Below are 57671 nucleotides of genomic sequence, written 5' to 3'. Positions count from 1 at the left end.
TTAGCATCCACTGGCGTCCGTGGTAGGATAGGGATCATCGGCATTTGGCGAACTTGAGGTGACTTGTATATGGAACAGCTTTTGCGCGAATTGACACAGTTGGTTGGCCCTTGCGGGTTTGAACACGATGTGGCGCGCTATATCCGTGACCGTTTGCAGCACAAGGGCGCGGTGCGTGTGGATGGCGTCGGCAACGTGATTGTCTCCGTCAAGGGGGCGCACGCTGGACCCGTGTTGGCGATTTCCACGCATATGGACGAAGTTGGGTTCATTGTGAAGAAAATTGAGCAAAATGGATTGTTGCGGTTTGAAAAACTCGGGGGGCACGATGATCGGATTTTGTTGGCGCAGCGAGTGCGCATCCGGACGCCGCATGGCAGCGTGCCAGGGGTCATCGGCACGATTTCCGCGCACATGCAAAAGGCGGACGACGTCAGTCGGGTGCGTCGCTACAACCAGCTTTACATCGACGTTGGCGCGAGTGGGCCGAAAGAGGTCGCTGACATGGGCATTACCGTCGGCTGTCCGATTAGTTGGGCGACGTCTGTCGAACGGCTTGGCCAACACCGTTTGGTCGGCAAATCGTTTGATGACAGGGCTGGTTGCGCAGTGCTGATTCAGGCGTTGGAACAATTGCAGCCGGACACGCTCTATGGCACTGTCCACGCGGTGTTCTCGGTGCAGGAGGAAGTTGGCTTGCGCGGTGCGCGCGTGGCTGGACGGCAACTACAGCCAGATGTCGCCATTGCCATCGATACCACGGCGGTCAGCGACACGCCGGAGGAAATGATGGATAACACGTTGGCCCTTGGCGCGGGACCAGGCATCAAAGTGATGGACTTCAGTTTGATTGCAAGTGTGCCTGTTCGGGATAAGCTGATCTCATTGGCGACAGAAGCTGGCATACCCCATCAACTGGAAGTGTTCGCTGGCATCGGGACAGACGCGGGAGAGTTGAGCTTGGCTGGCGCGGGTGTGCCGACAGGCGTCCTTTCCATTCCCTCGCGGTATGCCCACTCGCCTGTGGAAGTGATTGATGAACGCGACCTGCAACGCACAGCCGATTTGCTCATCGCGTTTATCACATCGATGCGAACGGCTGAAGAATTCGCATTTATTTGATGACAGCGCTAGAGGAGGAGATGTGTGAATACTGTTATTCTTGTTGTCGCAATTGTTTTGTTGGCGGGTGTCCTCCTCGCGCGTGTCAATAAGCAGTTTGGCTTTCCTGTCCTGATTGGCTTTGTGGCAATTGGCGCCGTCTTTGCCACAGTAGATCCAAGTGTGTTGGAAAGTGTCACGCCCACCGTGGCGAAAAACTTAAGTTATCTCGCGCTCGCCTTCATTCTGTTTGAAGGCGGGCTACATACCTCTTTAAAGCGAATTCGGCGCGCTTGGGCGCCGTCGCTGTCCTTGGCGACAGTGGGTGTCTTGGTTTCAGCGGCCATCATGACTTTGCTTGCGCAGGCTTTGCTTGGCTTGCCGTTGATTTCGGCAGCTTTGCTCGGCGTCGCCGCAAGCTCAACCGATGCGGCGTCCGTATTCAGCGTGTTGGGTGGCACTGCCTTGCGGCGTCGATTGGTCGATGTGCTGGAAGTGGAGTCGGGCACGAATGATCCGATGGCGTTCTTCCTCACGACCATCCTCATCGAGTGGTCACAGCACGATCTCGGTCCAATCAGACAGGCGACATGGCATGTGCTTGGTCTGTTCGTGCTGGAAATGGGCTTGGGGCTCATCATCGGCGTCCTCATTGGGCTGTTTGGCGCTTATATCAATCGCAGGATTCGCCTGGACACAGGCGGTCTGTATCCAGCGCTCTCGCTTGGGTTTGCCCTGCTTTCGTTCGCTTTGGCCCAGTCCCTGGAAGGTAGCGGCTTTTTGTCTGTGTTCGTGACAGCGGTTGTGCTCTCGCATGGCCATATGGAACACCGTTACAGCATCATTCGCTTCCACGAGGGACTGGCCTGGACGATGCATATCCTGATGTTTGTGGTCCTCGGATTCTTTCTCGTGCCGCGCGATTTTGCCTACATCGTGGCGCCAGGCATCGTCCTGGCGCTCGGGACGTTGTTTGTGGCCAGGCCGATTGCCGTCTGGGTGTCGACACTCGGTGCGGGATTGACGAATAAGGAGCGCGCGTTTATCTCCTGGGCGGGCTTGCGCGGCGCAGCCCCCATCGTCCTCATCCTCTCCGCAGTGGAGGCGCAGGTAACCGGGCACATCGAGATGATCGAAGTCGTGTTTTTCATCGTGATCGCTTCGACATTGGTGCAGGGGTTGACGGTCAACTGGTTTGCCGAGCGCCTGAATCTGGTCGATCCGACGCCGACGGAGGATATTCTCGAACTCATTTCCATTGCGCGCGAAAGTGCCGTCATCTTGCCGGTGGAAATCAGTCTCACTTCGCGACTCGTGGAAAAGCGCATGGTCGATATCAAATTTCCGGAAAACACCTTGTGTTACGGCATCGTTCGGGGCGATCACGTCGTCGTCCCGCGCGGCGCGACAAAACTGCGCAGTGGGGATCATCTGCTGATTCTCTCGGACGCGCGCCACATCCAACAACTTCGCCGCCTCTTTGCCCAAGAACAAGTCGGTCAACCGACCATGCTGCCGTGAACGGCAGTGTGGTTGGTGGATGGACACTCCGAAAGATATGACAAATGTCACCTCTGTTTGCTGACACCCTTCACTGTGGCGAGTCCTGCGCAAGCCGTACGATAAAAATAGAAAACGCAAGGGGGGTCACCCGGATTTGGAATCAGCCATCACGCTTTCGCAGGTCAGTAAGAGATATGGCGACAAAACGGCTGTCGCCGAGGTGAGTTTTCAGATTGAGCCGGGGACAATTGTCGCTTTGTTAGGGCCGAACGGCGCTGGGAAAACGACGACCATTTCGATGATGCTTGGTCTTGTCCGGCCGACGGCGGGACAAATCAGCGTGTTCGGGAAAAATCCGCGCAGAGCGGCGACGCGCGCACACTATGGTGTGATGTTGCAACAGGTGAGCTTGCCGGACAAACTCGCTGTCAGGGAACTGATTGATTTGTTTCGCAGTTACTACGAGCATCCGCTCGATACTTCTGTGCTGCTGAATATGGCAGATCTGGAAGCGCAGGCGAAAAAACAGGCGCCAACGTTGAGTGGCGGCCAGCAACGCCGTTTGCAGTTTGCCTTGGCGATGGCCGGTGACCCGCGCATCGTCTTTCTCGACGAGCCGACCACGGGCATGGATGTCACAGCACGTCGCGCGTTTTGGGAACATTTGCGCGCGTTTGCTCGGCAAGAGGGCAGAACGATTCTTTTGACCACGCACCACCTGGAGGAAGCGGAGGCCATCGCCGACCGGATTCTCGTCATGCAAAACGGGCGTGTGACGGTGGATGGAACGTTGGAAGAGATCAAACGACTGGCAGGTAACAGCTATGTCGCCTGCGTCGTTGGACCAGGGGTGAGCGCTGACGACATCAATCAACTCCCAGGTGTGGAACATGTAGCGTGGCATGGTCGGCGTGTGCGCATGTTGACCAGGCAGCCAGACGACGTGATTCGCACCTTGGTGTTCAGCCGCCTGGATGTCTCCCAGTTCGAAATTTCACAGGGGCATTTAGAAGATGCGTTTGTCTCATTGACGCAAGCAGACGGACAAGGTGATGGGGGTTGCAGAAGTGAATTGGCTAACACAGTGTAAGTATGAGATTTTACGCAATTTGCGCAATCGTCGTTTTGCTTTTTTCAGCGTGTTGTTACCTGTGGGCTTCTATTTTCTGTTCGTCAACCTGGATGGTCCAAACATGCGGATAAACGGCACCAATTGGGCGTCCTACTACATGATTTCCATGGCGACCTTCAGTGTAGTCGGGGGTGGGTTGAACGGAATGGCTAGCAAAATTGCCTTTGAACGCACGCAAGGGTGGTTGCGCTTGGTCCAGACGACACCACTGCGTCCGTTCAATTATGTGACGACCAAGATTGTCGCGAGTCTGTTGATGAATTTGATACAGGTTTTCATTTTGTTTGCGCTGGCTAGCATTTTTGAACCCGTTCACTTGACAGTCGGCATTTGGATCATCAGCGCATTGTTCATCGCGGTGGGCGGTCTAGTCTTCATTGTGCTGGGGATGTTGATTGGTCAACTGATAGGGATGGATGCGGCAAACATTGTCGCTTCCGCTGTCTATTTCGCGCTCTCCATCTTTGGCGGCTTGTGGTTTCCTGTCACCATCCTGCCCGCTTTTCTCAAACATGTTGCCGAGGGCATTCCGACGTATCATCTTGCCCATCTCGCTTGGCAATTGGCGGGCAGTCATCTGCCGACGGTCGGGGATGTGGCCATTTTGGTCGGCTATTTCGCGCTTTTTTCCTTGCTCGCCATCTGGGTGACTGGAACGCGGACGGAAAGCAGAGCCGTCTGATTGGGCATCTCGGAGACCTGTGGGATTTCTACGGGAAATTCATGGTATGATGCAGGCAAATATGTGACGGTTTTGCAAAATGCTGATGTGAGGAGTAGGGAGTTCAACAGATGCAGTGGACAAAAAAGAACAGTCGGCGCGTCTTTTATTTCTATTTGGCCCAACTGCTCTTCTCCGCAGTTTATCTCATCTACGCGCCCAGCGGCGCCCGTGCGCTATTGGGCGCCGCACTGCTCATCGTGTTTGGCGTTTGTTACAGCTTTGGCTATTTTGCCACCGGGGTAAAACGATTCTGGTTCGTCATGGGCCAAATTGTAATCATCTGGATGTTGGCCTGGTGGTTGAGCCCTGGCTATTTTGCCATTCTCTATTATCCAGTGGCCACTTTGTCCTTTATGTCTCGCCGGTCCATGGTTTGGGGTTTCGGGATTCTTGCCGCAGGCAGCGCTGTGGAATTGGGCTGGTTGTTGCGCGGCGATTATCACGCTGATTTGCTGATGTACGCGCCTGTGGCTGCTTCCATTTGCTTCGGAATACTCTCAATGAGCTTTATGATTCGCTCCTTTCGCAAGCTCGGCACAGCGAACGAAAAGCTCGCGCGCGCCAATGCCCAGATTGAGCGGTTGACGAAAGGGGCCGAGCGGGATCGCATCAGTCGCGATTTGCACGATGTCATGGGACATCAGCTTTCGATGATCACGCTCAAGGCGCAGGTTGCCGCAAAGCTGTTGGCGAGGGGACACGACGAAGCGCTGGCGCTGGCGGAGGTGCAAGACATTGAACGCGCGGCGAGAGAGGCATTGACACAGGTGCGGGAATATGTGGCGGACATGCGCCAGCCAGACTTTCAGGATGAATGGAGCGCTGCGCAAACTTTGCTTACAGCGGCGAATATCGATTGCACCTTCGCGCTAGGTGATGTGTCATGCATGGAAGGAGCCGTCTATCAAGTGATGGCGATGTGCCTGCGCGAAGCCGTGACAAATATCGTCCGCCACAGCGCGGCTCGAAAAGCGTGGTTGGGCCTTGAAGTGGATGAGGATGGGTTTGTCCACTTGTGCATTGCCGATGATGGTCGTGGTTTTGAGCAACGGCATATCGCGTCCGTGACGGCGGTGGATGGCAGCACATCTGGCGGCAATGGCATCAAAGGAATGCGCGCCAGGGTGGCTGCTGTGGGCGGTCAGATGCACCTCTGGGATAAAGGATGCGGCGCAATGACTGCGCCTGCCCAACTGCGCGCGTTGCCCTGGCAGCCCAGTGTCGTCGTTCATATTGTTGCACCTGAAGATGAAGGAAAAGACATCGCACAGGAGCGTGTCCAATGATTCGGATTTTGCTTGCTGAGGATCAGGCTTTGGTTCGCGGCGCCATCGCGACATTGCTTGATTTTGAGGATGATTTTGAGGTGGTTGCCGCGGCTGGCGATGGCGCGGAGGCGGTGAAACTGGCCATGACGCTGCAGCCCGATGTCGCCCTCATCGACATTGAGATGCCGAAAGTGAGCGGCCTTGAGGTGGTCGAGCAGTTGCGCACACGCGTGCCGACGTGCAAGTGCATCGTCGTTACGACGTTCGCGCGCCCTGGCTACATGCAGCGCGCGGTCAAGGCGGGGGCGTGCGGTTATTTGCTCAAGGATGCGCAGGTCGAAGAATTGGCTGCGGCCATCCGCCGCATTGTGGCGGGGGAACGGGTGATGAGCCCGGCGCTGATGGTCGCCGCGATGGAAAGTGCCAATCCGCTGACGGAGCGGGAGATTCAGGTGTTGCGCCTCGCTGCAACAGGGCAGACCACGCGCGAGTTGGCGCGCGCATTATCGCTGTCAGAAGGGACCGTGCGCAACTATCTGTCCGAAGTGTTTTCTAAATTGAACGCAAGCTCGCGCCAGGAAGCGATTAAAATTGCCGAAGCACAGGGATGGATATGATCCAGCAATAGATCTCCTTTTACATCGCCTCTTTTTTTCCACGCACAAGTGAAGCGCATATGCCGATGCAAGTCGCCAAAAGCATCGCCAACAGCGCCAGGCGAAAGCCATTGTCGATCAACTGCAGGTCGCGGTCTGTCAAATTGGCCGCGTTTCCAGCGTAAATACTGGCTTGCAAGCGTGGCGCCAGACCGCTTGTGACAATCATCAAAGACAAAGCGGTGCTGACCACCTGTCCCATATTCTGCAGCATGGACCGCACTCCATTTGCGATACCGCGCCGTTCGCGCGCGATGGTAGTCATAATGGACGATGTGTTCGGCGTCAAAAACAGCGCGCTGCCTGCGCCTACCAGAAACATGCCAATCGCCGCCGGCAGGTACGCGGAATGTGGCCCGATGAGGAAGATGAGGATGACAAGGCCGACACCAGACAGGCCGAGTCCCAATGACGACAGCAACCGCGCATCATAGCGTCCCGTCAACGAACCGGAAAGCGGCGCTGCCACCAACATGCCCACGGTGACAGGCAGAATGGCCAGGCCGGCGGTAAAGGCGTCTGCGTGATTGACCGTTTGATAGTAGAGGGACAAGAGCAACACTACGGCCGTCCGCGCGAACGCGTTGAGAAATGCGGCTACGTAAGCCATTGCATAGCGGCGCTTGGCGAACAAGCGCAAATCGAGCAACGGTGACTTCGACGTCCATTCCACGCGCAGAAACACAGGAGTCAGCACGATGAAGGCCAGCGCCCCAATCAGCACAAGCGGGCTTGTCCAGCCGAGTGTGCTTCCTTCGGAGAGCGCGAGAATCGCGCCGCTCAAGGCGATGAAAATCAGGATATTTCCGGCGAGATCGAACCGTTCGTTCGATCCTTTCGACGGCAGGGAGCGCAGGGTGAATGCGGCCCAGACGATGCCGATGATGCCAAAAGGGACGTTAAACCAAAACACCCAGCGCCAGCCGAGGGTAGCGGCAAACAAACCGCCGATGACCGGCCCGACCAACTGGGCGGCAGAGCTGACCAGCACATTGATGCCCAGCCCTTTGGCAAGTGTGCGTTCCGGAAACGCGTCTGTGAGCAGCGGCGTCGTGTTGGTGATGACCAAAGCGCCACCAGCCGCTTGCAACGCGCGCAGACCGAGCAGGACCCAAATGTTGGGCGATATGCCGATAAGTAAGCTGACGAGGGTAAAGAGCGTCAGCCCGACAATATACAAGCGGCGCCGGCCGAGCATATCCGCCAGGCGCCCGAAAATGAGAATAAACACGGTGTTAAACAGCATGTAAGTGAGCAAAATCCAGTTGGCCGTGGTGGCAGTTGCATGAAAATGCTTCGCGATGACAGGTAAGGCCACGTTCAGTGTGCCGACATTCAACAATGTCAGAATCACGCCGAGACTGGTGACCGATAACACGAGCCATGGATAGCGGCTCGAAGCGTGTGGCGCTGCCATGAGCTCACCTCCGCAATGGTATATTTCGCCTCGTGAAATATACCACAAAGAATATGGCAGAGCACGCTTCCACGCGCATCCGGCACAAAAATCGCATATGTATGCTTGCAGGCGCAAATAAAGTCCGGCTGTTGTGCAGGGTCATTTGCCCACCCTCTTTATCGTGTGAGGACGTACGATACAGCATCTTCGCTACGAGGGGGAATTGACATGTACGGAGCTTTTGGTGGATATACGCAATGGGCAGTTGTATTCTTGATCATTTTCGTGCTTTTCTTCTTGTTTGTACCGGCTGTAGGTGCTGGCGCAGGGTATTAAGCGACTTTGTCGCAATTGTAAATGACAGACAAAAAGGCACCCGTTTGGGTGTCTTTTTTGAAGAGATGTGTTGGCCAGTTGTCTGTGGAGGTCAGGAAATCAGTCACCTTTACCAGCTAGAACCTGCAAGCGAAAGTTCACTTCAATTCGACGGCTGCCTGTTCGACCGCTTTGCACACAGCCTGCACTTGAGGCTGGTATCCTGCTCTGTCCCACGAGTTGTACGATGGATGCGGCACATCGTCAATCACCTGCCACAGCGGGTCAGACAAGCCCGTTAAACGCAAGAACTTCTGCGCGAAGCGACCGCAGGGAATCAGCGTCATCGACCGGTGGGAGAACATCTGCAGCTTGTCTTTCAATTGTTGGACAAGCAGCGTTTGAACCTCCTGTTGCCGCGCATCGGCAAACGTGTCTTTTTGATTGTTCGTCCGTACATACTCCATGGCGTCAAACCAATCTCGCAAACGCTCGGTCAGCGCAGGATGCTCGTAGGCAGAACGCTGTAGTGGCACATTGCAGACATTCAGCAGGCCAATGCCGTTTAAACGGGGCCGGTTCGTTTTTTCCAACGCGTTTTTTTTGACCATGAGACCAAGTGGAAATTTGGCGTATTCACTGCCGAAAATGTGTTTGCTCATGGTCGCGCCTGAACTGCCAGCGACTGGCGCCTTGTAGCGCACTTCTTGTCGATGCGGCGATTCGAGCAGGAAAATGCAAGTCGATGTAGGTAAGATGATATCTTGTACCTCGTAATTTTTTGCCAAGCTGTCGATGATGGCGTAAAATGTCGTAGCGTCGTTCAAGAGAAGATACACCCCCCTGATCATCTTAACACGGTTTAAATTGCGTTGAATCATCCGATAATGGATAGCTGAACGCGTGTTGCTGATAAGGGATGGGCAGTGGAGTGAAATGACCAAAGCGCAAGTGGAAATCAGGGGAGTTTGTGACGAATAGGCAAACAAGTGATTACATAAATGTGAAACCCTTGTGAAGCTTTTTCAAATTCTTCTTTGCAAAGAGCGCGGAGTGGACATCACTTTGGTATCATCTATATGGCGTTTGAGGCAGCATCGATATACAGTCGTGTCTTGGCGAGACTGGATTGACGCAGTTTCGGTCATTATTCTTGGTTTCATCCAAGTCTCGGTCCAAAATGCTGACTCAAATAGTACGATGCTGTTCTACATATCTCATAGGCAGAAAGGAGACGAAAGCGACGATGAAGCCAACTGGGCGTCGACTTCGCAGCCTCTTTCTCGTAGTTGGGCTGTCCATGTTTGCCCTTACAGGTTGTGGCGGTACAGGGAAATATATACCTGTATTAAGTCCACAAGGTCCTGTCGCGAGAAGTGAGTATTACCTTATTATCTGGTCGTTTGCCTTGATGATGATTGTGGTCTTGGGCGTGTTCATCATCTTTTTTTACATGCTCTATAAGTACCGCGCTCGGCCAGAGAATAAAGATTATGTTCCCCCTGAAATTGAAGGGAACGCCCGCTGGGAGTCCATTTGGACAATCATCCCCATCATTATCGTCATCGCACTTGCGATACCGACGGTGGCGGTGACTTACAACCTGGTCAAGCCGCCTAAAGTCGATGCGGCATCTGCGGGGACGACAAAGTCCGAACCCATCACGATTGATGTCATCTCTGAACGCTGGAAATGGGTGTTTAAGTATCCGGCGCAAAATTTGGAGACGGTCAACTACGTCGTGATTCCAGCGGGGCAGCCTGTTGACTTTGAACTTTCATCAACTGGCCCGATGAACGCGTTTTGGGTACCAGCGCTTGGCGGCATGGAGTTTAACATGCCAGGCAAGGATCTGAAACTCTGGTTGGAGGCAGACAAGCCAGGGACGTATGACGGTCGCAGCGCTCAGTACTCGGGTGTCGGATTCACAAACATGACATTCCAAGTGCTGTCCAAGTCGCCAACCGACTTTACGAACTGGGTGCAACAAACGAAACAAAGCGCTCCTCCTCTGACGAAACAAGCGCAAGCGCAATTGGCGAAACCAGGTTCAGTTTCAAAAATGCAGTTTTCGTCAATGAACCCACAGTAAGTGGGGCATGTGACATATTGATTTCATTACGCAGCAAGGGAGGAACCGAGAGTGGGCAACTTTCAACACTTTGTCACGCAATTTTTCATGCTTGACGAAGGCCCCATGATTTGGACGTCTGATGTGCTTATCACAGTCGCGACCATTGGCATCATCGTCGTTTTGAGCTACTTCAAATTGTGGAAGTATCTATGGGATAACTGGCTCAAGACCGTGGACCACAAAAAAATCGGGATTATGTATCTCATTGCGGCGGTTCTGATGTTGTTCCGCGGCGGTACAGATGGCTTGCTCATGCGAACGCAGCTCGCATGGCCAAACTTGAAATTCTTGACTGGCGATCACTATGATCAGGTCTTTACCACACACGGCACCATCATGATTTTGTTTATGGCGATGCCAGCAATTATTGGCTTTTTCAATGTTGCGGTTCCGTTGCAAATTGGTTGCCGCGACGTCGCTTTCCCATATTTGAACGCCATCAGTTTCTGGCTGTTCTTCGTGGCGGCGATGATGTTCAATCTGTCGTTCGTCGTCGGTGGTTCACCGGACGGTGGTTGGACAAGTTATACACCTTATGTTGAAAACATGTTTGACCCAGGGCCGGGTGAGAATTATTTTCTCGTTTCCCTGCAGATCACGGGTATAGGCACGATTGCAACTGGTGTGAACTTCCTCATCACCATTTTGCGCATGCGTGCGCCTGGCATGACGCTGATGCGTATGCCGATGTTTACATGGTCAGTATTGATCACGTCTATTATCATTGTCTTCGCTTTCCCTGTATTGACGGTTTGTTTGGGCCTCTTGCTCATAGACAGGGATTTTGGCGCTCACTTCTTTACGACGACTGCCGGCGGTATGCCGATGCAATACGTCAACCTCTTCTGGATTTGGGGACATCCAGAAGTTTATATCGTCATCTTGCCAGCCTTCGGTATCTTCTCCGAAGTGTTCAGCACGTTCTCGCACAAACGTCTGTTTGGCTATTCGGCAATGGTCGTATCCTTGGTTTCCATCGCCATCTTGAGCTTCGTCGTATGGGTTCACCACTTCTTCACGATGGGCGCCGGACCAGGGGTCAACTCGTTCTTCGGTGTATCGACCATGGCCATCGCCATACCGACAGGTGTGAAGGTGTTCAACTGGCTGTTTACAATGCACAAAGGGCGGATCGAATTTACGTCCGCGATGTTGTGGACTGTCGGTTTTGTGCCAAACTTCCTCATCGGTGGTTTGACGGGTGTCATGCTGGCTGTTCCGCCTGCTGACTATCAGTATCACAACAGTTATTTCTTGGTGTCTCACTTCCACTACGTGTTGATTGGTGGTACAGTGTTCGGCGTCTTCGCCGGTATTTACTACTGGTGGCCAAAGATGTTCGGTGTTTTGCTGGATGAGAAATTGGGCCGTTGGCATTTCTGGACATGGACCATCGGGTTCAACGTCTGTTTCTTCCCGATGTATTTCCTTGGCTTCATGGGCATGACACGCCGCGTGTACACATACCAAGCTGGCTACGGTTGGGGTGTCATCAACTTGATTGAGACCGTTGGCGCGTTTCTGATGGGCGTTGCTTTCATCATCTTTGTCTGGAACATCGTGTGGAGCGCGCGCTTCGGCAAACGCGATACGACGGGGGATCCATGGGATGGTCGCACGCTTGAATGGGCGACGACATCGCCTGCGCCGCACTACAATTTCGCGCGCATCCCGGAAATCAAGGGTCGTGACGCTTGGTGGTTGATGAAGAAGAATGGCGAGTCCATCAATGGACCCAAAGAACTGCCATTCCAGCCAATTCACATGCCGAACGATTCCGGTCGTCCGATTATCATGTGTGTCGCATTTTTTGTTGCTGGCTTCGGGTTTATCTTCCAATGGTGGATTTTAGCCATCGTTGGTTTGCTAGGCGTCTTGTTGTGTATGCTATTGCGTTCGTTTGAATACGACGATCACCATTACATTCCGGTCGAAGAGATTGAGCGGACGGAATCTGCGGCAGGGAGGTTGTAAGGATGTCTGATTCACACGCAGCGGCCCACGATGGGCACCATGTCGTGGACCCGTCCCTTCCCAAAGAGTATCAAATCGAGGAAAGCAGTCTCCGCATTGCCGGTTTCTGGGTCTTCCTTGGTTCTGACTTGGTGTTGTTCTCTTGTTTGTTTGCGACTTATGTAGTTATGCATGGCCGTACAGCTGGCGGACCGACGTCCGCCCAACTGTTCGACATCCCTGGTTTTACGATTGAGACCATTGCACTGTTGTTCAGTAGTTTTACGTGTGGTTTGGCCACGTATGAAATGCGGCGAGGCAACAAAAAAGCCATGCTCAGCTGGCTGATTGTCACTGTGCTTCTGGGCCTTGTGTTTATTGGGTTCGAGGTGCAGGAGTTTGTGAAAGACGCATCAGGCGGTGCGCGGATGCAGACGAGCGGATTCCTATCCGCATTCTACACCCTGGTTGGCACGCACGGTTGTCACGTGAGCGTGGGTATTTTGTGGATGACATCCTTGATAATTCAGGTCGCTCGTCGGGGGATTACCGCTGTCACTGCGCGAAAAGTGTTCATTGTCGGGATTTATTGGCACTTTCTCGATGCTGTCTGGATTTTCATTTTCACAGTCGTATACCTGACAGGGAAGGTGTTGTGAGATGGAGAGCAACCACAAGTTTCACGCGGAAACCGGATTTCCTTGGAAACACGTATGGGGCTTAGTCATCTCCTTGGTGCTGACAGCCATTGCTTTCTGGCTCGCGTTGGCGACAAACCAACCGCCTGCAGTCGTCATCACGATCATCGTCGTGCTGGGCGTGGGTCAGTTGGTGGTGCAGTTGTTTATGTTCATGCACTTTACAGAAAGTGATGACAGGGCTTGGCAAGTCCCTGCAATCCTCTTTGCGATTTTCGTCGCATTTACGGTCGTTGCGGGTTCGGTTTGGATTATGGCCTTTAAATCGCTGGTTGCGTAGGTGCCTTTTATGATAGGAGGAGGCGTAGATGCCGCGAACTCGTAGATGGGGACTCGTTGCATTTGTACTCGGCATTCTTGCTACAATTCAGACGCTGATTGTCAACACCATGGGATTTATCGATGCAGATACGGGTTCTGCGTTCGGGTGTGGACATCAGTGGCTGACTTGTAATGGCCAATGGATTCCGACGGCGTGGGCATTGACAACATTGATCGAATTCTCCCATCGCGTTGGGGTTCCGATTTTGACGATGTTGTTGCTCGCTGTGGCGCTATTGGCGGGCATTCGCTATCGCAAATGGATAGAGATTCCCATTCTTGCGGCAATCAGCCTCTTCTTTGTTTTGCTTGAAGCGTTCTTGGGCGCCATGGCGGTGGTGTTCGAAGAACCGCCTGCTGTCATCGCGACGCATTTTGGCGTGTCACTGCTGGCGTTTAGCAGTGTGTTGCTGCTCACCGTCAATATTTGGCGGGCAGAGCGCGTCCGGCAGGCCTCCTATGAAGAGCAGGCTGCATTGCCGTTGCGCAGCGAACTGCCGCAACGCGGCTTTCGCCTGCTCGTTTGGTTGGTGCTTCCGTATATTTATCTGGAGATGTATTTAGGCGCGTTTATCTCGAGCACAAACACCGGCGTTGATTTCCGCGGCATTCCGATTCCAACAGAGCGGATCAACGCGCCGCATTTCGCGTTTTTTCTCGATTGGATGCATCGGTCTTCGGCATTGATTCTGGTTTTGTGGATATTGGCGATTTTTGCGCAGGCGTTAAACATGCGTCGGCAAAGGCTGGATTTGTTCAGAGGCAGCGTCATCGCGCTGGTGTTTGTTGGATTGCAAGCTTTGAGCGGTTTTTATTTAGTCGCCAGTCATGTCACGTTACTTGCGTTTCTTTCACATGTGACTGTGGTGACAGGCCTGTTTGGGATACTGTGTTTTCTCGCATTTCAAACGTTGCCATCCGTGAAAAGAGAACTGACAGATCAGTTAACGCCGCCGGGTTCAGCGCGTGACAAGCGCAGCCGCACATGACATAATATCGATGTCTCAAAGCAATTTTGTGAAAATCGCATTCTAAAAAACATGTTCGGTCATTTGCCACTTCCCTGTCTCAGGTGAAGTGGTTTTTTCTATTTCACTGAAAAAGACATGGAATCCTACCACTAGGTCAGATCCCCTGCAAGCAAATTCCTCGTATATATCAAACAACCAACAATAAACTCTATGGAGCTGCCAGCCACATCCGATATCCATATTTATGAAATATTTAAAACAAAAAGGAACCTGTTCCCAAATTTTCTCCCATATTTTGAATGGTGGTCGTTTTATGTTATGATCAACCTCGGGCCTCTTGAGAGGTTTCCATTATTTTTACCATAACTGGAGGTGTAGCATGGGAGATTTGTTTATCGAAGTAAAAGAAGTGACCAAAGTTTTTGGGGGGCGTGCAGAACAAGCGCTGCAAATGTTGAAGAGCGGCAAAGGCAAAGATGAGATCCGGCAGCAGATTGGTGTGAATGTCGGTGTCGATAGAGCCTCTTTCAATATTGATCGCGGTGAGTTGTTTGTCATTATGGGACTCTCCGGTAGTGGCAAGTCGACATTGTTGCGATGTTTGAATCGCTTGATTGAACCAACTGCGGGTTCCATCACCATTGACGGCACAGATATCACCAGGCTTAAAAAAGGTGAGCTGTTGCAGTTTAGACAGAAAAAAATGGCGATGGTGTTTCAGAAATTTGCGCTTTTGCCACACCGAACTGTGGCGGAGAACGTCGCATTTGGACTGGAAATACAAGGTGTAGGCAAAGAAGAGCGTCTCTCTGTCGCAAAAAAACAACTGGCTTCTGTCGGCTTGGAAGGTTACGAAGACCAGTTTCCCCATAACTTGAGCGGTGGTATGCAACAGCGTGTTGGACTGGCGCGTGCCTTGGCGAATGATCCGGATATCCTTTTGATGGATGAAGCATTTAGTGCACTTGACCCACTCATTCGCGATGACATGCAAAACGAGTTGCTCCATCTTCAACATCAACTGCACAAGACAATCGTCTTTATCACCCACGATTTGAACGAAGCATTGAAATTGGGAGACCGCATTGCGCTCATGAAGGACGGCGTTGTGGTTCAGTCTGGTCGACCAGATGACATCATCAGCAATCCGGCGAATGAGTACGTTGAGCGCTTTGTGCGTGGCGTCGATTTGACGAAAGTTTTGACGGCAGCGGATGTGATGAGACGACCTTCACCCTTGTTGCGCGTAAAAGACGGCGTCCGGGTGGCGTTGCGAAAATTGCGCGAGGCAGGTTTGTCTTCCGGGTTTGTGGTCGGTGAGCAACAAAAGCTCAAAGGGATGATTGCTGCAGATGAGCTGGTAGCGGCGATTGGGAAAAAATTAGAGACCGTTGAGCAATGCGAAATTCGAGCGGTGGACACAGTCGTTCCAGAGACGAATGTGGAAGATTTGTTTCAACTGGTGGTTCAGACAGGCTATCCATTGCCTGTGGTGGACGAAGAAGGTGTGCTGCACGGTTTGGTATTAAAGGCTTCCATTCTTGAGGCGCTTGCATCACAAGGAGGTGTCGCGAATGAATTTTCCACTTCCGAAGCTGCCACTTGAAAACTGGATCAATGCGATTGTCAATTGGCTTGAAAAGGAAATCGGACCGTTTTTATCAGCGATATCAGATTTCGTAAAAATGATTGTTAACGACGTAATCAAATTTCTCGATTGGATTCCACCTTGGTTGTTGATCATCATCTTTGCCGCCTTGGCGTATCGAGCAGGCAAGTGGAAGTTGACGCTCGGCACCATCATCGGTTTCCTGTTAATTTGGGATTTGCAGTTGTGGAACGACATGATCATCACACTTGTTCTGGTGATTCTATCGGCGTTGATTGCCGTCATCATTGGTTTGCCGCTCGGCATTTGGAGCGCTCGCAGCGCGTCGGCTTATCGGGTGATTTCACCGATACTCGATTTGATGCAGACGATGCCGTCGTTTGTCTACCTCGTTCCTGTATTGATTTTCTTCAATATCGGTTTGGTGCCCGCCATTTTTGCGACATTGATTTTCGCCATGCCACCGACCATTCGCCTGACACGGCTAGGCATTCTGCACGTGCCGGAAGAACTGGTGGAGGCGGCGCGCGCGTTTGGCACGACGGATTCCCAGTTGCTCTGGAAGGTACAGATTCCATTGGCGATGGCCAACATTAAAGCAGGTATCAATCAGACAATTATGCTTTCCCTTTCGATGGTCGTCATCGCTTCGATGATTGGTGCTGGGGGTCTTGGTTCTGACGTCATGTCCGCCTTGCAGACCATCAATGTCGGTCAGGGTTTTGAGGCAGGCATCTCGATTGTCATCCTGGCAATGGTGCTGGATCGGATATCACAAAAATTTGGTGTCGGCAAAAGAAAAGTGACGGAATGATAGGTACGGCGCGTGTAGGGGATGTTTACACACTTCCTTACTTCATTTTTACAAAGTAGTTCAGGGGGAGATGAACAAATGCAGATAAAAAAAATCGGATTAAGCATCGGTTCTATTGCGGCGGTTCTTGGTTTGGTGGCTGGTTGCGGCACAGGTAACAACAGCTCTGGCGGTAGTTCGAGTTCAAGCAAGACGGTGGACATCGGTTATATCACGTGGGATGAAGATGTAGCTGTGTCATACCTGTGGCAAAATATTTTGGAGAGCAAGGGATATACAGTCAAGTTGGATCAACTGCAAGCAGGTCCACTCTTTACGGGATTGAGCCAAAACAATGTCAATTTGTTTTTTGACACATGGTTGCCAGATACGCACAAAGCGTATATGCAGAAATATGGTGCAAATCTAGAGAGTCTGGGAAAATGGTACCAGGGTAAAACGACAGAAGGTATCGTTGTGCCGACTTATATGACGAATGTCAACAGCATCAGTGACCTGAACAAAATTTCCGGCGAATTGGGCGGACAGATTGTCGGGATTGAGCCAGGCGCGGGTGAAACCAGCTTGGCGCAGAACGCCATCAAGGATTATGGGCTGAAGGAGACGCTGCAAAGCAGCTCCACGCCTGCGATGCTGGCAGCCTTGAAGAAGGCATATGACGCCAAAAAGCCGATTGCCGTGTTATTGTGGAGTCCACACTGGGCATTTGCGACATATAAATTGAAATATCTCAAAGATCCAAAGCAAGCTTTCGGCAAGGCCGGCTGGATTCAAACGGAAGCCAATAAAACATGGGCGCAGGCCAATCCGAAAGTTGCTGGGTGGATCAAGAACTTTAAATTGACGGATCAACAGTTGGGTCAATTGGAGAATGACATCAATCAGGCGGATAACCAGGCCGATGGTGTAAAAAAATGGGTAGCTGCCAATCAACAGCTTGTGAACAGTTGGACGAAGAGCTAAAGCTCTCAGCCCAAATGCAGATTGATTGGTGAAAATAGAAAGCTGTGCGGGACTCAGATGTATCTGAGTCTGCACAGCTTTTTTTGTCTGGGCTCAGGGAGATATTCTTTATCTAAAACATTCAAATCCTCGTTTGTTACAGTAAGGTGATGCACGTATTTTTGATATAATATTGACTTTTTTCATTAATGCTGGTCAAACATATAGGATAGGCTCTATCATAAGGAGAGCAAATTTAGACAAAAAACGACAAGGGGCTTGATTCTGCGTGTATCAGTTCAACATGCGGAATCGGCTGAAAAATGTATCCCCTCTGCGGATGGTACTGCTTTTTCTGCCGATTCTTTTCATCAGTCTTTCTCCATTTTCCACTTTGCACGCTGAACAACGTGTGATTAATCAGTCTCCTCGTCAAGGCATCGCATATGTTCAAGGTGAACATGCAAATACGTGGCCGAGCATCATTTCGCAAGCGGCTGTTGTAATGGATATGGATACAGGCACCATTGTCTATGGTAAAAATCCGAACGTGAAACATTATCCTGCGAGCATTACAAAGATCATGACCGCATTGCTCGCGCTCAAATATGGTCACTTGACGGATGAGTTGACTGCCAGCAAGAACGCAGTCGACCAACCCGCAGATAAACTGTATATGGTGCCTGGTGAAAAGGCGCAATTGCAGCCGTTGCTCTATGGAATGCTGCTTGATTCAGCGAATGACGTAGCCGTAGAGATTGCCGAGCATTACGGCGGTTCAGTCAGTCATTTTGCGCAAATGATGAATCAAGAGGCTGCGGCGCTCGGCGCAACGCATACGCATTTCGTCAATCCGAACGGATTGCCAAATCCCAACCACACGACGACCGCATATGACATGTCGCTCATCGCCCGGGCCGCCATGCAGTATCCGGAATTTCGCAAAATTGTACAGACGAAATACTACAATTGGAAAGGAACCGCTTGGCAGGCAAAACTCGTGAATCTGAACGGCATGTTGTTTGATTATCCAGGCTGCATCGGCTTGAAAACGGGATTTACAAGTGTTGCGCATGAAACGTTGGTGGTGGCGGCTAAACATCATGGGGATACTTTTTTGGCGGTTTTGATGGATGCGCCGACAGACGGGGAAATACGTCAGGACGCGACATCTTTGTTAAACTACGCGTTTGCTCATTATCAGACTAAAACTGTTGTCAAAGCTGGTCAGGTGGTTGGGCACTTGGCTGCGGACAACCAGACAACGGTTCCCGTTGTGGCCAGTGATGCTGTTGTGGCAACGGTGCCCAAAGGGAAGGATGCGCCCACATACAGTGAGAACGTGCGTTATGCGCTGACGGCCACACACCTAGCAAAAGGGAGCGCTGTGGGGAAACTCTCTGTTTACGACACATCTGGCCATCTGCTTGCTACAGTGCCCGTCAAAGTTGCGACTAGTTGGAATGCCTCAAGCCTTCAGGCGCAGGGACACTATTGGCCATTGTCGATTCCCATTGCCATCGTGCTGACATTGATCGCCCGTGTTTTGCGCATGATGTTGGCCAAAAGGCGTATGCGGCGGCGGGATGAATTGGAGCCCACCGTTCCATTTGCCAATTCGTTTGAATCCTGATAGACAGTTATTGTACAAAGTAGGGCGGCAGAATGATTTCCTGCCGCCCTACTTACTATGCTTCTGTTTTAAGCCCTTGTTGCAGCAAATACAGTTTGTGATACAAGCCGCCTTTGGCGAGCAACTCCTGGTGTGTGCCGCGTTCCACGATATGCCCGTGTTGCAGGACCAGAATCAAATCTGCATCTTGGATGGTAGAAAGACGGTGGGCGATGGCAATGGTCGTTCTGCCCTTGCGCATACGCGCCAAGGAGGCTTGAATGGCCTCTTCCGTTTCGGTATCGATGTTCGCCGTCGCCTCATCCAAAATCAACACCTTCGGCTCTCCGGCAATTGTCCGCGCGAACGAGAGCAATTGTCGTTGTCCACTGGAGAACGTCGCGCCGCGCTCAGTGAGGGCGTGATCGTACGTTTGGGGCAACTGTGAAATAAATGCGTCAGCCTGAACGAATTCGGCTGCTACCTGCACGTGACGGTCTGTCAAGTCCGCGCGGCCAAAGCGGATATTGTCGGCGACACTGCCCGTGAACAAGGTGGAGTCTTGTAACACCAAGCCGATTTTCGTGCGTAATTCTTCATCTGCAAACTGTTCCAGCGGTGCGCCATCAATGCGTATCTGGCCACTTTGGTGGCGGTAAAACCGCATCAACAAGTTGACGATGGAACTTTTGCCGCTTCCGGTGTGGCCGACCAGCGCGACGGTTTGACCCGGCTTGGCATGGAACGAGATGTTGGAGAGCACCGTATTTTTCCCATCATAAGAGAAAGACACATTTTCAAAGCAAATGTCCCCATGCTCGATTTCGGGATTCGTATCCGCGCTCGCCACCGGCGCCAGATCTTCTTCGTCCAGCAAGCGGAAAACCCGGTCTGACGCAACCAACGCTTGCTGTAAGATGTTCAGGCGCTCCATGATGGTGTTGATTGGCTCAAAGAATCGATCCAAGTAGTTGAGGAACGCGTATACGATGCCGATGTCAATGATGCGCATCAGCGATTGAAAACCAAAAAAGCCAACTAGGGCCATCAAGGTGGCATAGTACACGATGTCCACCAAGGGGCGCAACATAGTGGCGTTGATTTTGATATTTTTCAATCGCGCCTGTTTGTAGGCGTCATTGACCTTGGAAAACTCTCCAGCAAGCCGCTTTTGTTGGCGCATCGCCTGAATCAAGTACATTCCCTGCAGCGACTCGTTCAAGGATGCATTCAGCTCGCTCAAGCGATGGCGCGCCAGGTGAAAGACGCGGAAACTGAGCCGACGGTACAGGTACATGAGAAATGCAAACAGTGGAATCAACACGAGACAAACCAGCGCCAGGCGTACACTCAGGGCAAACATCGAAATCAGAATCCCGATGGTCAACACGCCGTTCTGTAGAAAGGGCGCCAGCGCATTTGTAAACAGGTCTTCAATGGCCTGCGTGTCGTTGGTGATTCGTGAAATCAAGGAACCAGCAGGTGTCCTGTCAAAATACGAGACACTCAAGTGCTGCACCTTCGCAAATACATCGACGCGCAACTTTTGAATCACCCGCAGTGATATGCGCTGAAACAGCAGCGTTTGGCCGTAATTCCCACCAGCCGTGCACCATTGCAAGAGCAAATAGCTGATGGCAAGCGCAACAATTTGTCCAACTGGAAAGTGGTGCGGTGCCAAGTAGTGATCGATAAATGTCTTCATCAGCAAGGGGCCAATTACATCCGCGATGGTTGCCAACAAGAGCAACGTCAAGATTGAAGAGAAAGCCAAACGCGAGCATCGGCCAAATCAATTGACCGAGGTACAGCGAAAAACTCGTCAGTTGCCCGAGTGTCAGGTGGCCTTGAACCACAAAGACAGAACCGACCGCAAATGCGAGAAAGAAGCATGTGCCGACGATGACTTGAATGGTCGGATCGAACAATGCGTCAATTCGTGCCACCGCCATATTCTTCTCGACAACATCGTGTGAGAGCGTCTGGAATGAAGCGATGTCATTCTCCTCTTGGCCAAACGCTTTGATGGCCCGCACGCCGTTGACGCTTTCGTGCACTTTGTCGTTTAAATCAGAAAACGCGGCTTGCGCTTTGATAAAGCGCCGATGCAAAATGTTTCCGTAACGGCTGGTGGTATACGCGAGAATCGGCATGGGCAGCAGCGCGACGATGGTCAGTTTCCAGTTGATGGTCGCCGCCATCGTAATGATGACGAGCAAGCCGCTGGAGATGGAGTCGACCATGGTCAAGACACCATCTGTCGCGGTCGATTCGATGGCGCGAATGTCATTTGTCGCGTGGGCCATTAAATCGCCGACACGGTGCTTTTGGTAAAATGCGGGCGACATTTTGCTCAAATGATGAAATAGGCGCAACCTCAAGGTGGTTGAAAGCTCAATGGCTGAACCAAACAGCAAGATGCGCCAGTAGTAACGCAGTACATACATGGCGATGGCCATCAGGCCAATGAGCATCAAGTACGACCACACATCGCGGCTGGTCAGTGTGTGTCGCTGGATGTGATCGACAAAGGCCCCAATGATTTTTGGGGGAAATAGACTGATAAACGACACACATGTCAACAAAAATACCCCAAGGATGTAGTGGCGTTTTCTCGTCTTGAAAAACCACATTAAATCGAGAAAGACACGCATATGATAAATCCCTTCTTGTTGCCAGTCCATGATGCATATTCAGGCGAATTCATCGTGGACCGTGAAATTTCTCACCGATTGCCAGCAAGAAGCCCATACGTGATATATTCATGCGGTTGAAGCAGGAACAAGGTCATGCAAGGCGTCTTGGGGGAGTAAAGAAACAAATGATGTTCCTCATGAATGAAGGATAAAGAAGCCTGTTTGTTGCGCTTTAGAAGGTAATCACCTCGTGGTTGATAGGTCGGACGGATTGGGAGCCATTGCTACAGTGGAAGTGTAGACCGTCAAACATCATAGTTACGACAATTTGAGCATACCACACTTCACCAATCTATGGCACATTCAGTGTTGGTGAAATATAAGGGGACATGCGATGTGAAGGTCTTGAACGGCATGGGGTCAAACCGGTCTGCCAAAGTGTAAGTCTTCGGCAGACCGGTTGAATGATATTGTCATAGGATTTGGTGTGTTATCGATTCAATTGCAAGCTGTCGATGACATCTGAACTCACAGATGCTTGATTTTGAGGAAAAAGCGTTTCCACGTACGCATAGCCGCTTTTGTCGGTCGAGACAACCACTTTGCCAAGGCCTGGGTTGGTGTTCCCGGACGCTGTAAAGGCGTATGTGACAGATGTCGCTGTTGATGCCTTCGTCTGCGGGTCTGTGGCGGTTTTGGGAATGACCAATGTGGGGTCCGCCTTGTTGTTCGCATCCATATAGCAACCGACGCAGGTGGAGGTAACCACGGTTTCGCTTTGGTTTGCATCGTTTGGATTTGTGAACTTCCACCCTGAATAGTCGCCACCGCTCACCAAGGATTTTGTCCAACCTTGAGGTACCTGGACCTGAATGCCAGAATCGGCGTCTGTGAACTGCACGAGTTTAACATTCTCTTCGGTTTGTGTATTTGTTTTGGGGCTTGTGTTGTCGTTCGTCTCATTGGTCGTATTCGTCTGATTTGCCTCAGTTGTTTTATTCGTCTGTTTGGCGCCTGTTTCTGTGCTGTTAGTAGGGGCGAGGGTCGGCTGTGTCTTTGTGCCACAGGCCGTAACGAGCAGCACTGCACTCAAAATCAAAGCTGCTGTGGCGGCTTGTCTCTTCATCAGGTTCAGCTCCTCCTAGCGGTACACGTATTTTTCACGGTCGTTTTAGAGCATATCATAGAAACGTCCAAAGTGGCGCAGCACAAACACATGGCATGTCAATCTCTTTCAGTCAAGCGTGTGACCTTGGTCAGGGACTCATGCGGCCCTACCAAAACGAGAATATCCCCTTCTTGCACGGTGTCCGTCGCTGAAACCGGGAACTTTGTCGCCTTGTTGCGGATGATCATCACCACTTGCACGCCAAAACGGCGTGTCAGATTCAGCTTGGCCAGTGTTTTGTCAGTCAACTCGCCTTGCGCCGTCAATTCCATCATAAATACTTCTTCATACAGTTCAATCATTTCAAGTACAGCGGATCTGGTGAGCAAGCGCGCGAGGCGCATGCCCGAGTCCCGCTCAGGGTATACGACTCGATCCGCCCCCAAACGTTCCAGAATCTTGCCGTGTGTGGCGTGAAACGCTTTGGAGACCACGTAGAGTCCGAGATCTTTGCAGTTGATGGTGGCGTGATTCGAGCTCGTTTCGTTGTCGCCAATGGCGACAATCACCGCATCGACTTCTTTGATGCCTGCTTCCTCAAGAAATTGTATGTCTTCCGCATTGCCAATCGCCGTTTCGCATTGGTTGGCGAACGGCTCCAAACAACTTGCGTCTTTGTCAATCAAGAGCACTTCGTGATGATGGCGCAACAATTCCGTCGCGGCGCCGCTGCCAAAGCGGCCAGCGCCAATGATGCCGAATATCATCTTGCGATTACGGGGCACATCCAACGTCTCCTTATCCCTGATTCAGTCAATCGTCTATAAAATGTTCAATGTATAGTTGGCGCATTAGGCATGACGTTCTATCCTATGAGTATACGCTCTTGTACATACTGTACGCGAGACTGTGATCTTTGTACCAAGCTCAAGAGGAACGTGAAAATACCGATACGACCTAGGTACATTGTGAAGATGAGCACCCACTTCATGCTTGAGTCGATGGAACCTGTGATGCCTGTTGTCAGTCCGACTGTGCCATAGGCGGAAACCTCTTCAAAAATGATTTTGATAATCGGAATACTTGGCTCTACGATGGCGTCAATCAACGTGCACACCAACACCACGGTAATCCCGAGAATGGCGATGAGCATCGATTTCTGTGCGAGTTCCCAGGGAATCTGTCTTTTGCCTGCCACGATTTGCGCGCGACCGCGAATGGTCGCCATGGTGGTTTTGATGATCAAAAAGAACGTCGTCACTTTGATGCCGCCGCCGGTTGAGCCAGGCGCTGCCCCGATGAACATGAGGAAGATCATGATGAGCCATGTGACTTCCTGCATGTTGGAAATGGGGACTGAGTCAAACCCGGCAGTTCTCGTCACTGTTGAGCTAAAAAACGCATTGAGGATTTTGTATGGCCAGCTGAGGTTCGCCATCGATTTGTTCCATTCAAACAGCAAAATCAACAGGGTTCCTATGACTAATAATAAGGCGGTCATGCCAAGGACGATACGGACATGTAATGACAGTTGCCTCTGGCGGGGAAATTCATAAAGTTCAACAAGCACGACAAAGCCGATACCGCCAAGAATGATGAGCAGCGCTGTCAGAAGCAGCATAAATGGATCATGGGTGAAACTCTCCATGTTGTTTGTCCATATGTCAAATCCTGCATTGTTGAATGCAGAAACAGCATGAAAACAACCAAAACCAAATGCTCGTAGCCAACTGTATCCGTATTGAACGTGAAGGTGTAGAGAAAAGGCCAAAGCACCGACAGCTTCGATGCTAAAACTGAAGATGACGACTTTGCGAAACAGGCGAACAATGCCTGGTAAGGATGAGTTTCGCTCCTCGGCCAGCATCCGGCGGTCTCCGAGAGAAATCTTGCGTCCGATGAGCAAGTAAAAGCTCGTTGAAATAAATGTGACGCCAATCCCGCCGATTTGAATGAGCGCAGCGATGACGAAGTACCCGAAAGGGGTAAATGTCTGCGGTGAGACTGACGATAAACCGGTGACAAACAACGCGCTGGCAGAAGTAAAGAAAGCATCTACGATGTGTAGGGATGTACCATGACTAATGGGTAAAATGAGCATCAACGCACCCAGCACTGCTAAGGCTGCGTAGCCGACGGCAATGCGCTGTGACGGATTGATGCGCCTTTTTTTCACGCAGGGGTTCCTCCTTCCAGGACATCGTATTTAATGGTAAAAACGTATTTGATTATAGCGCAACCTTCCATACAGCGGACACACTTTTACGTTGCATCGGCATATTCCCGTACACATGCAACCGCGAATCCATCGTGTACCGGCAAAATGGTGCTGATGAGCAGTGGATGGTTCATGAAGGTTTGATTGAAGGAACGCACGGCGCGCGGCGAGGGGTTGTCGTTGGTCATATCCAGCACTTTATCCCGTAACAGCACATTGTCTGCCACGATGAGTGTACCCGGTTTGGCGAGTGCTAATGCGCGTTGTAAGTAGTTTGGATAGTTCGGTTTGTCTGCGTCGATAAAAATGACATCGAATTGATGGCCCGCTGTGTGCAGTGTGTCCAATGAATCGACCGCTTCTCCGACGATGATTTCTATCTGTTCGCTCAATCCAGCGTCCGCAATATGATGTTTGGCAATTTCGGCATGTTCAGGCTTTTGTTCCAACGAGATCAATCTGCCCGTTGCTGTCAGACCGCGGGCGAGACAAATCGCGCTATAGCCGCCGAATGTGCCAATTTCAAGCACGTGTTGCGCCCGTGTGCTGGCGACGAGCACCGTCAGCAAGCGGCCCAGGTCCGGATTGACAAACATCGGCGGCAGTCCGGCTTTTTTTAAAGTGGCCTCGACAGATTCCAAAATGGGATCCGTTTGTGCCAGTGATTGGATGTATTCTTCCCGTGTCATGGTTAGTCTCCTCTTTGACGAATCTGCGATCTTCTGCTCATATGTTAATATGAGATAGTTTAAAGGAATCCATGCTGAATTTTAAGCGTTGTTGAAACGCGCATCTTCGGTTGGCATGGCATTGCGCATCTGGCATATGGCAACACCACGCAAGAGGGTACCATCTATTTTCTCAAGGTTATCCAAAACCCTGACAATTTTGTAAAAGCTAGTGGATGAATTGCGTTTGGTTATTGTATGTAGGATTTTGTCGATTAAAATGTTTAAAAGAAAACAATATCGGGGATTGTCTTCTTGAAAACATTTTCGAGCACTTGTGTTTTAAAGCACTTTCAGTGAAAAAGATAAAAGTAGGTGTAAACTGAGGTATGGATCAAAAAAAACATCGGAAGCACAAGGAGGAGCAAAAAAGTCCGAAAAGAGGCAACGCTTTTTTGCGCTGGCTTGGCTACACGGTATTTGGCGTAGTGTATTTATACGTATCTACGTCGCTTTGGATTTTTCAAGGCCCTTTTCCGTCTTTGAAAAATTATTTGATAGATACATTGGATTCAACACAGCATGGTTACCTTTTGCGCCCCTTATCTTTATACACATTGCCGGAGTCGGTCATTCAAGCCCATTCGCTGACAAATGGACTGGTGAGTTCGACAAAACCGGTCAATGAAATCACCAAACGAACTTTTCACGTCAACGACGGTTCCATCAAAGAGGAAACTTATCAGGGGAAGACATTTAAGGCCGATATTCTTCTGGTGAAGGATCCAAGCCGCATCAAGGTTGTGGCGACCAAATACCTGCATCAGCATGGAGAAACGGTGCAACAGATGGTGAAGGACGTCGGAGCCGTCGCTGGTATCAATGCAGGCGGATTTGTCGACACCAACTGGCAAGGCACAGGGGCCAACCCGCAGGGCATTACCATGCATGACGGCCAGTTGGTCAACATCACAGGCTCGCGCACACAGCCGCAACCAGTCATTGCATTTACGGCTGGCGGGCAAATGATTGCAGGCGCGTACTCTCTGCCACAATTGCGCAACTTAGGTGTGCAGGAAGCGGTCGGCTTTGGCCCAGTATTGGTTCAGGATGGCAAGCCAGTGCAGACTGCCGATGGAGCAGGTCTAGATCCGCGGACAGCAATCGGGCAAACCGAAAATGGCACGGTCATCCTGATGGTCACAAACGGCCGAGGGCTGAGCGCCAGCGACGCTGGGGCATCTTATGATGATATCAAGGCATTGATGATCAATAAGTTTCATGCAGTCATCGCGGCGAATCTGGATGGGGGTTCGTCCACGACCATGGTTTACAACAACAAACTGGTCAATACCCCATGGGATATTTTGGGCGAACGTAGTGTTGCCACTTCAATTGTTGTCATGCCGGAAACGGGGGGTGGGGCGAATGGCTAAAAAAGTTGGACGTAAGCTGGTTGCGTTTGTCGCGCTTGTGACAGTGGGGCAATTGATGGTGTTTAATCACTATAATTCTCTATTTGCCGCAGCCAGGCAGGATACCGCCGCAGAATTGAAACAGAGCAGTGACCAGCAGCAATCGGACAAGAACATTCAGCAGGAAGTTGCGCGCCTCAAAGCGCAAAATTATAAATTTGTCACCGTCTCACAGGGAAATGAGTATGCCACTTACTTGGACAGCAGTAACATATTGCACATTGAAGATCTGGCGAGCAAAAAAGATGTCACTACGACCAAAATTTCATACCCCGTGCAGTACGTGTCCTGGATTGGGGATCAGAAAGTGTTTGTCGGTGAGCAGATTGCGCCAGGTGATTTGGAATTGACAACGGTGGACACATCTGATGGATCGCAGAGTGTCGCTTGTAGCTTTACACAGTTGTCTGCAGATGCTGCATTTGCCAAAATTACGTTTAGCACACAGACCAACGACATCTATGTCCTCATCAATACAGCGACCACGAGCGCGTTGTACCACATTGGCACCATGAAGGACGTCTCAGAGGTGCCCATCGACGGCAGGTACATCAAAAATATCGCCATTTCGGAAACCGGCGATAAGCTGTATTTTGAGGATCGGCTTGACGGATCGTACAACGTGCTATATTTTGACAGCGAAAATGTCCCACACCGTGTTCAATTGAATGCGGCTTTGGTCTCTGTGGTGGGCAATGTGCTTTACTATGGCGACATCGACAGCAACGGTTTGGTGACCTCGGTTTATAAACTTGGTGACAACGGGCAGTCCACGCTTGTATCTACGCTAAAGAGTCCCACGTTGGCTGCGGATATCGACATTGACGACGATGGGAAAATACAGATAAACTCCTCCACGGCATAAGCTGTGAAGGAGTTTATTCTATATTGGAATGCATGACTGAAGCGCTAGAAAATAAAATGTAAGGACGCATTCAATGTGTATCATGTATCGCGTCTATCGTAAAAAAAGATGGTTGCTGGCATAGGGGTGATTCTTATTTTTAAAAAAATATGGTTGAAACTGCTTGTTTTCGTTGCGATTGTCACAGCGGGACAGCTCATCTTCTTTCAGCATTACAATACGTTGTTTGCCACTGCCCAAGCTGAGACAAAAGTGACACTCCAGAAATTGCAGAAGCCGAAAAAGAGAGCAATTCCTGTGAAAACGCTGATCAAACAAGAAGTGGCACGTCTGAACGCACAATACCAGTTTGTTCAGGTATCGCCAAACGGCCAGTATGCCACCTATTTAGATAAACAAAATGAGCTGCACATCGAGGATTTGAAAAGTAAAAAGGACGTTAGTCACACAACTGGCTTATCTACAGTACAATATGTGGGTTGGATTAGCAACCAGAAACTGTTTGTAGGGGAGCAAACATCGCCTGGTTGTCTCGAGTTGATCACAGTGGATGAGCCTGACGGAGCTCAGACGGCTGTGGTGCCGACCTTCGGCCAGCTTTCACCGGGCGCGTCTTTTGCCAAAATCAGCTTTAGCAGGCAAACCAATGATATTTATATTTTGATCAACACCAAGACGTCGAGCGCGCTTTATCACATTGGCACCATGGCGCATGTGACTGCGATGCCGACAGATGGACGGTTTATTAAAGATATGGACGTTTCGTTTACAGGAGACAAGTTATACTTTGAGGATAATGTCAATTTTACCGATAACGTGCTGTATTTTGATAGTAACGACGAACTTCACACGGTCAAATTGAATGCTGCGCTCATCACCGTCGTCGGCAACGTGGTTTATTACGGTGATGTAAATAAAGACGGTATGGTCACGGATGTGTATCGCATGGACGAAAACGGTGATACCACACTTGTATCGACGTTGGATCAGCCGACTTCGCCCAGTCAGATCAAGATTACGGCGGATGGCAAGGTCGAGAATGACGCCTCTTCAACCACAGTGGGTTTGATGAAGGCGTCTGCAAATTAACTCAATTTCTTTCTATGCGAACGAACAACGTTTTTTGGTTACGACCGATGTTGCGCATACTGGCTTGCGGGTGATTTGGCGTTCAGCGCGTCAATGTCTGTCTCGGTCAGTTGTGCCGCGCTTGCAGCGTTTATGTTTTCCAACAGTTGCGCCGGTGTGCTCGCGCCAGGGATTGTCGTCGCCACCACTTCTGGATAAAGCGCGTATTGAATACTCACCTGGCTCGCCGAGCGCTCGGGCGTCGTCAAATCTTCCACTGCGCTTTGGACGAGCGCGACTTCTGCGGCGGTTTTGTCGAGGTAGGTTTCGTCTGCCGCCAGTTTCTTCCCTGTGGTTGCGCCAGACAGAAGTCCGCGCGCCAGTGGTCCGCGGGCAATGACCGACACACCATGTGCCGCGATGTCATCAAACCATTCAGCCGGTCGCCTGTCCAACAGGCTGTATTGCATCATCACACTTGAGATATTCGATGCAGTCAAGTATCGCAAAATCACGTTGGGCCGAATGGATGAGATGCCATATGCCCGAATGTAGCCACGCGTTTGCAAATCTTCCAGCGTATCGACAATGTCTTCAAAGGGATCCGCCATTGTGCCACCGTGCAATTGATATAAGTCGATGTAGTCCGTGCGCAGTCGCCGCAGACTCTGTTCAACGGCAGAGCGGATATATGTAGGGGAAGGATCCCACGTCCAGCCTTGCACACCGGGTTCAAATCGATTGCCGACTTTGGTGGCTATGAGAACTTCACTTCGCCGTCCGGCGAACGCTTCGCCCACCAGTTCTTCATTGCGGCCCTGGTCGTACAAATCGGCGGTATCGAAAAAGTTGACACCGTTGTCTTGCGCCTCATGCAACATCCGCTTTGCGCGGTCTTTATCCGTGCCTAAGGACATGCAGCCAAAGCCAATTTCGCTTACATACAGGTCGCTATTGCCTAATCGTCTCGTTTGCAAGGTCGCACGCTCCTTCTGTTGATGGGTAGACTTCCATTCTCAGTCTAGACCATCGCGCAGGGAGAGGACAATCTATTCTGAAAATAATATGGCACCTCTGTGTACTCTATCCGCAATGCTTCGATTGACTGGCATTTTCATGGTGCTACTGGTGCGGTGCGTATCCCACATGACGGACTGTTTAAGGGCGGACGGATACGAGCGTTCCGTAATTCACCAGACTGTACACCGTTTTGGCTGCCGAAATAGGGATTTCAACACAGCCTAGACTTTGTGGATAACCGTATTGACTGCGTGGAAAACCATGCACCGCGTCGCCGCCATGGAAATAGTTCACGTAGGGCACGCCGGGATCGTCATACGTTTCGCCATCCGGCGCCGTTCCCCGCATTTCTTGGGATTGATAGCGCAGGTAGATGGGCCACGTGCCAATGCTGGTGGGCGCAGAAGCGATCCCTGTGTTGGCTGGGGTCTGCAGTACAACCTGATTGTTTTGCCACACGCGCAACGTCTCTGTCCCGCTTTCATCGACGGTGATGTACGTATACGGCGCTGTGGTGTGTTCGTGCGCTTTCAACGCCTTTTGCAGTGCCGTCCACACTTGCGGTCCGGCCACGCCATCGATGCTCAGATGATGATCCAACTGAAACCGCATCAATGCGCCCTCTGTGATCACGTTGTCTGTGTGTGGCTGCCAAAGCTTGCTGAGTGCATTCGCCGCAGATGAATATGTCCAGGTATAATTGCCGGGCAAAGGGGTTGTTGTCAGACTGAATGCCGTCTCTGCGGTGCTTGTGGACACGCCATGCGCCGGTGTGAACCTCACAGGCAGGTAGCCTAATACACTTAAACTCTCGTTTAAATAACTAGCATCATTTGAATGATTGCCAAGCTCAACCAGCGGCAGTTTTTTTGGCGCTGATTTGTGTGGAGGTTTGTTGCCTGATGGTGCAGTTGAGGTGCCAGATGAACCATTTCCTTGTTGGTTGCCCGTAGTTTGCTTGCCTGTGTCGTTCGTGGTTGTGTTGCTGCCCCCTGTGGTTTGGTTGCCAGTTGTCGCTGTGCCATTGGTCGGTTGGCTCTGGGGGGATGATGCACAGCCGTTCAATGCCATCGCTGCCACTGTGCACACCGCCAAAGCAAAAGTGTAAATCCATCGACGTAATTTCAATTGAGCACCTTCTCTTCCAGTCTGAGCGATCACGCCTTACAACGTATTCATGGATGAACACGCTTATGCTATGAAGTCGCGCACTGGAAGAGCGCGCAGAAGAGGGCTCCTCGGCGGGGTGTCAGGAGCCCGTTTGGAAATGACAGACTTGTCGCGATTGTGGCTTGGCAAGGGGCCACTTGCAACCGCATTGGCTGACGGATTAGAAAGTTGCAGCGAAGGCTTCTTCCAGGATTTTACGGTACGCGCTTTCTGTCAGCGGGCGAATATTGCTCGCCGTCGATGAGTTGGCCATCGCCAGCTCAACCATGCGCTCCGAATCGCTTCGCTGCACCTTGTCGATGTGGGACAATGGGGGGATGTCCAACGCTTTTAACCATGCCGCGAGCGCGTCAATCAACACTAGCGCAGCGTCTTCGTCCTCATCGTCACGCTGCGCAACGCCCATGTGTCGGGCGACCTGGGCGTGCAATGATTCGTTGCCGACGATGTTGTAGCGCAGCATCGGCAACAGGAAAACCGCGTTGGCCAGTCCGTGTGGCGTGTCGTAAAGGCCGCCTAGGGCTTCGGCAAGGCAATGGACACCCGCCACATCGGCAGAGCCGAAAGCAAGCCCTGCCAGCAAACTGCCAAGGAGCATATCGCTGCGTGCTTCGATGTTGTCCGGCGCTCGATAAGCAAGTGGGAGCGCGCGCCAAATCAGCGGCATCGCTTGGGCGGCGAGCGCCTGCGAAATGGGCTGCGTCTTCTTGCATGTAAACCCTTCGATGGCGTGGACGAGCGCATCGACACCAGTAGCGGCAGTCAACGGTTTGGGCACTGTGCAAGTCAGCGCCGGATCGAGCACAGCAATCTGCGGCCGCAGCCATTCGTGCTTCAGCGTCAGTTTGCGGTGGCTGGACGCCTCCGTGATGACCGCTCCGCGCGTCACCTCTGATCCGGTGCCTGCAGTGGTAGGGACACAGGCGATTGGCGCGATCTCGCCATACATGCGGCCGCCATCGACATAGTCTGCGGGTGTGCCGCCATGGCGCGCGAGCAGGGCAATCGCTTTGGCGGTGTCCATGGCGCTGCCGCCACCGACAGCCAGAAGGGCGTCACACCAGTTCGCGCGAAACATTTCAGCGCCCATGAGGCAGTCTGTATCCCTTGGATTCGGTTTTACCTCGTGGAACAGCGTGATGGAGAATCCGTTGGTTTTGAGATGTTGTTCAATTTGTTCCACAAGGCCAGCTTGGATTAATCCTTTATCTGTGACCAGCATCAGTCGGCGGCCGAAGCCCCCGTCATTCAATTGTTGAGCCAGTGATTGGATGGTGCCGACACCAAAATGAATGCGTGTGTTGCACTGATAGGTAAACACAGCCATGTCTGAAGCTCCTGTCCTGTAAATTAATCGGCACCCTGGTGTTGCGCCATCTGCGATGCCTTGATTGACTGGTATTTTTATGGCTCGTATATCATTTTCACTGTCATGCCGCCATCGATGACGATGTTTTGACCAGTGATGAAACCAGCCTCTTTGGAGGCCAGAAAAACGCATGCGTTGCCAATATCGTAAGGTACGCCAACGCGTCCCACTGGATGTTGCGCGAGATCCGCTGGACTGTGTTGCGGTTCGGTTCTAGTTGTGCGTTTTTTCCAATCCCCCACTTCAATCCAACCGGGCGAAATGGCATTGACGCGAATGTCTGGCCCAAGGCTGATGGCAAGTGCGTGCGTAAGGGCAACGATTCCGCCTTTCGAAGCGGAATAGGCTTCCGTGTTTGCTTCCGACATCAAGGCGCGCGTGGAGGCGATATTGATAATAACCCCAGGGGATGCCTTGCGCAGATGGGGTGCCGCGTATTTGGCAAGCATAAACGGCCCGCGCAGATTTACACCAATCACCTTGTCCCAAGCGTCAACAGGCAACTGTTCAATCGGCATGTTGCTGGATGTGCCCGCATTGTTGACGACGACGTCGATCCGCCCGCATTCTCGCACAACGGTATCAATCAGTGTCCGAACTTGTATTTCGTCGCTGACGTCTGTCGGGATGAAACGCGCCTGTTGGTCTTGTTGGACAAAAGCTGCAAGTGCTTCCTCACCAGCTTCCCGGTCCGCGTCCGCTATGACGACCAGTGCGCCAGTTTGGGCAAAACTTCGACTAATTGCCAGCCCAATCCCTTGTGCGCCACCCGTGACGATGACAACTCGTTGTTCCACAACAATCCCACCTCCAAAACCTAGTCTTACCAGTAACACATTTTCCAAAATAAATAAAGCCTGACCGCAGCCAGGCTTGTACAGCTTCTTTCGAAATTTACTTTCCGAGATAAGATTGCCACAAATTTGCGGTGGCGCCAGGGGGGTAGATGATAAACAGCAAGAAAAAGACAGCTAAGCCTGTCGCAGCTGTGACAAACCAAATGACAACTGTCCATGGGCCAATTCGCCTGTGTTTGCCAAATGCGCTGCGTGCAGCAAAGATGAGTGTGATGACGCCGAGAATCGCCGCAACGGTCGCCAAGATGGAATGAGCTTGCAGAAAAACATAATAGTAGGGACTTACCGATTTTGGCCCGCCAAACTTGGTGTCGCCAATCAAAAATGTTTTGAGCGCATATGAAATGAAAAAAAGCGCGGCGAATACGACACCAGTGAGCATCCAGCGTCGATGAATGCGAACTCTTTTTTTTCTAATTTGTCCCCAACCAATCGCAAAGCAAATGGCGCTGATCAAAATACACGCCTCGTTGAAATAAGATGCAAATATCGCCACCTGCGCATCGTCCTCTCTTTTAGAACCCTCAAGACACTACCCATGATGCATCTTGCACCGGCAGAATCATAAAAATACCAGTCAATCAAAGCATCGCGGATGACACAGCACACTCCTAGGCCGAATTGTATCAAAACTGGACAAGCGATACACGCCGTAACCAGGGTTTTTGACCATGGCAAAAGCGATGTTACGTATTTGTTCATGACTGTGAAAGGTCATGAGATATCTTTTTTAGGGGAGAGTGCACATTTTAAAGGTATCAATACGCATTTTTTCTGCCAAGCTTTTGCCAGAACGCGTGAACAACTTCAGGCGGACATCATTCGTCTGTTCATGGACAAGCCGTACGATGTCTCTGTTGGATATGTCCTATGGCGCGAAGGAATTGAGTTTTCAACCTGTTTGGCAGAAGCGGATGCCTACTTGTACGAACGCAAGCAGACCCAGGTGGCGGATATCAATCTGTTGCGCTAAAGCGTCGACTTGTGAGATCACATGTCATCGGGGTGCCACGATGGAGAAAAAATGAGCAAATATTGCACTTTTGACTCATATGTTTTCTTAGGGCACACGGAGTGACAAATCTATCGCTCCTCGTAGCTGCGCATGTATGTTTCATAGCAAATGTGGCTACGCTGTTGCCAGTGAGCCATTTTGGATTGCAGGGGAGCGAAGAGAGATGCAAAAGATGGGTGTAAAAGCGGTACATTTAGAAAAGGTGGAACAGGCTGTTCGCGATATTTGGTATTCATATGCGGAGGGGTTCCTGCCGCAATTGACAGGAACCGCTGCCGATGACGTGCTTTATCAGCACATTGATGCGCGCATGCCCAGTGGGTGGACAGCTTCGATTCAACCGTCGGGCACGGTATACGCATCACGACCCATCTTGGTCAAGAAGTCAATGGGCGTATTGGTTTTTGAGAAGACTGCTGACGGGCAGCAACGGATGTTTCAAATCGCGCTTTAAGGCAAGGGTGTCAGTTGAACTTCCATTTTGTGAAAGCCATAAACCAGTGAAGTCGGCACTGGTTCGCTGGCGTCTACATCGGGAATAGCGATGGACGTATAGCGACGCAGCAGTTGTTTCAGTGCAAGCTCGGCTTCGAGGCGAGCCAGTGGCGCGCCCAGGCAGAAATGAATGCCATGGCCGAAAGCCAGATGTCGCGACTTGCGATTGACTTGGAATGTCTCGGGTTGTTCATAGACGGCCTCATCTCGATTGGCTGAGCCAATCCATGCAACCATCCGACTACCTGCCGGAACAGGAACGCCCGATAGCTCCACGTCACACGTCGTTGTTCGATACATATGTTGAATCGGCGCCCTAAACCGCAAAACTTCCTCCACAAAGGCAGCGAGTCGTTCGTCCGGCTGTTCAGCCAAGTAAGGCCATAACGACGGTATTTCGTGCAATGTGTACAACGCGTTGGACAGCAGGTTGGTCGTCGTCTCATTTCCCGCCACCAGCAACAATACGCAAAAGCCGAGGATTTCGGCCATGCTCAAGGACTCACCGTCCACCTTGACACGAAGGAGATCGCTGATGAGATCCGCTTTCGGCGTTTTTTTGCGTTCTGCGACCAACTGCGAGAAATACTGCACCATTTCCATCTGTGCATCCTCAAAGGACAGAACCTCACCTGACGCCAGTTGGCGTGATCCAGCGATGACGGCATCCGACCACATTTTGAATCGATCTCGCTCGTCGCTTGGCACCCCCAACAGCTCGGCAATGACGATGACGGGCAGCGGATAGGTCAATGATTCTACGATGTCCAAGTGTGTTTGTCCCTGAAAGTCATCCAGCAGCGAGTTCGAGATTTCCTCGATACGCGCGGTCAGATTGGCGATGGCGCGCGGCGTGAACGCCTGTGATACAAGGGTGCGCAATTGGCGGTGGCGCGGGGGATCCATACTGATGAGACTGGATGAAATCGGCCTGTTGGGATCGTTCGCCTCGCCACGTTGTGATGAGAAATGCTCATAATCGGAGAGGACGCGTAGGACATCGTCGTGACGAAAGACATGCCAAGTGGACGCTTGCTCCTGCCAGATTGGTTGATGTTTGCGCATGTGCGCATACCAAGGGAACGGGTTGCGCAAGTCGTAAACAGGCGGATTGATCACGCTAAATCCTCCTCCATTTCGTGAATACCTCCTCTACATTGTGCCATCTTTGAAAACGCTCCACCATCGCGCGGCAGAAAGAATTGCGACAAATCGCAAAACTTTGCGTATTGCTGTAGTTGCTGTCATACAGACAAGCAGATACGATCATCGCAACACATCCCCTGCTACTGAAGGCATCGCTTCAAATAGCAGGGCTGATAACCGCACAAACTTCAGTTGCTGGTGATGTCTTGCAGCGTGCCGAGTGCATTGACGAACCAATCGCGCTCTTGAGCCATTTTCTTGTGATAATAGGGACAAACAAAACGCCATATCCGCCGATCTCCTCTTGATATTCCTGCAGTGCATGTGAAGAACGGCGCAATACACAGTGATTTTGCGGAAAGATGGATGTCAACCTGTAGAGGAAAAAAGGAGGAACTTATCTATGCCGACCTATAAATTAAACATCGTGATCGACGATGCGTCATTGTCTATCAATCTGCTGAGCAACTCACCCTGGTAAAACAGACTTCCTCCAGTCAAGCGGATGTTGCATGGGTGTCCGTAACGGTCACTTTTGGCGGAGATATACGGAAATCACCCTAAAATATCAAACGTCTACAGGGCTTTTTGTCGCAAGTTAACGTTCTTTGAGAGGCGATAAAGACTGCAAAGGCGGTCTTTATCACCTAAGCGCTTTATTTTGCTTCCATCTGTGAATCAGTCAATTGCTGGATGACGGTGGCCAGATCCATCTGCAACATGGAAGTCAAGCGGAGATCGTACTGCTTGAAATGAAGTTGTTCTGTCAACGGATTGGGGACAATCACGCATCGCATGCCAGCTGCGGTCGCCGCGGAAGCGCCAACGGGGGAATCTTCAAAAGCGACCGCGTGGTTTGCTTTCACGTCGAGGTTGTTCAATGCCTTTAAATATACTTCGGGATTTGGCTTTCCGTGCGTCACGTCATCACGGACGCAGACGGTGTCAAAGAAATGAGAGAGTTGGTATTTTTCCAAGTGGGGGACGACCCAATTGCGCCGTCCGCTGGACGCGACGGCAATTTTCAGACCCAACTGTTTTGCTGCGGCCAAATATTGACGCACACCTGGTCTGACGTCGGCGTCTTTTGTCAGTGATTCATACTTTTCCTGCCGCTCCACACGTATCCGATCGCGATCGACCGGGGCGCCAAGGCATTCCTCCAAGTAGTCGTATGGACTGAATTGGCTGTCATGCATTCCAATCCCAAGCCAGATTGTCCATTTTTCGACAGTCAGTTCTACGCCGAACGATGTGAAAATGGCTGCCCATGACTGGTATTCTGGCGTCTCGCTATCAAAAATCAATCCATCAAAATCAAAGACAACCGCTTCAATCATATGAAGTCCCCCAATTGTGAGTGAAATATAGAGCGCCATGCGTCGCGAAGGGAGCCCGTTTGCCCATTAAAGACTATAGCATAACGACATGGGAGCGAGGAGGCTTATGCAAGACACAGCGAGAAGAACGGGCGATCTTTCTTGGCGAAGGGCATTGCAAAGTCGACAAGAGGACTGTACGCTGATGCGGTCACATAGAATTTAAATGACAGCCCGTTGCCGAAAGGTGTGATGTCACATGGAATATCAGCACAACGGAAGTCTTCTGCGCGGTGTATTATGGGGACTTGTCCTTGTTACTCCAATGTGGATAGGCATCATTGAAGGGGTTATTCATTTGAAGTTCCTGTTTTAAGCGCATGATTCAGGTGTGGCATGTCGGCATCGCCGAACGAATTTCAAGGAAAATTCAAGGAGTTTTTCAATCCTCGTTCAAGCTGCGTTTTCTATGCTTGCTTCAGAAGGAAACAACGAGGAGGCAACGCACATGGAAATGCGCAATAAAGTGACTGTCATGCAACCATACAAGGGGCCACGTAGTTTCTTTGCACAACTCAATGGCGACTTTGAAAATATCAAAATCTACCCAGAACACAGCGGCTGGTCGTGCTTCAATGCGAAGCAGTGCTGGCATGATGTCAATGAAGGCAATGTTGTCGGCGCTTTTTTCACGCGTCAGCAATATTTGTAAGCTACGCTGAAAATGAAATCGGCACCTAGGCGCTACGCCGTCCGCGATGCTGCACTGGCTGATATGTTTCATGGCTTTGCCAGTGCGGGACACATATAAATGGCGGCGAGCGGACAGCTTTTGCAAAGTAAACAGACCACACCAATGACGTCTTCACAAGGTGTGGTCTGTTTACTTGTTCGATTTGTCGTCTTTGTTTAACGCCCGGAGCAATAAAAGCCCTAAGCCCACTTCAAACAATATCCCCAATAGAAAGTCCGTCAGCACGTAGAAGATGGCAAACGCGATACACATGATGATGTTAAACCATATGAGGTACTGGTTGCGCTGATTCATGTACACACCTACTCTGGAATGAGACTGGCACTTTAGTGCCGCGTCATCACCGAATGGATCATCCATTCCTTGTCAACCCTGATTCATATTCTAACACTTTCTAGTCTGTACTCAATGACGGTTTTGTGACGCCCTTGAGCTATACAAAGGTCAACTCATATGATATAAGGTGTCAGATGGATTCGTGATGAAAGGCTGGAATCAATGCAAACTTTACAAGAAGAAGTTTCTATAGAAATGAGGAAACGGCGTACTTTTGCCATCATCTCACACCCGGATGCGGGGAAAACGACACTGACTGAGAAGCTATTGCTGTTTGGCGGCGCCATTCGCGAGGCAGGGTCGGTGAAAGGCAGAAAAGCCAATCGCCATGCGACTTCTGACTGGATGGAGATCGAGAAACAAAGGGGCATCTCCGTCACCTCCACTGTGCTGCAGTTCACATACCGCGATTGCCACATCAACATTCTCGATACACCGGGGCACGAGGATTTCAGTGAGGACACGTACCGGACGCTGACCGCCGCAGACAGCGTGGTGATGCTGATTGACGCAGCCAAAGGTGTGGAACCGCAGACCATCAAGCTATTCGAAGTATGTAGGATGCGCGGCATTCCGATTTTTACGTTCATGAACAAACTGGACAGACAAGGGAAAGAGCCACTGGATCTGCTCGAGGAACTGGAGAATATCCTCGGAATCAGATCCTGCCCGATGAACTGGCCCATTGGCATGGGCAGTGATTTCAAAGGTGTGTTCAATCGGCAGGAACAGTGTCTGGAGCGCTATGTCGGCCGCAACGAAAAGCCCGAAAAAATCGCCGTCTCCGATGTCGAAGATGCGCATTTGACCGAGTTGCTGGGCGAACAGGCGCATGAAAAGTTGCAGGAGGACATTCTTCTGCTCGATATCGCTGGGGATCCATTTGATTTTGATCGCGTCCGCGCAGGGCAATTGACACCTGTCTTTTTCGGCAGCGCCATCGCGAACTTTGGTGTCGAGACGTTTTTGAATCAGTTTATTGATTTGGCGCCTTTACCTGGGCCGCGGCAGACAGATCAGGGGCAGATGGATCCGGTGACCACGCCGTTCTCTGGTTTTGTGTTTAAGATTCAGGCGAATATGAACCCCGCGCACAGGGACAGGGTCGCTTTTATCCGCATCTGCACGGGAAAGTTCGAGCGGGGGATGAATGTGCATCATGTGCGCACGGGAAAGAAGACGAGTCTATCGCAGCCGCAGCAATTTTTCGCGCAGGACAGGGCCATCGTGGAAACCGCGTACCCCGGCGACATCATCGGTATTTTCGATCCCGGCACGTTTCAAATTGGCGACACCTTGTGCGAAAAAGGGAATTTCCAGTTTGAGAAGTTGCCCTTGTTTTCACCGGAGCACTTTGCGCGTGTGACAGTGAAGGATACGATGAAGCACAAGCAATTCCACAAAGGGCTGGAACAACTGGCCCAAGAAGGGGCTGTACAGGTTTTTCGCATTGCCAACCGCACAGAAGACATTGTCTTGGGCGCTGTCGGACAACTGCAGTTTGAGGTGTTTGAGCACCGCCTGCAAGCGGAATATGGGGCGAAAGTCGAACTTTACCGACTTCCGTATCAGTTTGCGCGCTGGATTGCCGAATCTGACCTGGCGTCGCTGTATTACGACCGCTCGTCCTGTCTGACTGTCAAAGATCTGCACGACAGGTACGTGATGTTGTTTCCTGACGAGTATTCACTTCGTTTTGTGACAGATAAGAATCCGGAGGTCGTGTTCCATCCGACTTCATACGGCCTATGACCCTTTGCGAACGGAGCCCCCTTTTCATCTTTGCTGAAAAGGGGGCTCACGTAAGGGGGGGCCGATGGTCAAATTGAGTCGTTCTCTGGGTTCAAGCCCGCCATATACAGTCGTCGGATCCCAGCGATGATCTGCGCTTTGCTGTATCCTCTTGTCTCCCGCTCAAACATATACAGTCGCGGACTGACGGCAGAAAGCAGCACATCGGCGACGAGGACGGCGTCTAAACAAGGCTGCTCGCTGGCTGCAATCAGTGGTTCAAGTAGTCTACAGACAAATTCATGTAACCTTTGATAAAAAATATTATCCCCAACAAACTCCTTATGGTCGATGACCGACAGCAGATGCGCTTTGGCGTCGGTAAAATCAATGATCCCGACAATCACGTGATCCAACCGCTCCAAGTCCGGGACTTTGTCCTGTGATTCGATAAGATAGGATTCAGTCTGTTGGATGAATGATTGCGCGCTTTCCTTCAGAATGTCCATGCAGAGCTCGCCTTTGTGCGCATAGCGTCGGTACAGTGTGCCTTGTCCGACATGCGCTGATTTGGCGATTTGGTGCATGCTGACGGATTCCACGCCGCATTCGCCAAACAACTGGCGCGCCACCTCAAGTATCCGGCAACGGCTCGCCGCAGCGTCTTTGCGCTCGCTTCGCGTCAATTTTTGGTTTTGGCGTGCATCTGGCGGCTCATTCACTTTCATATCATCACCTTTTAAAGGGCCAGTTCAAGAGAATTTTACAATAAAGACACAGGAAAGACACAAGTCATTCATTGACAACCGGACAATTGTCCGGTAACATTTGCGCTGGCGGACAATTGTCCGGAAAATATTTTAGCGCACAACATGAAATGGGTCAATTCATTTCACGTCTACCCTGTAAATCAAGCTTCGTCCCTTTGCGTGCGCCATGCGCGATGCGTCTCGAACCAACAGCATCATGAAAGTGCCAGTCATATCGAGTCATCGCGCATGGCGCACACCAGGTCGCCAACTTTATTTTCAAGATATACCGAGGGAGGTACAATCGTTGAGTCAAGCAGCAGCGTCCGCGACAGCGGCAAAGGATTTTCGCATCTCGAGCATTATTGTGCCGCTGATTGCCATTATTGCTGGCGTTTTCATGGTCGTGTTGGACAATACCGTCATGAATGTCGCTCTTCCTAGACTTGTAACTGATTTTCATGCGCAATTGCCGACACTGCAGTGGACGGTCACAGGGTACATGCTGGCGCAGGCGGCGGTCATACCATTGTCTGGTTGGTTGTCGGATCGATTCGGACCCAAGCGCATTTTCTTGATTTCCGTCGTTCTGTTTACCCTTGGCTCCGTCCTTTGTGCGACACCGCACAACGTGGCGCTGCTCATCTTCTTCCGCGTCATTCAAGGGCTTGGCGGCGGCAGCGTCCTGCCAGTCTCAATGGCGTATATCTATCGCTTGAGCCCGCCAGAAAAGGTAGGTTCAGTGATGGGCGCGATGGGATTGCCGATTCTGTTTGCGCCAGCGATTGGACCAGTGCTCGCAGGCTGGTTGGTTCAGTATCACTCCTGGCGTTGGATTTTTCTCTTGAACTTACCCATCGGGATCGTATGCTTGTTGATTGGTTTGCGCAGTTTGCCAAAAGCTAAACGTCATGCTGGGGCAGAGTTTGATCTCTTGGGCACCATTTTAGGGCCGATTGCTTTTGCAGGACTTTCGTACGGCGTCAGTGAAGGCGCTAGTGGCTGGACTTCCAAGGAGACGCTGTTGGGTTTAATCGGCGGCGGCATTGCGTTAATTTTGTTTATCATCGTCGAGTTGCGGGCCAAAGCGCCTTTGCTCGAATTGCGAGTGTTTAAATCCGTCGACTTTTCCCTGGCGATTGTCGTCCAATGGGTTGGGCAGTTCGCCCTGTTTGGGGCGTTGTTTCTCATCCCCCAATTTCTTCAACAAGCGCGTGGCTATGGCGCATTTGATTCAGGTTTGATTGTCCTGCCGCAAGCCATTGCCTCGGGGATTGTCATGCCTTTGGGCGGCATTCTCTTTGACAGAATTGGCGCGCGCTGGCTCGTTGTAGTGGGTCTTGGGTTCGTGTCCGCAGCATTGATTCAGTTGTCTCATGTCACACCTACGACGGTTGGGACGGATTTGATTTTGCCGCTCGCCTTGTCTGGAGCGGGCATGGGCCTGATGATGATGCCGCTGACGACCCATTTGATGAACAAGGCGCCGCGTGAATTGGTTGGTCGGGTTTCATCGTTGTCCAACGCCATGCAACAGGTGGTCAACTCGTTGTCCATTGCTGCGCTTGTCACATTGCTGACCAAGCGCGTGGAGACGCGAACAAGCGCCGTACAAGCGCATTTCGCGAAACAGGGCATCAAGGTACCAAGTGTGAGCGGATTGTCTGGGGCGACCTCACAGGCGAGCGGGGCAGCGGCAAAACACATGACGCCACAGCAGATGCATGTGATGGAGACGATTAAAAATGCGCTCTTGAGCGCAGGCGTCAAAGCGTTTGACGACACATTTTTCGTGATGATTTTCGTTGCCGTCGCCGGCGCTTTGTTAGGCTTTGTGTTGCGCCGTGGTGTTTACAAGTCGGCATCAGCGCCACAACCAGATGGGTCAGAGCCAAATGAAGAACAAGTCCATCCAGGTTTCATGCACGGCTGAGTTTGGCAGTGGGTAAGCTGTGATACGGCTAGCTGCAAACAGGCACTTGCCTTTGTGCTTTGAAAGGTGTATTGTCCATAATTAACAATTCAAATGAACAGGAGATGGGCGCAAATGATGAACATGCCAATGATGATGCTTTCCATGCGCATGTTCAATTTGTGCCCGCGACCGTCGATATTTCACCATTAGTCAGCTTGGCTGAAATCGACGAACGCCACGGGCCAGATTGCCTGTGGCGTTTTTTTATGCTCAGTGGCGTAGATGGGCATCGCGTTGTTTGAGGCTGTGTGAAAGTCTTATCAATCGAGAATTCCAGGGGATGATGATGTGACCAGGTATCTAATCACCAGTGCTTTGCCTTATATCAACGGCGTGAAACACCTTGGGACGCTGGCGGGATCATTGCTGCCGGCTGATGTGTTTGCACGTTTCTTGCGTCAGGAGAAGGAAGACGTACTCTTCATCTGCGCCACAGATGAACACGGTACGCCTGCAGAACTGTCGGCGTTAGAGGCGGGGCTTGACGTACAAGCGTATTGCGACAAAATGCACGCGATACAAGCGGACATCTACAGACGGTTTGGCCTTTCGTTCGATCACTTCGGTCGCAGTTCTTCTTTGGCGAATCGGGAATTAACTCAACATTTCTATCGTAAACTACAAGAACAAGGATATATCGAATCACGAGCCATTGAACAGGTCTACTCTCGCGCGGATGGGCGTTTTTTGCCGGATCGCTATGTGGTTGGCACTTGCCCGAAGTGCGGCTATGAAGCTGCGCGTGGGGACCAGTGTGAAAATTGTACTGCGCTTCTAGAGCCGACGGACTTGCTGAATCCATCTTCCACCCTTTCGGGCAGCTCCGATTTGGAGGTCCGTTCTACAAACCACCTGTTTTTTAAACTTGATGCGCTTTCTGTGTCTGTGCGCAACTGGGTAAAATCGCGCCAGAATTGGCCGCGCCTCACATCTTCCATTGCTTACAAATGGCTTGACGAAGGGCTGCAAGAGCGGTGTATCACGCGTGATCTCAAATGGGGTGTGCCAGTTCCGGCAAAAGCGTTCGAAGAGAAAGTGTTCTACGTCTGGTTTGATGCACCCGTAGAATACATTGGCGCGACCAAAGAGTGGGCGCTTCAAAATCCAGCGGCGCGTGATTGGCAATCCTGGTGGTGTGATGCAACGGATGTCGTTTACTCACAATTTATGGCGAAAGACAACGTGCCTTTTCACACCGTATTTTGGCCAGCAATGGTCTTAGGCTCACGCGAGGCCTGGACTATGGCGACACAAATCAAGAGCTTCAACTGGTTGACCTATTATGGTGGCAAATTTTCCACTAGCCAAAAACGCGGCGTGTTTCTCGATGCAGCGCTCGATATTCGTCCGCCGGATGAGTGGCGGTATTTTTTGCTCGCCCAGTCGCCGGAATCAGATGATGTGAGTTTTACGTGGGCGCAATTCGCAAATGTCATTAACAAAGACTTGGTCGGCAATTTTGGTAATTTTGTCAATCGTACGTTGAAGTTGACCCAATCGCAGTTCGGCAATCAGGTTCCTGCTGGAGGGCGGACAACGGATGTCGAAGCACGGCTGCAAGCGGATTGTCTCAGCATACTGACCGAATACAGCAACCATCTGCGGCAAACCAATTTCCGCAAAGCAATTCAAGCATTGCGATCACTTTGGTCACTCGGAAATGTCTACTTGGATGCGCGTGCGCCATGGACGCTTGTCAAAACAGATAAGGAGACAGCCGCGATGGTCTTGCGCGCTGCCATCAATCTAATTCGCATTTTTGCCGCGGCGGCTTATCCTGTTATTCCGTTCACCAGTGAAAAAATCTTTGATGCCCTTCATCTGACCGACGCGGAACGACAGGCTGCATGCCATGAAGTTTGCGATCTCGCCGCCATCGGCGCTGACAGACATTTTGTCGTCCCAGACCATTTGTTCAAACGTGTGGAGGATGCGGATGTTGCAAAGTATAAAGAATGTTTTGGGGAGTGATGAGTGACTACCCCAACAAATGATAGATTGTCTATCGAATCATATACGTAAGCGCTTCATCACGTTCTGTCGTCCAAATTGTGGGCGGCAGCTGGGAATCACTGATGAAGTGAAGCCTGGCAAAGATTCATGGTTCGTCACATCTGCAGTAGTCGCCATCAAGATATCAGATGATTGAAAGGATGGAACTGAAATGCAAATGGAAACGACAATTTGGTTGGAAACTGACGTTCTGGACAGAGTTCGCCACATGAATCGCTTTAATCGTTGGGTGTATGCGCCGCGCAACAAAAAAAGAGCAAAGTATTACGCTTTGCGACATCGGGGAAAATGAACAGGTAGACTTTCAAAATAACGACGAGGGGCTGGTGCATGGGTGCCAGTCCCTCGTCGTGTGAACAGCATTGTCATTTTATATAGGAGAAATAGCACTGAAACACGAGGCATCTTCTGCACAGTCTACCATTTAGGACGTCATAGACTTGACCATCCGGCAGATGTCCAAGGACTTGCTCTTGGCCCGTTCCACATAATGAATCATATCTTCAAGGGTGAACAATGAGAGTGGCTTCCGGCGGTTCTCGATGGGGTATGTGAAATCATTTAACGCCTCATGTTTGTAGGCCAATACGGCTGCACCGTCGATTTCGTCCATGTCAGGCACTGTATGTGCGGACGACAGTGCATCGTAAACGCCGTGTGGCCGATAAATTTCGTCCAGCTTGGCGTTACACAGCCATAAATCAGCGTGATAAATTTTATACAGTTCGGGCTGAGCCTTTAAGCGAGCTTCAAAGCCGGAAAAATCTGTTTTCATTGTCCAAATGTCATCTGTGATCAGATGTGTGAGATATCCAAGAAAGAACGCGTCTGTGAAACGATCCCTGTATTTCACGACGAAACGACCAAAGTCGATTGGGGCATTGAGTGCATAGCGATGAAGATCACCCTTGAAATGCGCGCCCAACTTTTCCGCGCGCGCATCCGGTGCAATGGCGCCTAATAAAGCGTCACCTCGGTCGCTGATGTCCAATTCGCGCACGACATAGTCGGCGATGAGTAAGTGCATAAACCGTGAACCCATATCCGGCACGCTCCTGGCAACATGGATGGCAGTGTGACATTTTTTTGCAGCCAATTGGGCTGCTATCCACGCTATTCTTGGCTTTGCAGGCATACGTTGGGGTACACCTGTGTAGACTGGGGCAGTTAGACAAGGCGGGGTGTATTTCCGTTGACACAGTGGATGAATGCAAGATACATGAAAATGATGGTTGTTGTAGCGCTTGGCGTCGCATTTGTTCCCGTGATTTATGGGTACTTTCGACGTGTGTGAGCAGATACACTTGGCTCAATAAAGAACCGCCCCAATGGTGTGTATTGAGGCGGTTCTTTATTTGTACTTCTTCAGCATGATGACCATGAAAAAAAGAACAACAACCACAAAAATAACAATTAACCCGACCATGTATGGACTCCCACTCATGATTCATCACCCACAACCCACTATACAGGAGGAGGACAGATGAAGCGAATTGGTGAATTGTGGGCAGGTGTCTGCGTGCCAAAGCGGAAATCAGAAATCGCTTAAAATAGCAAAATAGGAAACATATTTTTAATGTAAAACATAGTACAATAGCATACAAAAAGGAGGTGCCTTATCATTGTTTAGCAATTTAAAGAATCGCATTGGCGGTTGGATCAGCGCTGCTGTCATCTCGACCATTGCGATGGCTGGACTCGTGCCAACTGCGGTCGCCAGTGCGTCTACGCAGTCTAGGGCAGTGCAAGCGCAGGGTGTCAAACAAACGGGCTTGAAGATTGTAGCCTCGAATCTTGACGTCCATCATAACCAATCCGCTTACATAACCATCAAAACAGCGCCTGGCGCCCATTGTTCGATTGAAGTTGACTACAAATCAGGACCTAGTCACGCAAAAGGATTAAACGCTAAAACTGCAGGAAGTTCTGGCGTAGTGACCTGGGTTTGGAAAGTGGGGCCTTCTACGACACTCGGAACTTGGTCTGTGTATGTCACCGCAGGCAACCGCTCACTTCACACGTATCTACATGTGCAAAGGGCTTGATGGCTTAACTGGAATCATATCACGCATGCCGTCATCGGTATGAGGGGTAGACAAATACAGGAATCGTGGCATAATGATATTTTCGTAACTGTATGAATGAGGGTTAATGCACGGACAGAGCAGTACCTTGAAGAAAATAATTTGGTCAAACGTTCCGGTTCCAGTGGAATTGGTGCGTTTTTTAATTGCGGTCCGTCATGCAGTGGTATCATCGGGAGGCATAAGTATGGAGCGCACTCAGCTCATAGAAGGTTCGATTTATAAAACCGTCTTTTTCTTTTCGTTGCCCTTGTTGTTCGGGAATATTTTGCAATCGCTCAATGGGACCATCAACTCCATTTGGGTCGGTCACGATTTAGGTTCAAACGCTTTCGCGGCGACGGCGAATGTCAACAATATCAATTTCCTGATTTTTAGTCTCACGTTTGGTATCGCGATGGCCTCATCTATCTTTGTTGGCCAGCATTACGGCGCGAAGCGTTACGACGAAGCCAAGCAAGTGATTGGCACTGGATTTACATTCTTTGTCTTGTTCTCGATTGTGGTGTCTGTTCTCAGTGAAGTGTTTGCGCCCAATCTGCTTGGTTTGTTGCGCACCCCGGCGTCGGTGATACCTTACGCACTCGCATATCTGCGGATTTTTATTTTAACAGTTCCGTTTTCGAACTTGTACAATTTTGTCACGATGGCTTTGCGAGGTTCCGGGGATTCCAAAACGCCGTTTTACTTTCTGCTCATTTCTGTCGTGATCGATACGGGGATGAATCCGGTGTTGATTTTTGGGCTTGGTCCTTTCCCGAAGATGGGCATTGCGGGTTCGGCCACAGCCACGCTGTCTGCGCAAGTCATTTGTCTATTGTGTCTGGTGGTTTTCTTGTATTGGCGGAAACACCCGCTGTCGCTTCGTGGTAAGGAGTTAGCTTATTTGTGGCCGCGCGCGACCCTGATGAAGTTGATGCTGCAACGCGGCATGTCGATGGGGCTGCAGATTTTGGTGGTTTCCACCAGTTCTATGGCGTTGATCACGCTGGTGAACACGTTTGGCTCAACGGCTGTCGCCGCGTTTAACGCTTCTATGAACATTACGAACTACATCAGCATGCCAGCGATGGCCATCGGCGCTTCTGTTTCGAATATCTGCTCGCAAAATGTCGGCGCCAACCAATGGGATCGCGTGAAGCGGACATTTGAAGCCGGGCTTTTGTACAATGTGGTCATGACAGGCGCACTCGCAGGATTGGTTTACTTGTTTAACCGAGATGTGCTGCATCTGTTTATTACGGAGCCTTCTGTTGTCGCGTTGGGCATGCACATCAACGATATTACGGCCTGGAGTTTCATTCTGTTTGGCGTGATGAACATCATCGTGAGCACCGTGCGCTCCACTGGCGCTGTTTTGTTCCCGCTCCTCATCTCATTCGTGGCACAATGGCTGGTTCGTATTCCGCTTGCGTATATTTTGGCTGACCATGCTGGCGTCGATTGGATTTGGTGGAGCTTCCCAATGGGCTTCTTTGTCTCGGATATTTTATTGCTTATCTACTATTTCCATGGTGGCTGGAAGCGCATCAATCTGAATCGTCTATACGGTGTAGAGGCGGAGACGGCGGATGAAGCCTACTGATTTTTGGTTGGCTTGCAGTCGCGATAAAAGGATCTAGAGCAGTTGATGGATGTGTGATGAGAGAGGGCGGATCGTTCAAATTAGTTTTGAGGAGCTTATATGCACTCAAAAGCAAATTGGAGAACATGATAGAGCGTCTAAAGATCCGCCCAAAGGCGTAGAGACGAAATGGATGATGACTGATAAGATTTAGTTGGGCCGTCAAACGGCATGCAGATTGGCGTGATTCAGGAAGGAGGGAACTTCGAATGACTTACACAATCGTACCCTTGACGATGGAGAACTACGAATGTTTCGTGAGAGAGAGCGGTTCCAATCTCCCAGCTCTGCGGGAGATTCAATTGCAAGACAAGCGGTGTTCGTCGGAAACCATTTTGCACAGAATAGGACTTGTGACACCTGAAGGCAGATTATTGGGTTTTGCGATGGCAGTGACAGGGTCCTGGGACCCGATACTACGACCCGGATATTTCGAGGTGAATGTAAGCGTTGACATGGATTGGCGGAGGCGTGGGTTAGGAAAAAAGCTCTACGCAGAAGTTGTGAAATTTTGCTCAGAACATCAAGCGGTTGCCCTGCAAACGATGATTGGCGAAACACAACACGAAGGGATTGCGTGGGCAGAGCGACGTGGTTTTACCAAGGAGTTACATACGTTCACTTCTGAATTGGATTTGTCGCGATTCCAACCAAATGTGCTGATGGATTCACTCTCTACAGCCGAAGCAAATGGTTTTCGCTTTACTTCCCTTGCAGAATATCCGCAGGATGATGAATCATTTAGGAGATTTGCAGATTTTTATTGGGATCTGGTGTTGGATGTACCGGGAATGGAAGAAAAGCCTCGTCCGTCGTTTGAAGAGATGAAACGAGTTTTCTTAGACGCCGCCATCTGGGACCCAGAAGGTGTGATATTGTGCCTTGACGGCCATCAGTGGGCGGCAATGTCGTTCGTCATCAAACGCTCTGCTGATGTGTATTATCACAATTTGACTGGGGTACACAGGGATTACCGGGGCAGAGGGCTTGCGCTGGCCATCAAGTTAAAGGCTGCAGCATATGCGAAACAGCGGGGGGCGAAGTCCATCCTGACACATAACGATTCCACCAACGCACGTATGCTCACAGTGAATCAGAAAATGGGATATGAGCGAAAACCGGGTTTGTACCAGTTGGTTAACAAAATGTAGCGCAGATGCGGTGACGGTGTGAATCAGCAATAGCGTGAGACCAACGTGCTTGAAGCAGAATTCGACGTTTGCGATCACGCTCATGTTTTGGAGGAACTCAATCAGGAAAGGTGGCAGCACGCCATGAAACTGGGGATGTATTCCATTGAAATTCAGCGTCCGACGACAAAGGGTCTATTTGCGGCGATAAAAGAAGCGGGATTCTCCCATGTGCAGTTCGATTTCTCCTCGGTTTGCGACGAGCAGATGCCGTTGCGCATTGAGCCTGGGCTTTTGGCAGACGTCAGTAGTCAAGCCGAACGGCACGGCGTTGAAATAACCGCTGTCAATGGCACCTTCAACATGATTCACCCGGACAAAGCGGAGCGGGAGAGTGGCTATGCGCGATTCGCCACTGTGGCGGCGGCTAGTCGTGATTTAAACTGTGATTTTGTCACGCTTTGCACGGGAAGCAGGAACACGAAAAGTATGTGGGCTTGGCACGAAGACAATCTGGCGCCTTCTGCCTGGGAAGACCTTCTGAAATCTATGGAGAAAGTGCTGGAGCAGGCGGAGCGCTACGACTTGGTTTTGGGTATCGAATGCGAGCCCAGCAACAGCGTCAATTCTCCCGAGAAGGCGCGGGAACTCATGGATATCTTCCAGACGCCGCGCCTGAAAATCATCATGGATATCGCCAATCTGTTTCAAGTGGGGCAAGCGCGACAAGAAAATGTCAGGCCCATCATGGACCATGCCTTTGAACTGTTGGGAAAAGACATCTACATCGCTCATGGAAAAGATATCAAAGCGGGTGACGGTCTACAGTATACCCATGCTGGGAATGGAATTGTCGACTTCGCTTACTTCTTGGATAAGTTGGATCAGGTGGGGTACCCAGGCGGCATGATTCTGCACGGTATTAAACATGAGCGCGATTTTCCTGAAAGCGTCGCATTTGTAGTGGATGCCATCGCCAAACACAAAAATAGATGAGGTTTTTGAAGTGGGGGCAAGGAAAACGAACGATGTATATACACGCACTGAATACGCATGTGGGGCACCGTCAACAGAATTTGTTTGCAAATCTCTAAAGTGCTGGCATTCGGGGACTTTGCATCTGGCCAAGGCTAAAACGGCGTATTTAGCAGGCCAACACATGTTTCTCATTTTGTTGACGGGCCCCCTGTGTCGGGGGCGGCGCACGAAAATAGCGTAGAGGCTGTTTATTCACTCGCCTTTTTACAGTAAAGTCGACTTGTCTCTTCCCAAATATCTCCGGGCGCCAACGAAAATAGACCAATTTGTTCTGCTGGTAACGATACATTTGGCGCATTCACCAGATTCACTTGCGGTTCAGGACAGAAAAAACCTTCAGAGGCATTGTTGTTCCATATCATCCATTGTTTGTATGATGTGCCCACATCGTAAACCAATGTCACCTGATTTCTGGTATCGGTCAATTCCATCCGGTTTCGGCCGTTTTGCGGTTCTGCAGTATAGTGATTGTCCATTGGCTCGAAAAACGGGGATATGCCGCTTCCCTGCATCTTTTTTTCTTCGGCGGTAAGCGCTTGAAACTTTCCAGTTGGCAACATGCGCTCTGTCAATTCCCAGCGTTGGCCAATGGTCATTTTGAATTGATAGTCTGCCGCAGCGCTATTGTTTGCGAACGGCGCATTGATGGAAGTGTGAAATGCCAAGAGACAAGGCATGCTGTTTGTTCCATCATTGTGGATGGTCACATGTTGGAAAAGGCCCATTTCGTCCAATGTATATTCGAGGTACATCGTAAAACAGTGCGGGAAAAATGGATACATTGGATGATCTTCTCTCACCTTTTGCATCAGAGTGACGCTGCTTCTCGACGCCTCGGAATGATGGCGGATCACCTGCCAGGGAATGTCGTACAAAAAACCATGAAGATGATTCCCTGTGCGAGGTTCATTGACTGGGAATTCATATGTTTTGTCGTGCCAAGAAAACTTTCCATCCTCATACCGATTCGGTGGAAACAGGACAGGAATGCCGTAAATGATCGGATTTTTTTTGAATTCGGGCATCTCGTCAGGTCTCGGCTCATGCAAAAACTGATATCCGTTGTTGGTATCTCGAAACGCAATGAGGTTGCCGCCAACTTCCGGTAGAACAACTGCCTCATATCCACCTGCCCTAAGCCAGATTGCCCGTTCTCCGTGATAAAGATCCGCTGTTTCACTTTTCAAATGATACCATCTCCAGTTGAGTATAAATGCATTTGCATTGATTAGGTTTCCAAGCTAGATCTTCGGCTGCATAAGTTTGATATCCTGCTATTCTGATAATAATACGGCGCCTCGGTGCCATGCCATCCGCGATGCTTCCCTGGACTGTATATGATACCGCTGGTGTGAGAGATCACGCATGGGGACCTATTCTGAATCATCAAAAATTGTGAGGAGGATGAAGTATGAGACAGAGCAGTCAACCACTGCCGCATCCAGCATTGAAGCAATTGGCTACATTCGTTGGCACTTGGCATGTCAGTGGGCCAGCCATAACGGGAGAAGTGATCTTCAAGTGGCTGGAAGGTGGTTTTTTTCTAGTTCAGCATGTCGATTTGGCATATGAGGGACGAGCAATCAAAGGTGTAGAATACATCGGATACGACGAAGCGAGTAGCGTCTGCACTTCCCATTTTTTTGATAACACCGGACATATTTTCACCTACGTATGGGAAGTGGAAGACGATGAGATCACAATTTGGTTTGGGGCGAAAGATTCCAACAATCGCTTCAAAGGCCGATTTAGTGATGATGGCGACGCTTACAGTGGCGCGTGGGCATGGCCCGGTGGAGGGTACAGTACGACACTTACAAGAGTTAGATAAGCACCCTTGATCCAATGGAATCTGCGCACAAGAAAGCCGGGTGCATGACATGCGAACCCCGGCTTTTTGAAATTATGGTTGAGCAGTGTCTGTGATGGCTTCTGGATAGGCGTCTAGTTTCCGATTGAAGTAAATCATGACGGCGTTGAGCAGCAAAATGGCCATGGTCACATAAAATACGTTTTTGATACCATATGCGGCAGCTACACTACTGCCGATGAGCGGGCCTATTAGGTTGCCTAAGAAGGTAGATGCGGAATTGAAGCCAAATGCAGTGGCCTGCAATTCCCTCGGCGCTTTCTTTTTCACGATGACATTGAGAGAGGGGATCATACCACCGATAAATAAGCCTAACAGGAATCTGCCTACGAGCAGAACACCGATACTGTGCGCCAATGCTTGGGGGACGTACATACAGGCTGCCGCACATAGGGCAAAGATGAGGATTTTGCGCTGGCCGATCCGGTCGCCCAGCCGCCCCAACGTCGGTGCGCCAACGAGGTTTGCGAGGCCGCTCATCGAGACGACAAGACCGGCAATCAATGCCAAATGTGTGCCTGTATAAAGTGTTTTTGCGTAGACGGTCACGATAGGTTCTATACTCATCATGCCGACTTGGATAAACGTTGAAGCCACAAAAACCGGGAAGAGTGATTTTAATTGCATGATTCCACCCTTCTGACGATCTTTGGACCGCGCAATCGGCTCATGTTTTTCGTGTACAAACAGGATGACGATGAGCGTCGCGATCATGAGAAACGCGCCGGTGCAGAAGAAGACAGTGCGAAACCCGATGGCATCCGCCAGCGCGCCGCCAATCAGCGGCCCAATCAGGCTGCCTGCAATTGCCCCAGTTTGCAGTGTGCCAAGGGCTCTGCCTGAATGTTCATTTGGCGTGATCGAAGCCTGCAGTGACATGGACATGGAGACAAATCCAGAGAAAATGCCATTGATAAATCGCAATAATAGCAATTGCCATGCCGTGCCTACGAGGCCCATGAGGGCAGTGACAATCCCCATGCCCAAACAGGCGCGTATCAACATGATTTTACGGCCGCGTCTGTCCGCAAACGCGCCCCAAATCGGCTGACAGATGACAGACATCACGAATTGAGCGGAGAATACCCACCCAGACCAGCGCTCAACGTCCTGTAAATTGTGTATCCCCAGTTGCGCAATATATAGCGGAAGGAATGGGATCACCAAACTCATTCCAGCAGTGACGGAGAAGTTAGCTACCCATAAGATTGCCAGTGTACGTCGCCAATTCAATTAAAACCCCTCTTCCAAAGTTCCTCGAATGAAGGCGGATCGGATGCTAAAAATGATTGAAGCGATCCAATTACGATGATGCCAAAGGGAAAAATAGTATTCCCTACAATTGTTTGTTTGGATTCAAATCTCTTGTTCGTTTTTCTCTGGTCACTGCCGCCGCCATCCGCGTCAAAAAATCAATGAATTGCGTTTGCTCCTCACTCGTGAATTGCCCCAAACTTTGCGTGAGGAGCTCTGCCCAGATGGATAACGCACTATGAACGAATTCCTCTCCCTTCGTGGTTAAACGAACGACCTTTTGGCGGGTGTCCTTTTTGCCTGTGGCACGTTCAATAAGTCCATTTTTCTCCAGTCGATCCGCCATCTGCGACACTGTGCTCAATTTCACACCGCATTTTTCAGCGAGTTGCCCCATGGTACAGTCTTCGGTTTGCTGTACGTAACGTAACAGCAGCCACTGTATCCGAGTGATTTGAATGGTGTCGTTTGCAAGCATTCCTTGACGTAAGTGGCGATTGATGACCTGCCATTGCGTGAGGAATTGATCGATCACTTCGTTTTTCAACATGATTGTGTCTCCTTATATACCCGCCAAAAGGTTAGTCAATCGAAATATATGCTTAGTTAACCAAAGTATATTTATAAAATCAACTGCTGAGGTAAATCTGTAACGTTTTGAGCCTGGCCGTTCAACGTCCCTAGGATGTTCACAAAATCGCCTCAACGCCTATTGCAAGATAACAGAATTGCAGGGGATAATTCCTTTCGGAAGAGAGACGACTATGGTCATTCGACTTCTACAGGACTAGGTACAGTGAGTGGATAAGAGGCCTCTTCGCCTGTTTGACGAAGAGGCCTTGTGATGTGGTTTGGAGGTGTTTCTGTGAATAGAGAAGTTTTTCGTGAGTTCTTCCATCGTTCCCGCGAATGGTCAAAAGCGACAAGCGGTGAAGCATTGTTTCAGATTGTGGCGAGGGATTTGAGGGAGGTGGTTGGTGTCGATTCAGGGTTTTTCGCCTATAGGCAACCGACTTTGACAGAAGGCGCCACTTCCCAACAAATTGACTGTTATTCTTCATGGGGGAGCATTGAGTACAGCAAAGAACAAATGTCAAGACTTCTTGAAGAGGCCATACTGGGTGCAAGCGCATGGACGCCGATGATGGGGCAATGGGTTCTTGCGAAAGACTTATCAGTTGATTTTCGATACGCCGGAAGCAACCTTGAACTACTTGAAATCGGCATATGGCCGTTGACTTCGCAGAAACGTTTACAAGGCGTCATCGTTGTATCAGGATCACGCTCAGGCGCCCACCGTCTTTCAGAGGGACTAGGAACGATGTTCATGGACGCCTGCTCGGCTCAAATTTCAGTGGCTTTGGATTTATTGATCGTTGGTAAGAGTGCAGAAGAAGCAAGCCAGCGGGATTTGTTGACGGGTCTCTATAATCGCCGCGGATTCGAGGCAAATCTACCTCAAATGGTTGAACAAGCTGACGAATCAGGTGTCTATTTGGCACTCGGATTGTGTGATTTAGACAATTTGAAAGACATTAACGATTCGAAGGGACATCCGGTTGGAGACAAAGTATTGCGCAGAGTCGGCAATATCATCAATCGAACTGTTCGCGAAGATGATCTCGTTGCTCGGTTTGGCGGTGACGAATTTGCGGTCTTATTACAGATGGAGAATACGGATGTCGAATCTGCCGTGCAACGAATTCGGCAGGCCGTTTCGGAACGGGCGAATGGATATTCTATTAGTGTTGGCGGTGCTGTGTTCGGAATTGACGGTGATTGGCAGGAATGCTATCAGGTGGCCGACGAACGGCTGTATGAATTTAAAAGGTGCATGAAGCTCGGTCAATTAAAATAAGCGTATACAATATGGAGGTGGGGGGTTACAACAACCCTGACATGACGAATTTTTCAAATGCCATTGATCGACGGCTTATTGAGCAGATTTTGCGAAATAGATGCTTGATTGCTGCGTATCAACCAGTGGTGAATCATGTTAAAGAGCAGGTTGTCGCTTTTGAGGCGTTGTGTCGCCCTTGGTGGCGAGAATCCATTCGGCCAGATGTATTTTTCGAGCGTGCGGTGCGATTTGGCATTTCGTATGAAGCAGATATAGCGGCAATACAGTGTGCATTAGATATGTTTTGGTACAAGCCTGCTCATATCGGTAATTCAGTGTTATCTGTCAATGCTTTACCCATCACACTGATGAATCCACATTTTCTCACCGATCTCGAACAAATGCTCGTTCGTTCTGGTACGGATCCTTATCGACTCGTTTTGGAAATTACAGAGACGGTTCCATACGATTCGACAGCGCTCATAGATACAGTACAAATATTGCAAGGAATGGGAATTCGGATTGCGCTTGATGATGTAGGTCAAGGAAGCTCTTCTCTCACTGCGATTGCGAATCTTGAACCAGATTTCATCAAGATTGATCGTTCTTTAATTGAGGGTATGGCGCATTCTCCGAAGAAGCTGCGAGTTGTGTCTGCGCTTGTGCGCTATATGGGCGATGGTCAAGGAATTGTCGCAGAAGGAATAGAGAACTTAGAAGACTTGCTTGCCGTTACGAATGTCGGCGTGCAACTGAGTCAAGGATATTATTGGGGGAAATCAATGCATGTGAATGAGATAGATAGGCTCCATATGAACATTGAGCTGAAGCGATTCAGTATGTATAAACTAAATCAGATGGACGGTTTTCCCCTCTCTGCTCCCCGAATGATGGAAAAGAGTAAAGAGATCGATGCCCTTGTGAATGAAGTGTTAAAGCGAGATTTCTCTCATGGCATGCAATAGTTATGGCTGGGGTTCTGGCCTTTTTTAAAAATTTCTGAAAGCGCATACGGTGTATGGTGACTATTTCCTGCTTTAGCGCATGTAAGACTCGTCACGCAGGGCGGGTTGCGGGGTAAATTCTATAAAGTGTAATTCGTGCGCCAGTTCCCCCTATTCGCTATAACTATCTCGACGTCAACTGCTGATGAATCCATTTGCAGACGTATTCGAACATGCCTACGCTAATGTAGTGATTCATACGTGGAATCTCCTGAAATTCTAGGAGCGTTCTATTTTCCTCTGCGTAATGCTGTAATAATTCCTCGTAGAATTTTCGTTGTCCGACTATCGGGACAATGGTATCGGAATCACCGTGTTGAAGAAGAATTGGGCGACAAGGTAAACGGTTGATTTTTCTGATAGGGTCAAACATTCGGATGAGATGAAGTTCGTGATCTTGGGCAGGTCTGCGTCCATCCATGCGACGAAATGCAGTTTCGGATTCTTCCCATGCCCCAGATCCATTCACACTGACTAAACATTTGACATGTTGGTAATGAGCAAATATTCCTGTCGAAATGAATCCGCCCATGGAGTTTCCCACCAACACAGTGCTTTCCTCATTTACTCCCCATGTGGTACAGGTGGTGTTAGGTTAAAAGTGTGGACACAACGAATCGAGAATGTGAAAATAAGTAAATTGATTCGAGGTGTCTACGATGACAAAACAATACGATGCAGATTTCAA

52 protein-coding genes and 2 pseudogenes are annotated in these 57671 nt (G+C 50.4%); 32 read left to right on the top strand and 22 right to left on the bottom strand.

Features of this window, described 5'->3' with window-relative positions:
- Positions 1 to 69: 69 nt before the first annotated feature.
- From ACFSB2_RS10850 to ACFSB2_RS10825, 6 genes are all read left to right on the top strand, one after another.
- On the top strand, positions 70 to 1122 hold the full coding sequence (locus ACFSB2_RS10850; RefSeq protein WP_377943062.1) for a M42 family metallopeptidase: 1053 nt from the start codon (positions 70 to 72) through the stop codon (positions 1120 to 1122).
- A gap of 24 nt (positions 1123 to 1146) precedes the next feature.
- Entirely contained in the window at positions 1147 to 2622 is a 1476-nt protein-coding gene (locus tag ACFSB2_RS10845; RefSeq protein ID WP_377943061.1) for a potassium/proton antiporter, read from the top strand.
- A gap of 136 nt (positions 2623 to 2758) precedes the next feature.
- The gene (locus tag ACFSB2_RS10840) at positions 2759 to 3694 is read left to right on the top strand and encodes an ABC transporter ATP-binding protein (RefSeq protein ID WP_377943060.1); all 936 of its coding nucleotides are present in this window, start codon (positions 2759 to 2761) and stop codon (positions 3692 to 3694) included.
- On the top strand, positions 3672 to 4418 hold the full coding sequence (locus tag ACFSB2_RS10835) for an ABC transporter permease (RefSeq protein ID WP_377943059.1): 747 nt from the start codon (positions 3672 to 3674) through the stop codon (positions 4416 to 4418). Before ACFSB2_RS10840 ends, ACFSB2_RS10835 begins: the two co-directional genes overlap by 23 nt.
- Before the next feature lie 110 nt (positions 4419 to 4528).
- Positions 4529 to 5746: a sensor histidine kinase gene (locus tag ACFSB2_RS10830; RefSeq protein ID WP_377943058.1), complete on the top strand. Its 1218-nt coding sequence runs from the start codon at positions 4529 to 4531 to the stop codon at positions 5744 to 5746.
- Entirely contained in the window at positions 5743 to 6345 is a 603-nt protein-coding gene (locus ACFSB2_RS10825) for a response regulator transcription factor (protein ID WP_377943057.1), read from the top strand. The genes ACFSB2_RS10830 and ACFSB2_RS10825 overlap by 4 nt, the downstream gene beginning before the upstream one ends.
- A 19-nt stretch (positions 6346 to 6364) precedes the next feature.
- On the opposite strand, the gene ACFSB2_RS10820 is transcribed toward ACFSB2_RS10825, so the two are convergent.
- Positions 6365 to 7801 carry an MFS transporter gene (locus tag ACFSB2_RS10820; RefSeq protein ID WP_377943056.1) on the bottom strand — a complete coding sequence of 479 codons (1437 nt, stop codon included), beginning with the start codon at positions 7799 to 7801 and terminating at the stop codon, positions 6365 to 6367.
- A 455-nt stretch (positions 7802 to 8256) separates the two neighbouring features.
- Positions 8257 to 8925: a hypothetical protein gene (locus ACFSB2_RS10815; protein WP_377943055.1), complete on the bottom strand. Its 669-nt coding sequence runs from the start codon at positions 8923 to 8925 to the stop codon at positions 8257 to 8259.
- A 419-nt stretch (positions 8926 to 9344) separates the two neighbouring features.
- Here ACFSB2_RS10815 and ACFSB2_RS10810 point away from each other — a divergent pair, with 419 nt between their 5' ends.
- The 9 genes from ACFSB2_RS10810 (at position 9345) to ACFSB2_RS10770 (ending at position 19173) form a co-directional block, all read left to right on the top strand.
- Positions 9345 to 10190, top strand: a complete 846-nt coding sequence (locus ACFSB2_RS10810; protein ID WP_377943054.1) for a cytochrome c oxidase subunit II — start codon at positions 9345 to 9347, stop codon at positions 10188 to 10190.
- 87 nt (positions 10191 to 10277) lie between these two features.
- Positions 10278 to 12206, top strand: a complete 1929-nt coding sequence (qoxB, locus tag ACFSB2_RS10805) for a cytochrome aa3 quinol oxidase subunit I (RefSeq protein WP_377943076.1) — start codon at positions 10278 to 10280, stop codon at positions 12204 to 12206.
- Positions 12207 to 12208: 2 nt separating this feature from the next.
- On the top strand, positions 12209 to 12844 hold the full coding sequence (gene qoxC / locus ACFSB2_RS10800) for a cytochrome aa3 quinol oxidase subunit III (protein ID WP_377943053.1): 636 nt from the start codon (positions 12209 to 12211) through the stop codon (positions 12842 to 12844).
- Between the two features lies 1 nt (position 12845).
- Complete coding sequence (gene qoxD / locus ACFSB2_RS10795; protein WP_377943052.1) at positions 12846 to 13163, top strand: cytochrome aa3 quinol oxidase subunit IV; 318 nt, start codon at positions 12846 to 12848, stop codon at positions 13161 to 13163.
- Positions 13164 to 13191: 28 nt separating this feature from the next.
- Complete coding sequence (locus ACFSB2_RS10790) at positions 13192 to 14193, top strand: COX15/CtaA family protein (RefSeq protein ID WP_377943050.1); 1002 nt, start codon at positions 13192 to 13194, stop codon at positions 14191 to 14193.
- A gap of 361 nt (positions 14194 to 14554) precedes the next feature.
- Entirely contained in the window at positions 14555 to 15781 is a 1227-nt protein-coding gene (locus tag ACFSB2_RS10785; RefSeq protein WP_377943048.1) for a quaternary amine ABC transporter ATP-binding protein, read from the top strand.
- Positions 15750 to 16598 (top strand): ABC transporter permease, encoded by an 849-nt coding sequence (locus tag ACFSB2_RS10780; RefSeq protein ID WP_377943047.1) that lies wholly within the window; start codon positions 15750 to 15752, stop codon positions 16596 to 16598. The genes ACFSB2_RS10785 and ACFSB2_RS10780 overlap by 32 nt, the downstream gene beginning before the upstream one ends.
- Before the next feature lie 78 nt (positions 16599 to 16676).
- A complete protein-coding gene (locus ACFSB2_RS10775; RefSeq protein WP_377943046.1) occupies positions 16677 to 17561 on the top strand; it encodes a glycine betaine ABC transporter substrate-binding protein in 885 nt (294 codons plus the stop codon).
- Between the two features lie 268 nt (positions 17562 to 17829).
- The gene (locus tag ACFSB2_RS10770) at positions 17830 to 19173 is read left to right on the top strand and encodes a D-alanyl-D-alanine carboxypeptidase (protein ID WP_377943045.1); all 1344 of its coding nucleotides are present in this window, start codon (positions 17830 to 17832) and stop codon (positions 19171 to 19173) included.
- 55 nt (positions 19174 to 19228) lie between these two features.
- On the opposite strand, the gene ACFSB2_RS10765 is transcribed toward ACFSB2_RS10770, so the two are convergent.
- The 6 genes and pseudogenes from ACFSB2_RS10765 to ACFSB2_RS10740 all read right to left on the bottom strand — a co-directional run bounded on the left by ACFSB2_RS10765 (position 19229) and on the right by ACFSB2_RS10740 (position 25803).
- Positions 19229 to 20908 carry an ABC transporter ATP-binding protein gene (locus ACFSB2_RS10765; RefSeq protein WP_377943075.1) on the bottom strand — a complete coding sequence of 560 codons (1680 nt, stop codon included), beginning with the start codon at positions 20906 to 20908 and terminating at the stop codon, positions 19229 to 19231.
- Between the two features lie 85 nt (positions 20909 to 20993).
- Positions 20994 to 21785 (bottom strand): annotated as a pseudogene (locus ACFSB2_RS10760) (ABC transporter transmembrane domain-containing protein); the annotation flags it as partial.
- A gap of 493 nt (positions 21786 to 22278) precedes the next feature.
- Complete coding sequence (locus ACFSB2_RS10755) at positions 22279 to 22914, bottom strand: hypothetical protein (RefSeq protein ID WP_377943044.1); 636 nt, start codon at positions 22912 to 22914, stop codon at positions 22279 to 22281.
- A 98-nt stretch (positions 22915 to 23012) separates the two neighbouring features.
- Positions 23013 to 23681 (bottom strand): potassium channel family protein, encoded by a 669-nt coding sequence (locus ACFSB2_RS10750; RefSeq protein WP_377943043.1) that lies wholly within the window; start codon positions 23679 to 23681, stop codon positions 23013 to 23015.
- Positions 23682 to 23761: 80 nt separating this feature from the next.
- Complete coding sequence (locus ACFSB2_RS10745; protein WP_377943042.1) at positions 23762 to 25072, bottom strand: TrkH family potassium uptake protein; 1311 nt, start codon at positions 25070 to 25072, stop codon at positions 23762 to 23764.
- An 86-nt stretch (positions 25073 to 25158) separates the two neighbouring features.
- Complete coding sequence (locus ACFSB2_RS10740) at positions 25159 to 25803, bottom strand: O-methyltransferase (RefSeq protein WP_377943041.1); 645 nt, start codon at positions 25801 to 25803, stop codon at positions 25159 to 25161.
- Between the two features lie 368 nt (positions 25804 to 26171).
- Here ACFSB2_RS10740 and ACFSB2_RS10735 point away from each other — a divergent pair, with 368 nt between their 5' ends.
- The 3 genes from ACFSB2_RS10735 (at position 26172) to ACFSB2_RS10725 (ending at position 29211) form a co-directional block, all read left to right on the top strand.
- Entirely contained in the window at positions 26172 to 27218 is a 1047-nt protein-coding gene (locus ACFSB2_RS10735) for a phosphodiester glycosidase family protein (protein WP_377943040.1), read from the top strand.
- Positions 27211 to 28122: a hypothetical protein gene (locus tag ACFSB2_RS10730; RefSeq protein ID WP_377943039.1), complete on the top strand. Its 912-nt coding sequence runs from the start codon at positions 27211 to 27213 to the stop codon at positions 28120 to 28122. Before ACFSB2_RS10735 ends, ACFSB2_RS10730 begins: the two co-directional genes overlap by 8 nt.
- Positions 28123 to 28248: 126 nt before the next feature.
- The gene (locus ACFSB2_RS10725) at positions 28249 to 29211 is read left to right on the top strand and encodes a hypothetical protein (protein ID WP_377943038.1); all 963 of its coding nucleotides are present in this window, start codon (positions 28249 to 28251) and stop codon (positions 29209 to 29211) included.
- 38 nt (positions 29212 to 29249) lie between these two features.
- Here the strand turns inward: ACFSB2_RS10725 and ACFSB2_RS10720 are convergent, their stop codons facing one another.
- The 5 genes from ACFSB2_RS10720 to ACFSB2_RS10700 all read right to left on the bottom strand — a co-directional run bounded on the left by ACFSB2_RS10720 (position 29250) and on the right by ACFSB2_RS10700 (position 34102).
- Positions 29250 to 30167, bottom strand: a complete 918-nt coding sequence (locus tag ACFSB2_RS10720) for an aldo/keto reductase (protein ID WP_377943037.1) — start codon at positions 30165 to 30167, stop codon at positions 29250 to 29252.
- Positions 30168 to 30348: 181 nt separating this feature from the next.
- Positions 30349 to 31338, bottom strand: a complete 990-nt coding sequence (locus ACFSB2_RS10715; protein WP_377943036.1) for a L,D-transpeptidase family protein — start codon at positions 31336 to 31338, stop codon at positions 30349 to 30351.
- Positions 31339 to 31540: 202 nt separating this feature from the next.
- On the bottom strand, positions 31541 to 32707 hold the full coding sequence (locus ACFSB2_RS10710) for an iron-containing alcohol dehydrogenase (protein ID WP_377943035.1): 1167 nt from the start codon (positions 32705 to 32707) through the stop codon (positions 31541 to 31543).
- 77 nt (positions 32708 to 32784) lie between these two features.
- Positions 32785 to 33546: a glucose 1-dehydrogenase gene (locus ACFSB2_RS10705; RefSeq protein WP_377943034.1), complete on the bottom strand. Its 762-nt coding sequence runs from the start codon at positions 33544 to 33546 to the stop codon at positions 32785 to 32787.
- 97 nt (positions 33547 to 33643) lie between these two features.
- Positions 33644 to 34102 (bottom strand): DUF420 domain-containing protein, encoded by a 459-nt coding sequence (locus ACFSB2_RS10700; RefSeq protein ID WP_377943033.1) that lies wholly within the window; start codon positions 34100 to 34102, stop codon positions 33644 to 33646.
- A 204-nt stretch (positions 34103 to 34306) separates the two neighbouring features.
- Between ACFSB2_RS10700 and ACFSB2_RS10695 the strand changes: the two genes are divergently transcribed.
- On the top strand, positions 34307 to 34579 hold the full coding sequence (locus ACFSB2_RS10695) for a hypothetical protein (protein WP_377943032.1): 273 nt from the start codon (positions 34307 to 34309) through the stop codon (positions 34577 to 34579).
- A gap of 205 nt (positions 34580 to 34784) precedes the next feature.
- Entirely contained in the window at positions 34785 to 35075 is a 291-nt protein-coding gene (locus ACFSB2_RS10690; RefSeq protein WP_377943031.1) for a hypothetical protein, read from the top strand.
- Here ACFSB2_RS10690 and ACFSB2_RS10685 read toward each other — a convergent pair.
- A complete protein-coding gene (locus ACFSB2_RS10685) occupies positions 35072 to 36235 on the bottom strand; it encodes a cytochrome P450 (protein WP_377943030.1) in 1164 nt (387 codons plus the stop codon). The genes ACFSB2_RS10690 and ACFSB2_RS10685 overlap by 4 nt on opposite strands.
- Before the next feature lie 683 nt (positions 36236 to 36918).
- Complete coding sequence (locus tag ACFSB2_RS10680; RefSeq protein ID WP_377943029.1) at positions 36919 to 37602, bottom strand: HAD family hydrolase; 684 nt, start codon at positions 37600 to 37602, stop codon at positions 36919 to 36921.
- A 487-nt stretch (positions 37603 to 38089) separates the two neighbouring features.
- Between ACFSB2_RS10680 and ACFSB2_RS10675 the strand changes: the two genes are divergently transcribed.
- Positions 38090 to 38293: a hypothetical protein gene (locus ACFSB2_RS10675; RefSeq protein WP_377943028.1), complete on the top strand. Its 204-nt coding sequence runs from the start codon at positions 38090 to 38092 to the stop codon at positions 38291 to 38293.
- Positions 38294 to 38464: 171 nt separating this feature from the next.
- Here ACFSB2_RS10675 and ACFSB2_RS10670 read toward each other — a convergent pair whose 3' ends face one another.
- On the bottom strand, positions 38465 to 38695 hold the full coding sequence (locus tag ACFSB2_RS10670; protein ID WP_377943027.1) for a hypothetical protein: 231 nt from the start codon (positions 38693 to 38695) through the stop codon (positions 38465 to 38467).
- Positions 38696 to 38833: 138 nt separating this feature from the next.
- Between ACFSB2_RS10670 and ACFSB2_RS10665 the strand changes: the two genes are divergently transcribed.
- Positions 38834 to 40423 (top strand): peptide chain release factor 3, encoded by a 1590-nt coding sequence (locus ACFSB2_RS10665; protein ID WP_377943026.1) that lies wholly within the window; start codon positions 38834 to 38836, stop codon positions 40421 to 40423.
- A gap of 68 nt (positions 40424 to 40491) precedes the next feature.
- On the opposite strand, the gene ACFSB2_RS10660 is transcribed toward ACFSB2_RS10665, so the two are convergent.
- Positions 40492 to 41130, bottom strand: a complete 639-nt coding sequence (locus ACFSB2_RS10660) for a TetR/AcrR family transcriptional regulator (protein ID WP_377943025.1) — start codon at positions 41128 to 41130, stop codon at positions 40492 to 40494.
- Between the two features lie 328 nt (positions 41131 to 41458).
- On the opposite strand from ACFSB2_RS10660, the gene ACFSB2_RS10655 reads away from it, so the two are divergent.
- The 3 genes from ACFSB2_RS10655 (at position 41459) to metG (ending at position 45097) form a co-directional block, all read left to right on the top strand.
- Entirely contained in the window at positions 41459 to 43084 is a 1626-nt protein-coding gene (locus ACFSB2_RS10655; RefSeq protein ID WP_377943024.1) for a DHA2 family efflux MFS transporter permease subunit, read from the top strand.
- 104 nt (positions 43085 to 43188) lie between these two features.
- Positions 43189 to 43368, top strand: a complete 180-nt coding sequence (locus ACFSB2_RS10650) for a hypothetical protein (protein ID WP_377943023.1) — start codon at positions 43189 to 43191, stop codon at positions 43366 to 43368.
- A 28-nt stretch (positions 43369 to 43396) separates the two neighbouring features.
- Positions 43397 to 45097 (top strand): methionine--tRNA ligase, encoded by a 1701-nt coding sequence (gene metG / locus ACFSB2_RS10645; RefSeq protein ID WP_377943074.1) that lies wholly within the window; start codon positions 43397 to 43399, stop codon positions 45095 to 45097.
- A gap of 466 nt (positions 45098 to 45563) precedes the next feature.
- Here metG and ACFSB2_RS10640 read toward each other — a convergent pair whose 3' ends face one another.
- The gene (locus ACFSB2_RS10640; protein ID WP_377943022.1) at positions 45564 to 46181 is read right to left on the bottom strand and encodes a zinc dependent phospholipase C family protein; all 618 of its coding nucleotides are present in this window, start codon (positions 46179 to 46181) and stop codon (positions 45564 to 45566) included.
- Positions 46182 to 46761: 580 nt separating this feature from the next.
- Between ACFSB2_RS10640 and ACFSB2_RS10635 the strand changes: the two genes are divergently transcribed.
- The 4 genes from ACFSB2_RS10635 to ACFSB2_RS10620 all read left to right on the top strand — a co-directional run bounded on the left by ACFSB2_RS10635 (position 46762) and on the right by ACFSB2_RS10620 (position 50973).
- The gene (locus ACFSB2_RS10635; RefSeq protein WP_377943021.1) at positions 46762 to 47184 is read left to right on the top strand and encodes a hypothetical protein; all 423 of its coding nucleotides are present in this window, start codon (positions 46762 to 46764) and stop codon (positions 47182 to 47184) included.
- Between the two features lie 226 nt (positions 47185 to 47410).
- Positions 47411 to 48808, top strand: coding sequence for an MATE family efflux transporter (locus ACFSB2_RS10630; RefSeq protein WP_377943020.1), 1398 nt, complete (start codon positions 47411 to 47413; stop codon positions 48806 to 48808).
- Positions 48809 to 49056: 248 nt separating this feature from the next.
- Positions 49057 to 49998: a GNAT family N-acetyltransferase gene (locus tag ACFSB2_RS10625; protein WP_377943019.1), complete on the top strand. Its 942-nt coding sequence runs from the start codon at positions 49057 to 49059 to the stop codon at positions 49996 to 49998.
- Positions 49999 to 50121: 123 nt separating this feature from the next.
- Positions 50122 to 50973: a sugar phosphate isomerase/epimerase family protein gene (locus ACFSB2_RS10620; protein ID WP_377943018.1), complete on the top strand. Its 852-nt coding sequence runs from the start codon at positions 50122 to 50124 to the stop codon at positions 50971 to 50973.
- Positions 50974 to 51203: 230 nt separating this feature from the next.
- Here ACFSB2_RS10620 and ACFSB2_RS10615 read toward each other — a convergent pair whose 3' ends face one another.
- The gene (locus ACFSB2_RS10615; RefSeq protein WP_377943017.1) at positions 51204 to 52202 is read right to left on the bottom strand and encodes an aldose 1-epimerase; all 999 of its coding nucleotides are present in this window, start codon (positions 52200 to 52202) and stop codon (positions 51204 to 51206) included.
- 224 nt (positions 52203 to 52426) lie between these two features.
- On the opposite strand from ACFSB2_RS10615, the gene ACFSB2_RS10610 reads away from it, so the two are divergent.
- The gene (locus tag ACFSB2_RS10610; protein ID WP_377943016.1) at positions 52427 to 52846 is read left to right on the top strand and encodes a DUF1579 family protein; all 420 of its coding nucleotides are present in this window, start codon (positions 52427 to 52429) and stop codon (positions 52844 to 52846) included.
- A gap of 72 nt (positions 52847 to 52918) precedes the next feature.
- Here ACFSB2_RS10610 and ACFSB2_RS10605 read toward each other — a convergent pair whose 3' ends face one another.
- Entirely contained in the window at positions 52919 to 54118 is a 1200-nt protein-coding gene (locus ACFSB2_RS10605) for an MFS transporter (protein ID WP_377943015.1), read from the bottom strand.
- Positions 54119 to 54221: 103 nt separating this feature from the next.
- Positions 54222 to 54689: a MarR family winged helix-turn-helix transcriptional regulator gene (locus ACFSB2_RS10600; RefSeq protein ID WP_377943014.1), complete on the bottom strand. Its 468-nt coding sequence runs from the start codon at positions 54687 to 54689 to the stop codon at positions 54222 to 54224.
- A 315-nt stretch (positions 54690 to 55004) separates the two neighbouring features.
- On the opposite strand from ACFSB2_RS10600, the gene ACFSB2_RS10595 reads away from it, so the two are divergent.
- Both ACFSB2_RS10595 and ACFSB2_RS10590 read left to right on the top strand, forming a co-directional pair.
- Positions 55005 to 55997 (top strand): GGDEF domain-containing protein, encoded by a 993-nt coding sequence (locus ACFSB2_RS10595; RefSeq protein WP_377943013.1) that lies wholly within the window; start codon positions 55005 to 55007, stop codon positions 55995 to 55997.
- A 41-nt stretch (positions 55998 to 56038) separates the two neighbouring features.
- Positions 56039 to 56944 (top strand): EAL domain-containing protein, encoded by a 906-nt coding sequence (locus tag ACFSB2_RS10590; RefSeq protein WP_377943012.1) that lies wholly within the window; start codon positions 56039 to 56041, stop codon positions 56942 to 56944.
- 163 nt (positions 56945 to 57107) lie between these two features.
- On the opposite strand, the pseudogene ACFSB2_RS10585 reads toward ACFSB2_RS10590, so the two are convergent.
- Positions 57108 to 57539 (bottom strand): annotated as a pseudogene (locus ACFSB2_RS10585) (alpha/beta hydrolase family protein); the annotation flags it as partial.
- Positions 57540 to 57671 lie beyond the last annotated feature (132 nt).

This window comes from Alicyclobacillus fodiniaquatilis (assembly GCF_042678105.1).
GTDB classification, from domain to species: Bacteria; Bacillota; Bacilli; order Alicyclobacillales; family Alicyclobacillaceae; genus Alicyclobacillus; species Alicyclobacillus fodiniaquatilis.
Note: the sequence above shows the minus strand (reverse complement) of the source record. Positions and strands in the feature narration are given on the sequence as shown.

Bases quoted from the DNA above. Each gene is read 5' to 3' on its own strand.
- ACFSB2_RS10680 (WP_377943029.1), bottom strand. From the start codon at position 37,602: ATGATTGAAGCGGTTGTCTTTGATTTTGATGGATTGATTTTTGATAGC.
- ACFSB2_RS10590 (WP_377943012.1), top strand. From the start codon at position 56,039: ATGACGAATTTTTCAAATGCCATTGATCGACGGCTTATTGAGCAGATT.
- ACFSB2_RS10850 (WP_377943062.1), top strand. From the start codon at position 70: ATGGAACAGCTTTTGCGCGAATTGACACAGTTGGTTGGCCCTTGCGGG.
- ACFSB2_RS10830 (WP_377943058.1), top strand. From the start codon at position 4,529: ATGCAGTGGACAAAAAAGAACAGTCGGCGCGTCTTTTATTTCTATTTG.
- ACFSB2_RS10630 (WP_377943020.1), top strand. From the start codon at position 47,411: ATGGAGCGCACTCAGCTCATAGAAGGTTCGATTTATAAAACCGTCTTT.
- ACFSB2_RS10695 (WP_377943032.1), top strand. From the start codon at position 34,307: ATGACTGTGAAAGGTCATGAGATATCTTTTTTAGGGGAGAGTGCACAT.
- ACFSB2_RS10690 (WP_377943031.1), top strand. From the start codon at position 34,785: ATGCAAAAGATGGGTGTAAAAGCGGTACATTTAGAAAAGGTGGAACAG.
- ACFSB2_RS10640 (WP_377943022.1), bottom strand. From the start codon at position 46,181: ATGGGTTCACGGTTTATGCACTTACTCATCGCCGACTATGTCGTGCGC.
- ACFSB2_RS10810 (WP_377943054.1), top strand. From the start codon at position 9,345: ATGAAGCCAACTGGGCGTCGACTTCGCAGCCTCTTTCTCGTAGTTGGG.
- ACFSB2_RS10730 (WP_377943039.1), top strand. From the start codon at position 27,211: ATGGCTAAAAAAGTTGGACGTAAGCTGGTTGCGTTTGTCGCGCTTGTG.
- ACFSB2_RS10665 (WP_377943026.1), top strand. From the start codon at position 38,834: ATGCAAACTTTACAAGAAGAAGTTTCTATAGAAATGAGGAAACGGCGT.
- qoxD (WP_377943052.1), top strand. From the start codon at position 12,846: ATGGAGAGCAACCACAAGTTTCACGCGGAAACCGGATTTCCTTGGAAA.
- ACFSB2_RS10755 (WP_377943044.1), bottom strand. From the start codon at position 22,914: ATGAAGAGACAAGCCGCCACAGCAGCTTTGATTTTGAGTGCAGTGCTG.
- ACFSB2_RS10610 (WP_377943016.1), top strand. From the start codon at position 52,427: ATGAGACAGAGCAGTCAACCACTGCCGCATCCAGCATTGAAGCAATTG.
- ACFSB2_RS10820 (WP_377943056.1), bottom strand. From the start codon at position 7,801: ATGGCAGCGCCACACGCTTCGAGCCGCTATCCATGGCTCGTGTTATCG.
- ACFSB2_RS10670 (WP_377943027.1), bottom strand. From the start codon at position 38,695: ATGGATGATCCATTCGGTGATGACGCGGCACTAAAGTGCCAGTCTCAT.
- ACFSB2_RS10650 (WP_377943023.1), top strand. From the start codon at position 43,189: ATGGGCGCAAATGATGAACATGCCAATGATGATGCTTTCCATGCGCAT.
- ACFSB2_RS10710 (WP_377943035.1), bottom strand. From the start codon at position 32,707: ATGGCTGTGTTTACCTATCAGTGCAACACACGCATTCATTTTGGTGTC.
- ACFSB2_RS10775 (WP_377943046.1), top strand. From the start codon at position 16,677: ATGCAGATAAAAAAAATCGGATTAAGCATCGGTTCTATTGCGGCGGTT.
- ACFSB2_RS10625 (WP_377943019.1), top strand. From the start codon at position 49,057: ATGACTTACACAATCGTACCCTTGACGATGGAGAACTACGAATGTTTC.
- ACFSB2_RS10740 (WP_377943041.1), bottom strand. From the start codon at position 25,803: ATGACACGGGAAGAATACATCCAATCACTGGCACAAACGGATCCCATT.
- qoxC (WP_377943053.1), top strand. From the start codon at position 12,209: ATGTCTGATTCACACGCAGCGGCCCACGATGGGCACCATGTCGTGGAC.
- ACFSB2_RS10735 (WP_377943040.1), top strand. From the start codon at position 26,172: ATGGATCAAAAAAAACATCGGAAGCACAAGGAGGAGCAAAAAAGTCCG.
- ACFSB2_RS10785 (WP_377943048.1), top strand. From the start codon at position 14,555: ATGGGAGATTTGTTTATCGAAGTAAAAGAAGTGACCAAAGTTTTTGGG.
- qoxB (WP_377943076.1), top strand. From the start codon at position 10,278: ATGCTTGACGAAGGCCCCATGATTTGGACGTCTGATGTGCTTATCACA.
- ACFSB2_RS10600 (WP_377943014.1), bottom strand. From the start codon at position 54,689: ATGTTGAAAAACGAAGTGATCGATCAATTCCTCACGCAATGGCAGGTC.
- ACFSB2_RS10620 (WP_377943018.1), top strand. From the start codon at position 50,122: ATGAAACTGGGGATGTATTCCATTGAAATTCAGCGTCCGACGACAAAG.
- ACFSB2_RS10790 (WP_377943050.1), top strand. From the start codon at position 13,192: ATGCCGCGAACTCGTAGATGGGGACTCGTTGCATTTGTACTCGGCATT.
- ACFSB2_RS10825 (WP_377943057.1), top strand. From the start codon at position 5,743: ATGATTCGGATTTTGCTTGCTGAGGATCAGGCTTTGGTTCGCGGCGCC.
- ACFSB2_RS10660 (WP_377943025.1), bottom strand. From the start codon at position 41,130: ATGAAAGTGAATGAGCCGCCAGATGCACGCCAAAACCAAAAATTGACG.
- ACFSB2_RS10675 (WP_377943028.1), top strand. From the start codon at position 38,090: ATGGAAATGCGCAATAAAGTGACTGTCATGCAACCATACAAGGGGCCA.
- ACFSB2_RS10780 (WP_377943047.1), top strand. From the start codon at position 15,750: ATGAATTTTCCACTTCCGAAGCTGCCACTTGAAAACTGGATCAATGCG.